Annotated in this window: 55 protein-coding genes and 2 riboswitches (1 of these 57 cut by a window edge); of the genes, 23 read left to right on the forward strand and 32 right to left on the reverse strand. The window is 69.2% G+C overall.

The window, feature by feature from the left end; genetic code table 11:
• Positions 1-75 precede the first annotated feature (75 nt).
• On the forward strand, positions 76-432 hold the full coding sequence (locus E1202_RS21840; protein WP_132685015.1) for a GntR family transcriptional regulator: 357 nt from the start codon (positions 76-78) through the stop codon (positions 430-432).
• Positions 433-471: 39 nt separating this feature from the next.
• Here the strand turns inward: E1202_RS21840 and E1202_RS21845 are convergent, their stop codons facing one another.
• Positions 472-1080, reverse strand: coding sequence for a DUF305 domain-containing protein (locus E1202_RS21845; RefSeq protein ID WP_235878833.1), 609 nt, complete (start codon positions 1078-1080; stop codon positions 472-474).
• Positions 1081-1254: 174 nt separating this feature from the next.
• Between E1202_RS21845 and E1202_RS21850 the strand changes: the two genes are divergently transcribed.
• Entirely contained in the window at positions 1255-2694 is a 1440-nt protein-coding gene (locus E1202_RS21850; protein WP_132685056.1) for an LVIVD repeat-containing protein, read from the forward strand.
• A gap of 66 nt (positions 2695-2760) precedes the next feature.
• On the opposite strand, the gene E1202_RS21855 is transcribed toward E1202_RS21850, so the two are convergent.
• The 5 genes from E1202_RS21855 to E1202_RS21875 form a co-directional block, all read right to left on the reverse strand.
• Positions 2761-4869 (reverse strand): putative bifunctional diguanylate cyclase/phosphodiesterase, encoded by a 2109-nt coding sequence (locus E1202_RS21855; protein WP_132685017.1) that lies wholly within the window; start codon positions 4867-4869, stop codon positions 2761-2763.
• Positions 4870-5010: 141 nt separating this feature from the next.
• Positions 5011-5913 (reverse strand): oxidoreductase, encoded by a 903-nt coding sequence (locus tag E1202_RS21860; protein ID WP_132685018.1) that lies wholly within the window; start codon positions 5911-5913, stop codon positions 5011-5013.
• A gap of 154 nt (positions 5914-6067) precedes the next feature.
• Positions 6068-6775: a M50 family metallopeptidase gene (locus E1202_RS21865; RefSeq protein ID WP_132685019.1), complete on the reverse strand. Its 708-nt coding sequence runs from the start codon at positions 6773-6775 to the stop codon at positions 6068-6070.
• 17 nt (positions 6776-6792) lie between these two features.
• Positions 6793-8106 carry a M20 family metallopeptidase gene (locus E1202_RS21870; protein ID WP_132685020.1) on the reverse strand — a complete coding sequence of 438 codons (1314 nt, stop codon included), beginning with the start codon at positions 8104-8106 and terminating at the stop codon, positions 6793-6795.
• A gap of 310 nt (positions 8107-8416) precedes the next feature.
• Positions 8417-9175, reverse strand: a complete 759-nt coding sequence (locus E1202_RS21875; RefSeq protein WP_132685021.1) for an EI24 domain-containing protein — start codon at positions 9173-9175, stop codon at positions 8417-8419.
• A 163-nt stretch (positions 9176-9338) separates the two neighbouring features.
• On the opposite strand from E1202_RS21875, the gene E1202_RS21880 reads away from it, so the two are divergent.
• From E1202_RS21880 to E1202_RS31890, 4 genes are all read left to right on the forward strand, one after another.
• Positions 9339-10346, forward strand: a complete 1008-nt coding sequence (locus tag E1202_RS21880) for an iron-siderophore ABC transporter substrate-binding protein (protein ID WP_132685022.1) — start codon at positions 9339-9341, stop codon at positions 10344-10346.
• A gap of 257 nt (positions 10347-10603) precedes the next feature.
• A complete protein-coding gene (locus E1202_RS31530; protein ID WP_165943936.1) occupies positions 10604-10855 on the forward strand; it encodes a hypothetical protein in 252 nt (83 codons plus the stop codon).
• The gene (locus tag E1202_RS21885) at positions 10839-11438 is read left to right on the forward strand and encodes an RNA polymerase sigma factor (RefSeq protein ID WP_165943937.1); all 600 of its coding nucleotides are present in this window, start codon (positions 10839-10841) and stop codon (positions 11436-11438) included. The genes E1202_RS31530 and E1202_RS21885 overlap by 17 nt, the downstream gene beginning before the upstream one ends.
• The gene (locus E1202_RS31890) at positions 11422-12159 is read left to right on the forward strand and encodes a hypothetical protein (protein ID WP_207918856.1); all 738 of its coding nucleotides are present in this window, start codon (positions 11422-11424) and stop codon (positions 12157-12159) included. The genes E1202_RS21885 and E1202_RS31890 overlap by 17 nt, the downstream gene beginning before the upstream one ends.
• Positions 12160-12303: 144 nt before the next feature.
• Here E1202_RS31890 and E1202_RS32280 read toward each other — a convergent pair whose 3' ends face one another.
• The 7 genes from E1202_RS32280 to lpdA form a co-directional block, all read right to left on the reverse strand.
• Entirely contained in the window at positions 12304-14529 is a 2226-nt protein-coding gene (locus tag E1202_RS32280; RefSeq protein ID WP_235878835.1) for an N-acetylmuramoyl-L-alanine amidase, read from the reverse strand.
• A gap of 32 nt (positions 14530-14561) precedes the next feature.
• Complete coding sequence (locus E1202_RS21900) at positions 14562-15239, reverse strand: DUF4232 domain-containing protein (RefSeq protein ID WP_132685024.1); 678 nt, start codon at positions 15237-15239, stop codon at positions 14562-14564.
• Positions 15240-15245: 6 nt separating this feature from the next.
• On the reverse strand, positions 15246-15932 hold the full coding sequence (locus E1202_RS21905) for a DUF4232 domain-containing protein (protein ID WP_165943938.1): 687 nt from the start codon (positions 15930-15932) through the stop codon (positions 15246-15248).
• A 287-nt stretch (positions 15933-16219) separates the two neighbouring features.
• Positions 16220-17473 (reverse strand): pyruvate dehydrogenase complex dihydrolipoamide acetyltransferase, encoded by a 1254-nt coding sequence (locus E1202_RS21910; protein WP_268952352.1) that lies wholly within the window; start codon positions 17471-17473, stop codon positions 16220-16222.
• Between the two features lie 25 nt (positions 17474-17498).
• Entirely contained in the window at positions 17499-18485 is a 987-nt protein-coding gene (locus E1202_RS21915) for an alpha-ketoacid dehydrogenase subunit beta (protein ID WP_408007046.1), read from the reverse strand.
• A gap of 149 nt (positions 18486-18634) precedes the next feature.
• Positions 18635-19750 (reverse strand): pyruvate dehydrogenase (acetyl-transferring) E1 component subunit alpha, encoded by a 1116-nt coding sequence (pdhA, locus tag E1202_RS21920; RefSeq protein ID WP_132685027.1) that lies wholly within the window; start codon positions 19748-19750, stop codon positions 18635-18637.
• Positions 19751-19774: 24 nt separating this feature from the next.
• Positions 19775-21235 carry a dihydrolipoyl dehydrogenase gene (gene lpdA, locus E1202_RS21925; protein ID WP_132685028.1) on the reverse strand — a complete coding sequence of 487 codons (1461 nt, stop codon included), beginning with the start codon at positions 21233-21235 and terminating at the stop codon, positions 19775-19777.
• 500 nt (positions 21236-21735) lie between these two features.
• On the opposite strand from lpdA, the gene E1202_RS21930 reads away from it, so the two are divergent.
• The gene (locus E1202_RS21930) at positions 21736-21960 is read left to right on the forward strand and encodes a Rid family hydrolase (RefSeq protein WP_235878837.1); all 225 of its coding nucleotides are present in this window, start codon (positions 21736-21738) and stop codon (positions 21958-21960) included.
• A 216-nt stretch (positions 21961-22176) separates the two neighbouring features.
• Here E1202_RS21930 and E1202_RS21935 read toward each other — a convergent pair whose 3' ends face one another.
• Positions 22177-23385 (reverse strand): PucR family transcriptional regulator, encoded by a 1209-nt coding sequence (locus E1202_RS21935; RefSeq protein WP_132685029.1) that lies wholly within the window; start codon positions 23383-23385, stop codon positions 22177-22179.
• 298 nt (positions 23386-23683) lie between these two features.
• Here E1202_RS21935 and E1202_RS31535 point away from each other — a divergent pair, with 298 nt between their 5' ends.
• Complete coding sequence (locus tag E1202_RS31535; RefSeq protein WP_165943939.1) at positions 23684-23836, forward strand: hypothetical protein; 153 nt, start codon at positions 23684-23686, stop codon at positions 23834-23836.
• Positions 23837-23842: 6 nt separating this feature from the next.
• Here the strand turns inward: E1202_RS31535 and ligD are convergent, their stop codons facing one another.
• Positions 23843-24835 (reverse strand): non-homologous end-joining DNA ligase, encoded by a 993-nt coding sequence (ligD, locus tag E1202_RS21940; protein ID WP_132685030.1) that lies wholly within the window; start codon positions 24833-24835, stop codon positions 23843-23845.
• Positions 24836-24989: 154 nt separating this feature from the next.
• Here ligD and E1202_RS21945 point away from each other — a divergent pair, with 154 nt between their 5' ends.
• The 4 genes from E1202_RS21945 to E1202_RS21960 all read left to right on the forward strand — a co-directional run bounded on the left by E1202_RS21945 (position 24990) and on the right by E1202_RS21960 (position 27709).
• Positions 24990-25739: a DsbA family protein gene (locus E1202_RS21945; RefSeq protein ID WP_132685031.1), complete on the forward strand. Its 750-nt coding sequence runs from the start codon at positions 24990-24992 to the stop codon at positions 25737-25739.
• Positions 25736-26362, forward strand: a complete 627-nt coding sequence (locus E1202_RS21950) for a vitamin K epoxide reductase family protein (RefSeq protein ID WP_132685032.1) — start codon at positions 25736-25738, stop codon at positions 26360-26362. Before E1202_RS21945 ends, E1202_RS21950 begins: the two co-directional genes overlap by 4 nt.
• 100 nt (positions 26363-26462) lie before the next feature.
• Complete coding sequence (locus E1202_RS21955; protein ID WP_132685033.1) at positions 26463-26903, forward strand: ATP-binding protein; 441 nt, start codon at positions 26463-26465, stop codon at positions 26901-26903.
• On the forward strand, positions 26900-27709 hold the full coding sequence (locus E1202_RS21960) for a SigB/SigF/SigG family RNA polymerase sigma factor (RefSeq protein WP_132685034.1): 810 nt from the start codon (positions 26900-26902) through the stop codon (positions 27707-27709). The genes E1202_RS21955 and E1202_RS21960 overlap by 4 nt, the downstream gene beginning before the upstream one ends.
• 503 nt (positions 27710-28212) lie before the next feature.
• Here E1202_RS21960 and E1202_RS21965 read toward each other — a convergent pair.
• Positions 28213-28998 carry a M23 family metallopeptidase gene (locus E1202_RS21965; protein WP_132685035.1) on the reverse strand — a complete coding sequence of 262 codons (786 nt, stop codon included), beginning with the start codon at positions 28996-28998 and terminating at the stop codon, positions 28213-28215.
• Between the two features lie 731 nt (positions 28999-29729).
• Between E1202_RS21965 and E1202_RS21970 the strand changes: the two genes are divergently transcribed.
• Entirely contained in the window at positions 29730-30635 is a 906-nt protein-coding gene (locus tag E1202_RS21970; protein WP_132685036.1) for a sulfite exporter TauE/SafE family protein, read from the forward strand.
• Positions 30636-30904: 269 nt separating this feature from the next.
• Here E1202_RS21970 and E1202_RS21975 read toward each other — a convergent pair whose 3' ends face one another.
• Entirely contained in the window at positions 30905-32074 is a 1170-nt protein-coding gene (locus E1202_RS21975; protein WP_132685037.1) for an NAD-dependent epimerase/dehydratase family protein, read from the reverse strand.
• Between the two features lie 141 nt (positions 32075-32215).
• Here E1202_RS21975 and E1202_RS21980 point away from each other — a divergent pair, with 141 nt between their 5' ends.
• Positions 32216-32674, forward strand: a complete 459-nt coding sequence (locus tag E1202_RS21980) for a GtrA family protein (protein WP_235878841.1) — start codon at positions 32216-32218, stop codon at positions 32672-32674.
• On the opposite strand, the gene E1202_RS21985 is transcribed toward E1202_RS21980, so the two are convergent.
• From E1202_RS21985 to E1202_RS22015, 7 genes are all read right to left on the reverse strand, one after another.
• Positions 32643-34925 (reverse strand): glycosyltransferase family 2 protein, encoded by a 2283-nt coding sequence (locus E1202_RS21985; protein WP_132685038.1) that lies wholly within the window; start codon positions 34923-34925, stop codon positions 32643-32645. The two genes, E1202_RS21980 and E1202_RS21985, sit on opposite strands and share 32 nt — an antisense overlap.
• Positions 34922-35869: an NAD-dependent epimerase/dehydratase family protein gene (locus tag E1202_RS21990; protein WP_165943940.1), complete on the reverse strand. Its 948-nt coding sequence runs from the start codon at positions 35867-35869 to the stop codon at positions 34922-34924. Before E1202_RS21990 ends, E1202_RS21985 begins: the two co-directional genes overlap by 4 nt.
• A gap of 160 nt (positions 35870-36029) precedes the next feature.
• Positions 36030-36464, reverse strand: coding sequence for an SRPBCC family protein (locus E1202_RS21995; RefSeq protein ID WP_328591008.1), 435 nt, complete (start codon positions 36462-36464; stop codon positions 36030-36032).
• Positions 36465-36484: 20 nt separating this feature from the next.
• Entirely contained in the window at positions 36485-37315 is an 831-nt protein-coding gene (locus tag E1202_RS22000) for a phosphoenolpyruvate hydrolase family protein (protein WP_132685039.1), read from the reverse strand.
• A gap of 13 nt (positions 37316-37328) precedes the next feature.
• Positions 37329-38555, reverse strand: coding sequence for a Tm-1-like ATP-binding domain-containing protein (locus E1202_RS22005; RefSeq protein WP_132685040.1), 1227 nt, complete (start codon positions 38553-38555; stop codon positions 37329-37331).
• Positions 38556-38679: 124 nt separating this feature from the next.
• Entirely contained in the window at positions 38680-38862 is a 183-nt protein-coding gene (locus E1202_RS22010) for a hypothetical protein (RefSeq protein WP_132625899.1), read from the reverse strand.
• A 305-nt stretch (positions 38863-39167) separates the two neighbouring features.
• Entirely contained in the window at positions 39168-40346 is a 1179-nt protein-coding gene (locus tag E1202_RS22015) for an acyl-CoA dehydrogenase family protein (RefSeq protein ID WP_132685041.1), read from the reverse strand.
• Between the two features lie 106 nt (positions 40347-40452).
• Here E1202_RS22015 and E1202_RS22020 point away from each other — a divergent pair, with 106 nt between their 5' ends.
• From E1202_RS22020 to E1202_RS22045, 6 genes are all read left to right on the forward strand, one after another.
• Complete coding sequence (locus tag E1202_RS22020; RefSeq protein ID WP_132685042.1) at positions 40453-41085, forward strand: TetR/AcrR family transcriptional regulator; 633 nt, start codon at positions 40453-40455, stop codon at positions 41083-41085.
• Positions 41086-41155: 70 nt separating this feature from the next.
• Positions 41156-41389 (forward strand): hypothetical protein, encoded by a 234-nt coding sequence (locus tag E1202_RS22025; protein ID WP_093413047.1) that lies wholly within the window; start codon positions 41156-41158, stop codon positions 41387-41389.
• 10 nt (positions 41390-41399) lie between these two features.
• Positions 41400-41705, forward strand: coding sequence for a type II toxin-antitoxin system PemK/MazF family toxin (locus E1202_RS22030; RefSeq protein WP_235878843.1), 306 nt, complete (start codon positions 41400-41402; stop codon positions 41703-41705).
• A 120-nt stretch (positions 41706-41825) separates the two neighbouring features.
• Positions 41826-41922, forward strand: a riboswitch (glycine riboswitch).
• A 1-nt stretch (position 41923) separates the two neighbouring features.
• Positions 41924-42023: riboswitch (glycine riboswitch) on the forward strand.
• A gap of 119 nt (positions 42024-42142) precedes the next feature.
• Positions 42143-43246 carry a glycine cleavage system aminomethyltransferase GcvT gene (gene gcvT / locus E1202_RS22035; RefSeq protein WP_132685044.1) on the forward strand — a complete coding sequence of 368 codons (1104 nt, stop codon included), beginning with the start codon at positions 42143-42145 and terminating at the stop codon, positions 43244-43246.
• A gap of 30 nt (positions 43247-43276) precedes the next feature.
• Positions 43277-44557, forward strand: coding sequence for a serine hydroxymethyltransferase (gene glyA, locus E1202_RS22040; protein WP_132685045.1), 1281 nt, complete (start codon positions 43277-43279; stop codon positions 44555-44557).
• A 213-nt stretch (positions 44558-44770) separates the two neighbouring features.
• Positions 44771-46138, forward strand: a complete 1368-nt coding sequence (locus E1202_RS22045) for an amino acid permease (RefSeq protein WP_132685046.1) — start codon at positions 44771-44773, stop codon at positions 46136-46138.
• A 51-nt stretch (positions 46139-46189) separates the two neighbouring features.
• On the opposite strand, the gene E1202_RS22050 is transcribed toward E1202_RS22045, so the two are convergent.
• The 5 genes from E1202_RS22050 to E1202_RS22070 form a co-directional block, all read right to left on the reverse strand.
• Entirely contained in the window at positions 46190-46618 is a 429-nt protein-coding gene (locus E1202_RS22050) for a hypothetical protein (protein WP_132685047.1), read from the reverse strand.
• 115 nt (positions 46619-46733) lie between these two features.
• The gene (locus E1202_RS22055; RefSeq protein WP_165943941.1) at positions 46734-47120 is read right to left on the reverse strand and encodes a helix-turn-helix domain-containing protein; all 387 of its coding nucleotides are present in this window, start codon (positions 47118-47120) and stop codon (positions 46734-46736) included.
• A gap of 273 nt (positions 47121-47393) precedes the next feature.
• Positions 47394-48053 (reverse strand): DedA family protein, encoded by a 660-nt coding sequence (locus tag E1202_RS22060; RefSeq protein ID WP_132685049.1) that lies wholly within the window; start codon positions 48051-48053, stop codon positions 47394-47396.
• Between the two features lie 128 nt (positions 48054-48181).
• Positions 48182-49753 carry a D-alanyl-D-alanine carboxypeptidase/D-alanyl-D-alanine endopeptidase gene (gene dacB, locus E1202_RS22065; RefSeq protein ID WP_132685050.1) on the reverse strand — a complete coding sequence of 524 codons (1572 nt, stop codon included), beginning with the start codon at positions 49751-49753 and terminating at the stop codon, positions 48182-48184.
• Positions 49754-50031: 278 nt separating this feature from the next.
• The gene (locus E1202_RS22070; protein ID WP_132685051.1) at positions 50032-50640 is read right to left on the reverse strand and encodes a LysE family translocator; all 609 of its coding nucleotides are present in this window, start codon (positions 50638-50640) and stop codon (positions 50032-50034) included.
• Positions 50641-50732: 92 nt separating this feature from the next.
• Here E1202_RS22070 and E1202_RS22075 point away from each other — a divergent pair, with 92 nt between their 5' ends.
• A complete protein-coding gene (locus E1202_RS22075) occupies positions 50733-51236 on the forward strand; it encodes an Lrp/AsnC family transcriptional regulator (protein WP_132685052.1) in 504 nt (167 codons plus the stop codon).
• Positions 51237-51421: 185 nt separating this feature from the next.
• Here the strand turns inward: E1202_RS22075 and E1202_RS22080 are convergent, their stop codons facing one another.
• Both E1202_RS22080 and pyk read right to left on the reverse strand, forming a co-directional pair.
• Positions 51422-52366: an acyl-CoA thioesterase gene (locus E1202_RS22080; protein WP_132685053.1), complete on the reverse strand. Its 945-nt coding sequence runs from the start codon at positions 52364-52366 to the stop codon at positions 51422-51424.
• A gap of 66 nt (positions 52367-52432) precedes the next feature.
• On the reverse strand, positions 52433-53854 hold the full coding sequence (pyk, locus tag E1202_RS22085) for a pyruvate kinase (protein WP_132677376.1): 1422 nt from the start codon (positions 53852-53854) through the stop codon (positions 52433-52435).
• A gap of 65 nt (positions 53855-53919) precedes the next feature.
• Here pyk and E1202_RS22090 point away from each other — a divergent pair, with 65 nt between their 5' ends.
• Positions 53920-54276: a VanZ family protein gene (locus E1202_RS22090; RefSeq protein WP_235878845.1), complete on the forward strand. Its 357-nt coding sequence runs from the start codon at positions 53920-53922 to the stop codon at positions 54274-54276.
• 53 nt (positions 54277-54329) lie between these two features.
• On the opposite strand, the gene E1202_RS22095 is transcribed toward E1202_RS22090, so the two are convergent.
• Positions 54330-54995, reverse strand: coding sequence for a DUF2461 domain-containing protein (locus tag E1202_RS22095; protein ID WP_132685054.1), 666 nt, complete (start codon positions 54993-54995; stop codon positions 54330-54332).
• A 198-nt stretch (positions 54996-55193) separates the two neighbouring features.
• On the opposite strand from E1202_RS22095, the gene E1202_RS22100 reads away from it, so the two are divergent.
• Positions 55194-56971: the 5' portion of an ATP-binding protein gene (locus E1202_RS22100; RefSeq protein ID WP_132685055.1), read on the forward strand. Its footprint extends 586 nt past the window's final position; only the first 1778 of its 2364 coding nucleotides appear in the window; the start codon lies at positions 55194-55196; its stop codon lies off the right edge, out of view.

Consider the following 56971-nt stretch of genomic DNA (forward strand, 5'->3'; position numbering starts at 1 on the left):
GGTGGTGCGGATGGGGTGGGGGCAGATACTGGGGCCGTCATGGCGTCGTGTCGTGCGAATCGAGATGGTGAACGTATGCGGATCGGCGTGGATCCGGACTCCGATGTGCCGCCCTTCGAGCAGGTGCGGTCCAGCATCGCCGAGCAGATCACCGCTGGAGAGCTGGCGGTCGGGACGAAACTGCCCACCGTGCGGGCCCTGGCGAGCGACCTGGGCATCGCGGCGAACACCGCGGCGAAGGCCTACCGGGAGCTCGAACAAGCCGGCCTGATCGAAACCCGCGGCAGAGCAGGCACTTTCGTCAGCGATGCGGGTGACCAGGCTGCCGCGCGAGCCGCCGAAGCCGCCGCGACCTACGCGCAGATCACCCAGGCGCTGGGCATCCCCAAGTCCGAAGCGCTCGCGATCGTGCAGGCCGCGCTCAAGGCCTAGGGCACCGCGAAGCCCGCACCGCGCCGAGCGATGCGCCTCCTATCCGACCTCGGCTTGCAGGCCTCGCATGGTCGCGATCTCGTCCTGCTGGGTGACCAGGACGTCCTGGGCCATCTCGTGGACCTGCTCGTCGCGGCCGGTGGACAGCAGCTGCGTCGCCATCGTCACCGCGCCCTCGTGGTGAGCGATCATCAACCGCAGGAACATCCGGTCGTAGTCGGCCCCGCGCGAAGCCGCCAGTTGCACCAGCTGCTCCGGCGTGGCCATGCCCGGCATCATCGCGTGGTCGTGCCCGTGATGCCCGGCGTGCTCGGCGCCGTGGGTGTTGAGCCACCCCTGCATCATCCCGATCTCCGGCCCCTGAGCGCCGCTGATGCGGTCCGACAGAGCCCGCAGCTTCGGGTTCTGCGCGCGCTCGGCGGTCAGCGCGGTCATCTCCACCGCCTGCTGGTGGTGGGCGATCATGTTGCGCAGGTAGTCGACCTCGGTCTGACCCGCTCCGCCGCGGTCCGGAGCCGCGCTGGCCACCACCTGCGGCTGGTCGCCCGGAGCGCCGGGCAGCACGACCGGCGGGCCGGACGGCGCGGGCGGCTCCGCGGCGCACCCCGCCAGCACGCCCGCTGCCAGCAGAATTCCGCCTAGCGACATCCGCAACATCGTCGTCCCTTCTGGGAAAAACGTGGAAAAACTGCCGAAAAAGCCTATTTCGACTAGAATCTGGCAACACGATACTGGGCAGATGCGGTTGTCCGAAACCGCTGTCGACGGCTGCCCAGAGGTGGCGGCGGCGACTTCGTCGAACCAGGGGGTTGATCGGTCTTGATCCCTCAGTCCACCGGCCGGAGGCGCGCGCTGGGCGCCGCCATCGGAGCGCTGGTGCTGGGCTTATCGCTCGCACCCGCGACGGCCGCGACACCACCGAGCGACGGTCCCGAGCAGTACTCCGCTCAGCAGGTCGCGGCACCGAACTCCGAGATCGACAAGAGCGAGAACATCGATCACGTGGCGAACCTGCCCAAGCAGGCGCCCTTCAACACCTTGGACGCCTACGGCACCGACATCGCGTTCAAGCAGAACATCGCCTACGTCGGCAACTACGACGGTTTCGTCGTCTACGACATCGCGAACCCGAAGAAGCCGCGCATCATCACGCAGGTCCAGTGCCCCGGCGGGCAGGGCGACATGTCCATCTCGGGCAACCTGCTGTTCGTCTCGACGGACTACCCGCGCAGCAACAACACCTGCACCAGCGAGGAGACCGACGCCGCCGACCCCAACGGCTGGGAGGGCATGAAGGTCTTCGACGTCAGCGACCCGGCCAAGCCGCGCTACGTCTCGGCGATCGCGACCGACTGCGGTTCGCACACCCACACCCTCGTGCCGGACAAGGCCGGCGAGGCCGTGTACCTCTACGTCTCGTCCTACGGCCCGAAGGCGGAGTTCCCGAACTGCCAGCCGCCGCACGACAAGATCTCCATCATCAAGGTGCCGCTGGCCAACCCTGCCGCTCCCGAGCTGATCAACGCCCCGGTGCTGTTCCCGGACGGCGGCAACCCGGGCGCCCCCGACGGCGTCAGCGCCACGACCGGCTGCCACGACATCACCGCGTTCCCGTCCAAGGACCTCGCGGCGGGCGCGTGCATGGGTGACGGCGTGCTGTTCGACATCTCCGACCGGGAGAACCCGCGCGTGATCAACCAGGTCCGCGACGACGAGAACTTCGCGTTCTGGCACAGCGCCACGTTCAACAACGAGGGCACCAAGGTCATCTTCACCGACGAGCTCGGCGGTGGCGGTGCCGCGACCTGCAACGAGGCCACCGGCCCGACGCGCGGTGCCAACGGGATCTACGACATCACCGGCTCCGGCGCCGACTCGAAGCTGGCGTTCAAGAGCTACTACAAGATCCCGCGCCACCAGGCCGACACCGAGAACTGCGTGGCGCACAACGGATCGCTGATCCCGGTCGCGGGCGGCGACTTCATGGTCCAGGCGTGGTACCAGGGCGGCATCTCGGTGTTCGACTTCACCGATTCCACCAAACCGCAGGAGATCGCCTACTTCGACCGCTCGGCGTTCAACCCGAACGAGCTGCAGCTGGCGGGCTCGTGGTCGGCGTACTACTACAACGGCCACATCTACTCCAGCGGCATCCAGGAGGGCCTGGACGTCCTCGACCTGCGGGACAAGAGGACCGACTCCGCCAAGAAGGTCCGCTACGAGGAGTTCAACCCCCAGACCCAGCCCGTCTACCAGAACTGATCCCTGACTCGGAAGGCCCCCACCGCAGCGAGCGCGGTGGGGGCCTTCGCCGTCGGTGGCCTGGCCTCAGGGGCGGGTGAGGCTGTCCGGGACGTCGAAGGACAGCAGGGGTTCTCCGATGTGCGGGCCCGCGACGACGGCGCAGCCGATCTCGCGCCAGAGGGCCAGCTGCCCCTGCGTCTGGACCTCGTCGACGCACAACCACACGCCGTTCATCAGCGGGATCAGGGCGCGGAGGGCCTGGATCTCGGGCACGTCCGGGCTTTCGGCCTCGTGCACCAGGCGAACGAGGTCGCGCGACAACCGCACCGAGTCCACCGGCATCTCGCGCAGCAGCCGGAGTTCGCCGGGCGAGCCGGTGAAGTCGTGCAGCGACGCCTTGACGCCGCGCGAGCTCAGGTGCCGAAGGTTGTCCCGCGCCTCCTCGTTCTCGCTGATCGCGGCGATCGGCATGCACAGCCGCAGCCAGCAGGAGTCGAGCTCCGATGTGTCGAGCACCCGGTGCACGACGGCCGCCAGGTCGGGGTCGCGGCCTTGGTCGGGACTCAGCGACACCGACAACCGAACCTGGTGGCCGGCCTCGTGCCATTCCTCCAGGTGCTGCCACGCGGTCTGCAGCATCCAGTCGCGCATCGACAGCGTCACCCCGGAGCGTTCCGCCAGGCGCAGGCAGTCGCCGTGCTCGATGACGCCGAAATCGCTGGTGTCCCAGCGGAACTCGGCTTCCAAGGTGCAGAGCTCGCCGCCGGGGATCATCACCTGCGGGCGGTAGACGACGTCGAACTCGCCCATCTCCAGCCCGCCGGGCATGATCGCCGCGAGCTGGCTCTCCTCGCGCTCCTCAGGGGCCAGGTCGGGGTCGAACAGCGCCCACTGCCGCTTGCCCGCGGCTTCCGCGCGCCGCAGCGCGACGTCGGCCGCCCACAGCATGTTCGCCGCGTCGGCGTCCTCCACGACCCGCTGCACCACGCCGATGCTGGCGGAGGCCGCGATGCCGCGTCCGGCGACGTAGACGGGTTCGGCGAGCATCTCGTTGATCAGCTGGGTCATCACCGGGACCGTCGGCGAGTCGGCCTGCTCCCAGACCAGCAGCGCGAACTCGGTGCCGCCGAAGCGCGCGACGAGCGCCTCCTCGTCCTCGACGAGGTTCTCCAGCCTGCGCGCGACTGTCCTGATCAGCTGGTCGCCGACCGGGTAGCCGAGCCCGTCGTTGATCAGCTCGAAGCCGTCCAGCGCCAGTTGGTAGAGCGCGAGCCGGGCGTCCCGGGGCAGGTTGACCAGCGCCGCCTCCAGCCGGGTGTGGAAGAACCCGCGGTTGGGCAGCCCGGTCAGCGCGTCGTGCAGCGCCTGGTGCTGGAAGCGGTCCTGAAGCAGGTGCAGCTCGGTGATGTCCTCGACCATGGTGACCACGCCGCTCGGCGACCCGTCTGCCCCGCGCAGCACGGAAACGCCCAGGTAGCACCACGCGGCTTGGCCGTCGGCGCGCACCAGGCGCTTGCGGTCGCTGATCCGCTTGGAGTTCGCGCCGTCGATCAGCTCGCGGTAGGAGGCGCGCAGGTACTCGGCGTCCTCGGGGTGGAAGAGCCGGTCGATGGTCATCGGCACCAGGTCGTCGGCGTGATACCCGAGCACCTGCTCGAACGCCGGGTTGACCTGCACGAACCGGCCTTCGAGGTCGCTGATGGCGACGCCGATCGGGGTGGAGGTGAACACCTCGCTGAAGCGCGCTTCGCTGGCCTTGAGCTCGCGGTCGGTCTTGAGCTTGGAGGTCAGCAGGGCCTTGTTCAGCGTCTCCTGCTGGGCGAAGGTGCTCTCGCGATCGGCCGCGGCGTACCCGGCCGCGATCTCGGTGAGCACCGACAGCAGGGCGTCGACCTTCGTGGCGTCCGAAAGCAGCGCGTCCTGGAGAACCCTCAGGGTCACCGAGAGGCTTTCCTCGCCGGTGGCGCGGATTTCGACGAGCCGGGCACCCACGGCACGACCGGTCTCGACAGCCCGGGATCTGTCGCCCAGCGCGAGCACGACCTCGTCCAGCAGCTCAGCGAGGGTCGCCTCGACCTCGTCGGGGGCGAAGGGGAGGTAGGAGGTGGCGCGGAGTTCGGCCGTCCAGCGGCGCACGACGTCGGCCCGCCACTCGGACTCCGGCGGTGGTCCGACCGGATCTCCCTCGCTCATCTCACCCGTCCGTCAGCGTCAACCTGGCGAAGTGAAATCGATCTGCGCGCGCACCTGGTGGCGCGCACCCGGACAGGATACCGGGCGGGCACCACCAGGGCGTGAAGGCCGTCGGATCCAAATCGATCAACCCGAGGTTGATCAGTGCGCCTCCTCCAGCGTCTCGCCGTCGGCGACCAGCGCGTCGATCTGCGCCGTGTCGGTCTCGTCGAGGGTCAGCGCACCGGCGGTGGCGTTCTCCTCCAGGTGCTCGACCGACGAGGTGCCGGGGATCAGCAGGACGTTGCGGGAGCGGTTCAGCAGCCACGCCAGCGACACCTGCGCCTGGGTGGCGTCGTGCTTTCCCGCGATGGACTTCAGCACGTCGTCGCCGCGCGCCCGGCTGTCGGCGAAGCCGGAGCCCAGCGGGAAGAACGGCACGAACGCCACGTCCGCCTCGGCGGTGGCGCGCAGCAGGGCCGCGGAGGTCCGGTTGACCGCGTTGTAGAGGTTCTGCACCGAGGCGATCGGGGTGATCGCCCGCGCCTCCTCGAAGTGATCCAGTTCCACATTGGACAGACCGATGGTGCGGATCAGGCCCTGCTGCTTGAGCTCGTGCAGGACACCCACCTGGTCGGCGAAGGCGATGCCGTCCTGCGGGCCCATGTCGCGCAGGTAGACCAGGTCGAGGGCGTCGACCCGCAGCCGGCGCAGGTTGTCGTGCACCTGGGAGCGCAGCGCGGCCGGGTGGTTCAGCGGGAGCCAGTGCGCCTTGTCGTCGCGGTAGGCGCCGATCTTGGTGGCCAGCACCAGGTTCGCGGCGTAGGGGTGCAGAGCTTCGGCGATCAGCTCGTTGACCACCCACGGCCCGTAGAAGTCGCTGGTGTCGATGTGGTCGATGCCGAGCTCGACGGCGCGCCGCAGGACCGCGATCGCCGCGTCCCGGTCCTTCGGCGGGCCGAACACGCCCGGTCCCGCCAGCTGCATCGCGCCGAACCCGACGCGGTTGACCGCCAGGCCGCCGCCCAGCTCGAACTCGCCACCCAAAGCATTCGCAGTCGTCACGCCGCGATGCTGCTAGAAAACCGACCGCACGGCAAGAAATGGTGCCGACGCACACCTGGACGCTGTTCGAAGGGTGCGGCGGAGCCGCGTTCGCCTTCACGGCGCACGGAGTCCACGCTCAGGTTCCGCCACGCGAGGCGACCCGCAACAACTCCTAGACCTGCGGCATCAGCAGCAGCCAGAACCCCCCTACCAGCAGCGATGCGAGCCCGATGAGGAACCACAGGAACATCCAGGCTCCGCCGCCGACGCCGGTGAGCCGCGCCAGCTGGTCGGCGTCGGAATCCCCGGCGCGTCCGCGTCGCCGCTTGCGCCCCAGTTCGCTGAGCGGTCGCAGTCCGCCGATGAGCAGGAACCAGCACAGCAGCGCCGCGCACAGCGCCTGCCACGGCGGGCTCGCCAGCCACGACACCGCCGCGAGCGCGCCTCCGGTGACCACCACCGACAGCACGCCGTAGGCGTTGCGCACGGCCAGCAGCACCAGCACCAGCAGCGCGATGCAGCCCCACAGCATCCACCGCGCCCGGTCGGAGGTGACCAGCCACGCGCCGCCCAGCCCCAGCAGCGACACCGCCGGGTAGCCCGCGAGCAGGGTGAACACCATGCCCGGCCCGTGCGCGCGACCGGTCGAGACGGTCAGCCCCGAGGTGTCGGAGTGCAGCCGGATGCCGTTGAGCTTGCGGCCGCTGAGCAGCGCGACCACCGCGTGCCCGCCCTCGTGGGCGATGGTCACCACGTTGCGCAGCGGCAGCCAGCTCCCGCGGTTGAGCACCAGGGCGAGTGCGATCACCCCGGCGATGAGCGCGGCGACGTTCCCTGAGTCGAGGAGCCGCGCCGTCGCGTTCCGCACTAATTCGTCCACGGCGGAACCCTAACGGGTCAGCTGAAGTAGTTCGGCACGTCCAGCGGTCCACCGGCGGCGTCGAACTCGTCACGGACCGCGTTCCGCAGCGCACCGTCGGTGAGGTAGTCCACTGTGGTCAGCGCGAGCCCGATGGCACCGTCGATCACCGCCGCGTCGCCGGCGGCGGAACCGGCTGCGGCGGCGAAGCCTTCGGTGTGCAGCGACAGGTTCGCGTCGCCCAGGCCGATCATCGGGTGGATGGCGGGCATCCGGAAGCTGAGGTTGCCCAGGTCGGTGGAACCGGTCAGGTAGTCCGGGACGATGCCGCGCGGCAGCGAGGTGCGACCGCGCCCGGCCTGGTGCCGCGCCCATCGGGCGGCCAGCGCGTCGTTGTGCCGGATCGGCAGGTAGGCGGGGTTGTGGTCCCAGTTCAGCTCGACGCCGCAGCCGGTCATCGCCGCGGCGCCGTGCGCGATCGACTCCACCCGCTGCGCCAGGTCCTGCAACGATCCCGGCTCCGCGGAGCGGACGTAGAACAGCGCCGCGGCCCGGTCGGGAACGACGTTGGGGCGCTTGCCGCCGTCGGTGATCACGCCGTGGATGCGATCGGTGGAGGGCATGTGCTGACGCATCGCCGCCACGCCCTGGTAGGTGGCCACCACCGCGTCCAGCGCGTTGCGACCCATGAACGGCTGCGCGGAGGCGTGCGCGGCCACGCCGTGGAAGACGACCTCGACCTGCCTGCGCCCGAGGAACGGGTGGGTGGCGATGTCGTGCGAGAACGGGTGCAGCATCACCACGGCGTCGACGTCGTCGAAGACCCCGGCCCTGGCCAGGTGCTCCTTGCCGCCACCACCTTCTTCGGCGGGCGTGCCGAACAGGCTGACCCGGCCGCCGGTTCGCCCCACGGCGGTGGCCGCGGCGAGGAACCCGCCGACACCGGCCGAGCAGATGATGTTGTGCCCGCAGCCGTGCCCGATGCCGGGCAGCGCGTCGTACTCGGCCAGCACCGCCACGTGCGGCCCGTCGGCGCCGACACCGGCGCGCAGCGCGGTGTCCAGCCCGCCCACGCCGATCTCGACGTCGTGCCCGAAGCGCCGCAGCAGCTCGGCGGCCCGCGCGACCGATCGGTGCTCGGCGTAGGCCTCCTCCGGGTCGGCGTGCAGGTCGTGGCTCAGCCCGAGCAGGTCGCCGCCGTGCTCGGTGACCCACCGCTCGACCTCGGCGAGCAGCTCCTCATCGGCACCGGCGTGCGGGGACCGCAGCGGCTCGGCCGAGGCCACGGCCTTCTCAGTGGCTGCGGCCACCGCGCGCAGGTAGGACTCATCAGGCTGAACCGGCTGTGTCACAGCACCGACTCTAAGCCGCCGGATGAACGCCGACACCACCCCGAGCTCACCGGTGTGGCGCGCTGGGACCGCTGAGCGGTCGCACCGAACTCCCACCGCCGGCCGGGGCAGGCAATCCGGGCAACGCAGAATCTGATCTCAGAGACGACCACCGAGAATCACGGGAAACGAATGCCCAGGACCGCACCAGTTGATTCCCAGGAGATCCACTCCATCGCTACGAGCACGACTTCGCCGAGCTGGTCCGCTCCACCGACCACGAGGAGACGGCGCACTTCGTCGCCCACCCGTCCCCGGTCCCGCGCCGGAGTCACCTCTGCGTGATGACACCCGGACGCGCGTCGAGGACCCGGTGGGCCAGGAGGGTGCCGCCGACCACGGCGGCCGGGATGACCAGCAGCTGCAGCACCGGCACCAGGCACAGCAGGTAGGCGGGCAGGCCGAAGCCGAGCGTCATCGCCTTGTGCTCGCGCAGGCTGCGGTGGCGCTCGCCGAAGGCGAAGCCGCGCCGCTGGAACACCAGGCCCACCATCTCCAGGCTGATCACCCACGCGCCGAACAGCGAGCCCAGCACGACGCCCGCGATCTGCCCGGCGACGGGGACGAACCCGATCACCAGCAGCACCGCTGCCCCGGCCAGCGCGACCAGCACGAGCTTGAGCGAGTCCCGCGCTCCCCGGCCGAGCTGGCGGGCGAATCCGGCGCCGTCGGAGGTGTCCAGCCCGAGCTGCTTCTCCGCCTGCTCGGCGATGTGCTCGTAGAACGGTCCGCCGATGAGCAGCGTGAGCGCGATGAACGAGATCGAACCCAGCACGGCCGCCGCGCCCACCAGCGCGACGCCGAGCAGGACGCGCAGCGCCTGGCGGGCGAAAGCGGCCCAGCCGTCGGCGAACGGCGTCATCCAGCTGGTCAGGTCGCCGCTGAAGTAGATCAGCGCGCTCAGGCTCCCCAGCAGCAGCAACGCGCTGATCAGGGCGGGGATCGCGCCGAGCAGCAGCAGTTTCGGGCTGCGCAGGATGATGCCCGTTCCGGACCCCAGCGCGCGGACTCCGGTGGCGAACGAACTCATTCGAAGAACTCCCGTGATCGGCGATCTCGAACCACCGTACTGCGTGCCCGGTGAGCAGATTCACCGATCGACCGCAGTCCGATCGACACCTGAGTTAGGTTAGCCTTTCTTGAACTGCTGCTTCGGGCGGTGAGCCCGGAAACGAACGAACAAGGACTCGGTGATGACTCCTCCCCCCAGCGCGATCAGCCGTCGGGGCTTCCTGATGGGCGCGACCGGACTCGTCGCGGCGGGCCTGGCCGCGTGCGGCAGCGGCGGCGGCGCGAACCCGAGCGGGAACGCGCCCTCCGGCCCCGGATTCCCGGTCCGCATCCCCAACCGCTACGGCGCGGCCGACATCCAGGCGGCACCGCAGCGCGTGGTCACCCTGGGCATCACCGACCACGACGTGCTGCTGCCGCTGGGCGTGATCCCGGCAGGCCTGACCAAGTGGGGACCGTGGGAGAGCGGCGTCGGCCCGTGGGTGGAGCCCATGCTGGGCGGCCGGCGCCCGAAGGTCTTCGGCAGCGAGGTCGACGTCGAAGGCGTCATCGCCCAGGCACCCGAGGTCACCATCGCGCTGCAGAGCGCGCTGACGCAGGAGCAGTACAACCGGCTGAGCAGCTTCGCCCCGGTCGTGGCGCAGCCGCCGAACTCCATCGACTACGGCATCAACTGGCGGGTGCAGGCCGAGACCATCGGTCAGGCCCTGGGCAAGCAGGCCGAGGTCGCCGACCTCCTCGGCAAGACCCAGGCCCGCATCGATGAGACCCGCAAGGCCAACCCGGTTTTCGAGGGCAAGACGCACGTCGTGGTCCGCACCGACGCGGCGGGCACCTACGCCGCCTACACCAAGCAGGACGCCCGCACCGCGCTGCTGGAGCAGCTCGGGCTGCGCCTGTCCCCGGCGATCGAGGGCATGGACAGCGGCGGCAAGTTCAACGTCAAGGTCAGCAAGGAGCAGGTCTCGCTGCTCGACGCCGACGTCGTCATCGTCACCACGGCCAAGGCCACCGACGTCGAGGCGGTCCGCAAGGACACGCTGCTGAACAACCTCCCGGCCGCCAAGCGGGGTTCGGTGGTCCTGCTCGACGACTACGACCTCACCATGGCCCTGGGCTCGGCAACGGTCTCCAGCATCCCCTACGCCCTCGACCACCTCACCCCGAAGCTCCTCGAAGCCCTCTCCTGACCGGCATGCGGCATGCCCTCCAGCAGGGCTGAAGGGCATGCCGCACGAGCTTGGTCGTCCGTCACGTTGGCGCCACCGGACCTTGGCGGAGACCGTGGATCGTGCTGAGGTCTCCCTTCGTTTCGCCCGAATCGGGTGTCGTCCACTTCCGAACGCGAAACCAAAGTCGCCAAATTCTGGTCAGGGCTGTGACAACTGGCCCTCGTCGCTCATATCCACATGACAGCGACACGACGACCACCGAACGGACGCCAGTCATGGTCTTGATGGGTTTCCTGATCAACGCGGCCTGGCCACCACTAGGGCTCGCAGCGGCAGCGTTGCTGGCACTGGCCATCGAGCGGTCACGAAGAAAGACCTACAAGTCAATCCTCTCCACCACTCCTGATGGAACACTGCTGGTTGACAAGTCCCGACGTGGCCGGGCGCTCATCATCGTGCGCGTACCCAAATCGCGCCTCGGCGAGGGTGAACTGGCCGGGGTGGAGAAAGATGCCAGTCGACGATGACCTACGGCGTGACTTCGAGGCGTTCATGAAGGAGAACGACAGTTCTCTGTCGTCCGTTGCGAGGCGGTACGCCGGTTTTAACGGGCTTCCGGGACCCGCTGCGAAGGACATCGCTCAAGACGCCCTGTGCATCGCGTGGAAAGCTTGGGGGAAGGAACTGGCCGGGGCGGATTCGGGACGCCGCCTAGCCTTCGTGTACGTCACGATGAGTCACAAAGCTCGCGAGGAACAGCGTTTTCGGCGCCGCGGGGGCGAACTTCACGATCCCGCAGGAATGGTGGGCCTCGAGGAAAGAAGAGTGAGTTTCGAGGACCGCCAGCTAGCGCGCAATGCCCTGCGCCTCCTCTCCGATGCGATGGCAGAACTGCTGGATGAGGAACGGTTGATCCTCGACCTCGCAATTGCGGGCGTACCGCGTGGCCAGATCGCCACACAACTTGACGTCACCACCACCAACGTCACGACGAGACTTCACCGAGTCCGGGAGAAACTTCGCCGGTCCATTGGCCCGGACATGCTCGCCGAACTGGGCATCGGACGTGGTGAAAACCGTCGGGAGGTGCACAATGGCAACCGACGATGACCGGAAGACCGGCCCTGCCTGGGCGGGCGACCCTGAGATTCCCGTGGTGACCGGAGATGCAGGGATCGACTACCTCATGTCCGCAGCAGGTCGGCACCTGGACGCCACCGCCACCGTGACTTCAGTAGACCCCTCCGAAGTAATCGACCGCATCTTCCACGGTGGCAGCGCTCACGAGCCAGAACTCGCCGCACCTGCGGTTGGTCGGACCGCCCTGCACGACGCCAGCGCGACACCCACCAGTGGCCCGACCGACACCGACGCTGCCGGTCACGCGACCGCAAGGAGCCGTCGCCGGCCACGACGACCCGGTCGCACATACCTGGTGCCGTTGTCGGCCGCGGCCGCCGTTCTCGTGCTGATGTCCACCGGCGTGAGTGTGGCGGCTCGCGACGCGCAGCCCGGCGACATCCTGTGGGGGGTGGCCCAGATTCTCTACGCCGACCACACCAAAGCCGTGGTGAGCGCAGGCTTCGTCCGCGAGGATCTGAACACGGCCGAGAGCGCGATCGAAAACGGCAACCGCAATGCTGCCGAGGAGGCACTGCGCTCCGCGAAGGAACAGCTGCAGGGTGTCGACGCCGAGCACGGACTTTCCGAGCTGCGAGCTGCGCATGCCTCGCTCACTGCGCGAATCGATCACGACGAGCGCTCGCCGAGCACGCCGAACTCGCCCGCACCTCCTACGATCCTGCATCCGCCCCAGGGGACGGGTGCGTAACCGCCTGCGCAGGAAGCATCCGCACCCATCACGTGAGCATCGATTCGCAGCAGGTCGAACCAGGCTCGATCTGAGTCCTGCTCGCGAGGAGCGGCGGTCCAGGGGCGGAATTGGCACCCGGACCTGGACCGCCGCGAACCGCTTCTACGCCTTGAGGGAGTCGACCAGGTCCTTCCAGGGTTCCCACGGGGAGTCCGGTTCGGGCTGGTGGGCGGTGACCATGTCGCCGTCCCGGCCGATCGCGAACAGCGTGCAGGCGCCGTCCGGGCGGCTGATGGCGACCGGGTCGCCTTCCAGCTCGCCGCCGAGGCCCGTCCACGCCGACCAGCCGCCGTGGGCTGACTGCTGCTCGGCGGTGTGGATCGCGCCCGCGGTGTCGCGGACGAACACCTCCAAGCGGCCGTTGGGGTTGAGCCCGATCGCCGGGGTGCCGACGAAGTCGCCGCCCAGGTCGGACCAGTTCCCGCCCTCGCCGGGACGTTCCACGCTGTACAGCTGCTGGTCGTCGCCGACCGCGAGCAGCACGACCACGCCGTCGGCGAGGGTCACCACCACGGGGTCGCCGGCCATGCTGCCGCCGAGGCCCTTCCACTCCGACCAGCCCGCGCCCGCGGTGCCCTGCGTGGACATCACGATCTCGCGCTTCGAGTTGCGGGCGAACACCGACACGGCGCCGTTCGCGCCGAGCGCGATGGCCGGACGGCCGATGAGGTCACCGCCGTGGTCGTCCCAGTCGGTCCAGTGCCCGCCTCGGCCGGCCTGCGCGGCGCTGTGCAGCTTGCCGTCCTTGCCGACCGCGAACAGCGCGAGCGCGCCGTCCGGCCGCAGCACCGCCACCGGGTCCTCCTCGATCTGACCGCGCAGACCGATCCACGGACTCCACTTCGCACCTTGCTGCGGGCACGACGACGTGATCACCTCGCCGTGGCGGTCGCGCACGAAGACGACCATCCCGCCCGAAGGTTCGCGCACCACGACCGGACGCCCGTCGGGCTCACCACCGATGCCCAGCCACCCGACCCAGTCGCCACCGGGCGAGACCTGCCAGGCGGTGACGACCTCACCGGACGTCGACGTCGCGAACGCCGACAGCGCACCGTCCGGACCGGGCAGGATCCCGGAACCGAACACGGTCGGCACCACCGGCTGCGGAGGCGGAGGCGGCACCGGAGCAGGAGCCGGAGGCTGCTGCGGCGGCTGGCCCTGCGGCGGCTGGCCCTGCGGCGGCCGGCCCTGGTTCGGGGGCATCGGCGGCTGCGGCGGCGGAGGCACCGGAGGCTGGCCGGGCTGCGGGGGCGGATTCGGTCCGGGCGGCGCGGGATGAACGGAACGGGCCGTCTCGTCGATCAGTCGACGCGCCTCCGCCTCGCGCTGGTCGTAGCGCTCCGGATGCGCCGAGTCCTGCACATCCTGGGAGAGCTGCCCCGCGCTGCGCCGATTGTTCTCGCGCTCCTTCTTCAGCGCCGCCTCGAAGAACTTCGTCGCCGCGTACCGCACGTCCATCAGCTGCGGCGGCGTTCCCCACCACTCCGGGCGTTGCTGGAACACCCCGAGCGAAGTGCTGTGGCCCCAGTTGAGGTTCGACATCTGGGATTCGACCAGACCGGTCTCGAACGCCGCCAGCATCACGTAATCGGACACGTTCATGTGCTTGCCGACCAGGTAGACGACGCGCATCACAGCCGGATCCGGCGGACCGGGATTTCCCCCGCGTGCGGGCGGGCTGTCTGGGATGGGCGGAAGGGGCGGCGGCCCCTGCGGAGGCTGCGGCTGGGGATGCGGCGCCGGACCGGGTGGGTTCGGTTGCGGCGCAGGCGGATTCATCGCCGCTGCCACGTTCGCCCGGAACTGGTCGAGGTCGACGTTGCCCGGGTCGACCTTGCCGGTCACACTCGTCTCCTTGTGCCCACGCGCGTGCTCAGCAGGCACCCGAAGGTGACGGAGAACCGCAGCGGTTGCGCGGACCGCAGCGTCGTACTGCTCCCGTGACGGGTGCTGTTCCACACCGTGGTAGTCCCACTCGAAACCGATGTAGATGTCGTTGCCGCTCCCCGCGGCGGGCATCGGCCCGGACGCCTTGGCCTCACCAGCGTGGTTGGCCCGCCCGGCCGCGACCAGATGGATGGAGCCGTCCAACCCGATCAACGCCTGGCACAGCGGGCCGTCCAGATCGGACCGCCCGTTAATGCACATGTCCAGCGTCGGCGCTGGTTTCTGCGGCGTGGTGCGCGTCGCGGTGTGGTGCTGCAGCACACCGATGGGTGCGGGCGTACGCCCCTCCGCAGCACGATCCCGCCACCCCTCGGTCTCATGCACGTTGAGTCCGGCCGCGCGCAACACGTCGAGCAGCCAAACAAGTGGCTGTGGCATTCTTCCTCCCCTTGATTTCCCAGGTCGGCTGGTCAGCCGCCCCACACGTTGCGGAACGCGGTGGCATCGACGAGCCCGCCGCGGCAGACCGCGCCACGTCCCCAGACCGACTTGATCGCCTTGTCATCACCGGGCGGCGTGAACTGCAACGTCTCCGGCTCGACGCACGGTGACTGATAGATGTCCCAGGTCAGGTCCAGCCCGGCGCTCTGGCTCTGCTCGATGGTGATCGTCGGCGGGTTCGCCTGCAGGCGGTTGAGCTCGGTGTCAACGGGCTTGCCGTTGAAGTCCACGAACTGCAATCCGCCATAGCCGCGGATCTGGCACGGCCGACCACCGATGTTGGTGACCTTCAGAGTCATGTGCGATCCATCGGCCTGCGGGTAGTTCGGATCGAGCTGCAACTGCAGCTCCTCGGCGGCGCAGGCGAGGCCGTCTTCGGCTTCGGGTTCCTTCGACTTCGACGGCGCCTCCGAAGAATCCGAAGTGGATTCCGAGCTCTCCTCCGAACTGCTCGTCGCGCTCTCCGGCGGTGCTGGTTGGGTCACCGTCACCGTCGCCGGTGGTTGCTGCGCCTGCGACCCCGGCTGACCGCACGCGCTGGAAACAGCCACCGCTGCGAGTGCAGCCCCGAACACGCCACATCGCTTCGCGTTGATTTTCAATGCCGACTCACATTTCATCGCTTTTCCGCTTCTCCCGCGAAACACCGGGTGTCAGTCCGAGTGGAGGTGGGTTCGTTCGACGCGGCGGTCGCCGCAGACCGTGCCGAAGTTCCAGTCCAGCGTGGTCGGCTCGGTGTTGTCCGGCGGATAGATGCGCACCTTGGCCGGATCGTCGACGCAGTCACCTGTCTGGTAGATCAAGTACAGATCCTGGGCGACGCCCTCACGGGTGCCGATGCTCATCCACTCGGCAGGCGGCGTTCCGGCCTTGTCCACGAAGGTCGCAGGCATGACGGTGCCGGTTCCGTCGACGAACTCGATCCTCGCGTCACCGTGAACCGTGCACGCCTTGGCCCCGACGTTCGCCAGCCGCAGCTTCGTGCGTGATCCTCCGGCGGGCTGCGTGGGATCCTCGTGCAACCCGACGAGCGTGTCCGGGTAGAGCCGGGCTCGGAGCTGCGACGTCTGACAGGGCTTCTGGGTCGGAATCTCCTCCGGATGACTGACCTTCGTCTCGGCGGAGCCGCCCTGCTCCGAGGTCTCCTCCGAGGAACCCTGCGATTCGGTGGTCTCCTGCGGCACCGGCTGGGTCACCGTCACCACTGCCGGTGGTTGCTGTGCCTGCGGCGCTTGCTGACCGCAGGACACCGTTACCGCCGCGGTCGCGGCGGTCAACGCCCCCAGGCGCTTCCCCCTGATTTCCAGCACTTCGCGGACCTGTCCTCCCCTGGTGCGCATCGGCCGAGCGTTCGGCCGGAATCCGGGGCGGGAGTCTTCCAAGCGGGTGATGTTCTCCAGGGCCATTTCCGCGAAAACGATAGGTAGATCACTGAATCAGCCGAGGTGGTGGCGATGAATGGCCAGCAACGCAACCCGATCGGCGGTATCCCCATTTCACGGACGATTGTTACTCGGGCGCGCGGAATGAGTATTTCTACTTGCACCACATGCTATTTCGGAATGCGAAAACGGCCGTTGCCGACCCCGGAGGTCGGCAACGGCCGTTTCGGTTGCGCCAGAAGAGATCAGGCGATGATGCGGATCGGGTCCTCCAGCAGCGAGGTGAACTGCTGCAGGAAAGCGGCGCCGACCGCGCCGTCGACGGCGCGGTGGTCCGCCGAGAGCGTCACGCGCAGGATCTTGCGCGCCACGAACTCGCCATCGCGGACCTGGACCTCGTCGCGGGCCGCGCCGACCGCCAGGATCGCCGCCTCCGGCGGGTTGATCACCGCGCTGAACTGCTCGATGCCGAACATGCCCAGGTTGGAGATCGAGAAGGTGCCACCCGACATCTCGTCGAGCTTGAGCTTGCCCTCGCGCGCCCGGCCTGCCAGCTCGCGGCTCTCGGCGGCGATCTCCGAAACGCTCTTGCGGTCGGCGTCCTTGACCACCGGCACCACCAGACCGCCCTCGATCGCCACCGCGACGCCGAGGTTGATGCGCTTGTGCTGCAGCATCTTGTCGCCCGCGAAGGAGACGTTGACCGCGGGGTTGGCGCGCAGCGAGGTCGCCACGGCCTTGACGATCAGATCGTTGACGCTGATCTTCGGGCCACCGGCCGACTGCAGGCGCTCGTTGAGGCTCGCCCGGAACTCCAGCAGTTCGGTGACGTCGATGGCGCTGGTCAGGTAGAAGTGCGGCGCGTTCTGCTTGCTCTCCGTCAGGCGCTTGGCGGTCACCTTCCGGATGTTGGACAGCGGGATCTCCTCGACGTCGTCGTTGACGACGGCCGGAGCGCCGGCCTGCGCGGCCGGAGCCGGAGCGGGCTCGGCAGGAGCCGCCGAGGCCGCGGCCTCGATGTCGGCGCGGATGATCCGCCCACCGGGGCCGGTGCCCTGCACGGTGCCCAGGTCGACGCCCTTCTCCTTGGCGACGGCCTTGGCCAGCGGCGAGGCCTTCGGCTTGCTCCCGGACTCGGCCGGGGCCGCGGTCTCGACCGGAGCAGCGGCCGGGGCCGGAGCCGCGGACGCCTCCTCGGCTGCGGGTTCGGCGGCGGCCGGAGCGGGAGCGGCGGGCGCCGGAGCCGCCTCGGCGGCGGAACCGGAGCCGTCGCCGAGGACCGCGATCGGCTCGCCGATCGGAACGGTCGTGCCGGCCTCGACCAGGATCTTCTCCAGCACCCCGTCGTCGTAGGCCTCCAGCTCCATGAGGGCCTTGTCGGTCTCGATCTCGGCCACCACTTCGCCGCGCGCGACCTTGTCACCGACCTGCTTGTGCCAGTTCGCGATCACGCCCTCCTCCATGGTGTCGGAGAGCCTCGGCATCTGAATGTCAGTCATCGTCTTCCTCGGGTGAGCACGGGACTCAGCGGCGGCGGCCCACCGCGTCCAGGGTCTGGTGAACGGCGGTGGTCAGCGACTCCGCGGACGGCAGGGCGGCACGTTCCAGCGGCTTGGCGTAGGGCAGCGGCACCTCGGCCGCCGCGACCCGCCGCACCGGGGCGTCGAGGTAGTCGAAGGCACCGTCGGAGATCGAGGCCGCGATCTCCGCGCCGATGCCGTAGGTCAGCCAGTCGTCCTCGGCGACCACGGCGCAACCGGTCTTGCGCACGGACTGCACCACGGTGTCGCGGTCCAGCGGGCGCAGGCTGCGCAGGTCGATGACCTCGGCGTTGATGCCCTGCTCGTCGTGCAGCTTCTCGGCGACCTGCTGGGCGACCACGGCCATCCGCGAGTAACCGATGATCGTGATGTCGGAGCCCTCGCGGGTCACCTTCGCCTTGCCGATCTCGGCGGGCTCCACGACGTCCGGGACCTCGCCCTTGGTGTTGTAGAGCGCGAGGTTCTCCAGGAACAGCACCGGGTCGTTGTCCCGGATCGAGGCCAGCAGCAGCGCCTTGGCGTCAGCGGGCGTGCTCGGCGCGACGACCTTCAGGCCAGGCACGAACGCGTAGTACAGCTCGATGTTCTGCGAGTGGGTGGCGCCCAGCTGCTGACCGCCGCCACCGGGGGTGCGCAGCACCATCGGGACGCTGGTCTGGCCGCCGAACATGCCGTAGATCTTGGCGGCGTGGTTGACGATCTGGTCGAGCGCGACCAGCGAGAAGTTGATCGTCATCAGCTCGACCACCGGGCGCAGGCCCAGCATCGCGGCACCGACGGCGGCACCGACGAAGCCCTCTTCGGCGATCGGGGTGTCGCGCACGCGCTTCTCGCCGAACTCCTTGAGCAGGCCGGCGGTGATCTTGTAGGAGCCTTCGAAGACTCCGATCTCTTCGCCGATGAGGAGCACGTCCTCGTCGCGCCGCATCTCCTCCTGGAGGGTGTCGTGCAGCGCTTGGCGATAGGTCATGAGGGCCAAGGGATTTCTCCTGGACAGCGGTCAAGAGCGGCCCGGGGTCCGGGGTTTCCCGTTTGGCGTCGGAAAACCCCGGTCACCGGGTTGCGATACGTGTGGCGGGGTGTCGCAAAAACCGCAAGGGGACTTGAGGATTCGACCCGTCAGTTGTGCACGAACAGCGGGTCGGCGGGCAGCCGCCGCGAGTCGTTGGCGACCGGCGTGGCGTAGGTGTAGTCGAACAGCGTCTCGACGTCGGGGTGCGGGCTGTCGTCGGCGAAGGCCACGGCGGCGTCCGCCTCGGCCTGCGCCTTGGTCTCGATCTCGACCGCGGCGTCCTCGTCGAGGACACCGGCGTTGATCAGCTCCGCGCGGAAGTTGGCGACGGGGTCGGCCTGCTTGGCCTTCTCCATCGACTCCTCGTCGCGGTACTTGCCCGGGTCGACCACGGAGTGGCCCTTGAGCCGCTCGCTGACCAGCTCCAGCAGCGCCGGACGGCCGGTCTCGCGAGCCTGCTCGACCAGCCGGGAAGCCGCGTCGCGGACCGCGAGGACGTCGTTGCCGTCCACCCGCTCGCCGTGCATCCGGTAGGCCGAAGCCCGCTTGTGCAGCTCCGACTCCGCCGAGGACTTCTCCACGGTGGTGCCCATGCCGAGCTGGTTGTTGATCACCACGAAGATCACCGGCAGGTTCCACAGCGCGGCGATGTTCAGCGCCTCGTGGAAGGCACCGATGTTGGTGGTGCCGTCGCCCATCTGGCACATGACGACCTGGTCGCCGGAGCGGTAGTCGATGGCCAGCGCGGCGCCGGTGGCCAGCGGGATCTGCCCGCCGACGATGCCGTACCCGCCGAGCAGACCGGCTTCGACGTCGAACATGTGCATCGAGCCGCCCCAGCCCTTGGAGGTGCCGGTGGTGCGGCCGTAGAGCTCGGCCATCACGCGGCCGGGCTCGATGCCCTTGGCGATGGCGTAGCCGTGCTCGCGGTAGTTGGTGAACAGCAGGTCGGTCTTGCGCAGCGAGCGCATCAGGCCGACGACCGAGGCCTCCTCACCGAGGTTGAGGTGGCAGTAGCCGCCGATCTTGGCCTGCGTGTAGCCCTGCGCGGCGCGCTCCTCGAAGCGGCGGATCAGGGTCATCTCGTAGAAGTAGTCGCGCAGCAGCTCCGGCGACTCTCCCGCGAAGCGGCCGCGCTCAGCGGCCCGCGCCGAGGTGGAGCGCCGCGTCTTGGTCGCGCCGGTGCGCGTGGACGGCTTGCTGCGGGTGGCTGTCTGTGCCATCGCGGATCCCCTTTTCTCTTGCCTCTAGCGCTTCTTGGGCGGTGCTACGTGGACCGGCAGGCCGAGGGCGTTCATCGCGGCCTCCATCCCGACCTCGCCGAGCGTCGGGTGCGCGTGGATGGTCTCGGCCAGCTCGTCGAGAGTGGCTTCCAGAGCCATGGCCAGCGCGCCTTCGGTGATCAGGTCGCTGGCGGCGTGGCCGATGATGTGCACGCCCAGGACCTCGCCGTACTTCTTGCCGGCGACGATCTTCATGAAGCCCTCGGTGTCGCCGTAGCTCTGCGCGCGGCCGAGCGCGGCGAAGGGGAACTTCGCGGCGATGACGTCGTGCCCGGCGTCCTTGGCCTGCGCCTCGGTCAGACCGACGGAGGCGACCTCGGGGTGGGTGAAGGTGGCGGCCGGGATGACGTTGTAGTCGATCGCGGCGTGGTGCCCGGCGATGGTCTCGGCGGCGACGACGCCCTGGTGCGAGGCGACGTGCGCGAGCAGCGCCTTGCCGGTCACGTCGCCGATGGCGTAGACGTGCTCGACGTTGGTGCGCAGCGCGTCGTCGACGGTGATGAAACCGCGGTCGCTGGTGGCGACACCGGCCTTGTCGAGGTCGAGGCTCGCGGTGTTGGGCTTGCGGCCCACGCCGACGAGCACGTAGTCGGCGTCGATCTGCTGCGGCTTGGCGCCGTCCACGGTGACCTGCAGGCCGTTCTCGCCCCGGTCGACTCGGGAGACGGTGGCCTCGGTGAGGACCTTGATGCCGCGCTTGGTGAACGAGCGGCCCAGCGCCTTGCCGACCTCGGCGTCCTCGGCCGGGACGAGGGTCTTCTGCATCTCGATGATGCTGACCTCGCTGCCCAGGGTGGAAAACAGCGTCGCCCACTCGGCGCCGACCGCGCTGCCGCCGATGATGGCGATGCGCTTGGGGACCTCGGTGAGGCCGAAGGCGCCGTCGGAGGTGATCACGCCGGGCAGATCCGCGCCGGGCAGCGGCAGCTGCACGGGGACCGAGCCGGTGGCGATGATGACGTCGGTGGCCTTGACCTGGTCGATCGGCTTCGCGCCGGTCGGTTCGGCGGCGTAGCGGGGGCCGTCGGCGCCCAGCGGGGACTCACCGGTGGCGTAGACGTCCACGGTGGTCGGGGCGGTGAAGCGGGCGTGGCCGTTGATGACGGTGACGCCGTTGCCCTTGAGCAGGCCCGCGACGCCGTCGGTCAGGCCCTTGACGACGCTGGCCTTGCGGCGGGTGATCGCGTCGTAGTCGACGCTGACGCCTTCGACGTTGACGCCGAAATCGGCGGCGTGCAGCACGGTTTCGTAGACCTCGGCGGACCGCAGCATGGCCTTGGTCGGGATGCAGCCCCAGTTCAGGCACACACCTCCGGGCCGCTCCTTCTCCACCACGGCCACCGAGAGGCCGCGCTGCGCGGCCCGGATCGCGGCGACGTAGCCACCGGGGCCGCCGCCCACCACCAGAAGGTCGAACTCCTGCACTTCGCTGTGCTCCTTTGAACGCACGCGCCGGTTACCGACGACCCGTCTTCGCGAGCGGGCCATCCTCACCCAGAGTGTCGTGAGCACGACCACTTCCGCGCTATGCCCAGCCGCCCAGACTTTAGGACGACCAACTGTGCACATCGCACAGCCCATGCCGTGATGGGCACAACACGTGGCGCCGCGGTTACAGAAGGGAGCCGCGATCCCCGTCACAAACGGAACTCCGTCAGGCACAAAACCCCAGCACCTGCGGTTACGCCCGCTACCTGCGAAAAGAACCCAAATTTTTCCAACTATGCCCACTGCACAATCGCCGCGTCATAACCTGAGGCGCGTGACGGAGCGACGCACGATCTCCAGCGCTCGACCTTCGAAGATCAGATCGGGTACGCGCGCGCCATGATCGACGGCGACCGCGTCCACGTGGCCGGCACGACCGGCTTCGACTACACCGCCATGACCATCTCGGACGACGTGGTGGAGCAACCGAGCAGTGCATGCGCAACATCGGCGGCGTGCTGGCCGAGGCGGGCTGCACCTTCGCCGACGTGGTCCGCGTCCGCTACTTCCTGCCGAACCGCCACGACTTCCCGCCCTGCTGGCCAGTCCTGCGCCGCCATTTCGGCGAAAGCCGCCCAGCCGGAACCATCCTCATCTGCGACCTCATCGACACCGGCATGAAGATCGAGATCGAGGTCGAGGCCCGCCGGCCGACCGGCTGACGTTGGCAATGCCCGTTGACGACGGGCGGTTCGTGCGAGAAACCGCCCGCGATCAACGCCCGGTCCGCCCGGTCGATTCGGACCACTTCTCGAAGTCCTCAAGATAGCGATGCGGATCCATGTCCCCCCGTTCGTCTGCGGCGTTCGATATCGGTAGTTACCAGAACCGCCGAGAAACCGGTAAAGCTTTGAGTAAATCCATCGCTACCCGAGGCATCAGCTCTGCTCGTCGTCTCGGAGGTTGAGGGTGGACAGGGCGAGGGAGAGGGAGACGTAGGCCGTGCGGCCGTGGAGGGGTTGGCCGATGAGGGTGGTGATGCGGTGAAGGCGGTTGAGGACCGTGTTGCGGTGGCAGTGCAGGCGGACTGCGGCGTTGGCGGTGGAGCAGTTCTCCTCCAGCCAGGCCGTGAGGGTGTCCAGGAGCATGTCGCGCTCCTTGGGCGGTAGTTCCAGGACCGGGCCGAGCTGGGTTTCCAGCAGGCGTTGCGCCAGGTCCGGTGACTGCACCAGCAGGGCTTCGGGGAAGCGCTCCTCCAGGGTGACCAGTTCGGTGGTGCCGTGCGCCGAGGTGCCCAGCGTGGTCAGGGCCAGCTGGTGGGCGAGGCCGATCTCGGCGAGGCCCTGCACCTTCGGCGAGACCGCGACCCGGGCGCGGGCCAGCGGTCGGAGCGCGTCGAGCGCGAGCGCCGCCGGGTGCTGCTCCAGGGCGACCAGACCGACGAGGGAGTCCGCGCGGACCTGCCAGACCGAGCGGAGGTGCAGCGCGGCCAGCGCCTCGGAATGCCCGCGCAGCGCGAAGCCGCCGTCGTCGGTCATCTCGGCGACCACCACCAGGTACGCGCCGCCGGTGGGCAGGTCGAGCTCCTTGGCGGTGCGCTGGGCGAAGGCGACGTCGCGGGCGCGGCCGGCCAGCAGGTCCTCCACCAGCGCGTGCCTGCGCTGGTCGTCGCGGCGCAGCCGCTCCAGCTCGGTGTTGCGGTAGAAGGTCGACAGCGTCGAGGACAAGCCGTCGATGACCCGCCAGATCGAGGTGGCCACGCCCAGCACCGCGTCCGGATCGGCGCCGTCGCGGTGCGCCTGGTCGACCAGCGCCTCCCACACCACGCGCCCGCCGAGCCGGAACGTCCGCAGCATGACCTCCAGCGGCACGCCCTGCTCGGCGCGGCGGCGGCCGATGGCGGCGGCGACGTCGTCGTCCCGATCGGAGATGTCGACCTCGCCGCTGAGGATCTGCAGGATCCGCTCCAGGTACTGCCGACAGCCCTCCCAGAGGTCTTCCTTGGGCACCGGCCGGTAGTCGGTCCACTCGGGGTTGTCGGTGAAGATCGCGGACATCAGCCGCTCGGTCAGCGCCGGGACGTCGTCCAGTCCGGCTTTGGCCAGCGCGCGGGTCACTTTCGGGAGATCGGCAGGATCGGCTACCACGCCCTGCGACGATACCGGTCACGGCGACGTCGCGAGGCCGAGAGCGCCGATCCGACCCCCGGCCGGTACGACGCCGCAGGGTCACTGATCCATCACCGAGAGCGAGCGGAATTCGGGCCTGATGAACCCGAAATCCGGTCGCCGCCAGAATGTTCCGCATCACACCAGAAAGTTGTGACGAAGGCGTTAACGTTCCCGCCTCTCGTGCCGACACCTGGTGTGGGACGACTTCTCCGGCATTCGCCGGGAGCCCCCACCTCCACCACTCCGCACGACATTTCTCCGGGAGAGCAGCGCGATGCAGATCAACAGCCGCACGATCGTGTCGGTTGTAGCGACGGTTTCGATGGTCGTCATGACCGTTCTGCTCGCGGTGTTCAGTCCCCCGGCCCATACGGGCCAGCAGATCGAGCCGGCCGCCAACCAGGCGCCGATCGTCTCCGAGCGCTGAGGCGCGTCACTCGCGGCGGACGTCGTCGGCCGATTTGTCGTTGCGCAGACCCGAAAACCTGGGGTGCCGGAGCTTGCCGTCGCCGGTCCACTCGCTGAAGCCGACCTCGGCGACCAGCTCCGGCTCCACCCAGTGCGTCCCCGGTTCCCGGATCAGGTCGTGGAACGGTGAGTCCGCGCGGGCGAGCTCGTCCAGCTTCGCCGAGAGCTCGCGCAGCGTTCGCTCGTCGTACCCGGTGCCGACCTTGCCCGCGTAGCGCAGGCCATCGGCGTCGTAGTAGCCGACCAGCAGCGCGCCGAAGCCGGATCGGGAGCCCTTGGGATCGGTGTAGCCGCCGATCACGAACTCCTGGCCGGAGACGCACTTGAACTTCAGCCAGTCCCGGCCGCGCCCCGACCGGTAGGGCTGATCGGCCCGCTTGGCGATCAGCCCTTCCCAGCCGCGCGCGCACGCCTGCGCGAAGAACTCCTCGCCGTCGCCGCTGCGGTGCTGGCTGAACCGCAGCGGGTCGGTGAACTCGAAGCACTCGCGCAGCAGCCGCTTGCGGGTCCGCAGCGGCAACCGGGTCAGGTCCACGCCGCCGAAGGCGATCAGGTCGAAGACGTAGTAGTGGACGGCGACGCCGGTGCGCCGGGCGGTCGCGGCGTCGGTGAGGTGCATCCGCTTCTGCAGCCGGGCGAAGCTCGTCTGGTCGCCCTCGAAGGCCACGACTTCGCCGTCCACGACGAAGTTCGGCGCGTTCTGGGCCGCGAGCGCCTCGGCGATCTCCGGGTAGGAGGGGTCGACCCGCTTGCGGTTGCGCGACCACAGCTGCGGCTCGCCGCCGTCGGCCCCGGCGATCAGCCGGACCCCGTCGAGCTTGCGCTCGTAGATCCAGTTCTCGTCGGAGAACTCGTGCCGGGTCAGGGTGGCCAGCGCGGGCGGATACCACGTCCCGCCTGGCCAGGCCCGCAACGCGGCGCGCGAATCGTCGTCGAGCAGGCCCGCCAGATCGGTCATGCGCGTCAGCATCACCCCTGGTCGGATCACCGACAAGCTGAGAGCTCGCTGTGAAGGTGCTGTGAGACCACCCCCGCAGAATTTCCCGACCGGGTGAATGCGCGAGACTGTTTTGGTCGGTTCCCCTCACAACCGCCGAAGGTGAATGCGCACGATGCCGAAGAACCAGAACCCGGTGACCCAGAAGAGCGGGGTCTCCACCAACGTCATCCTCACCATCGCGGTGGTGGTCGTCGCAGTGCTGGTGATCGGTGGTGTGCTGCTGTTCAACCGATCCGGCGACAGCGGTGGCGGCGCCGGCAGCGGCCAGCCCCCGGTTGCGGCCGAGGTGCTGCGCAAGCCCGACAGCAACGTGCTCACCGAGGCGCCCGACGGCAAGGTCACCGTCACCGAGTTCCTCGACTACCAGTGCTCGTCCTGCTACCAGTACTACTCGCAGATGACGAAGAAGATCGAGAACGACTACGCGGGACGGATCACGTTCGTCACGCGCAACTACCCGCTGGAGATGCACCCGCTGGGCCAGCACGCCGCGCGCGCCGCTGAGGCCGCCGCGCTGCAGGGCAAGTACAAGGAGATGTACCACGCCCTGTTCGACAACTGGACCGCCTGGGCGACCGCGAACGCGGAGGAGCTCAACAGCGACGAGGCCAAGGCCAACGCGGAGTTCGAGAAGTACGCGCAGCAGATCGGTTTGGACGTCAACCGCTTCAAGCAGGACATGGTCTCGCCCAACGTCCAGGCCAAGATCGACCGCGATATCGCCGACGGCAAGACCGCCGGTGTCTCGGGCACCCCGACGCTGTTCATCAACGGCCGGCAGTTCGATCAGGGCAACGCGCAGAACATGGCCGAGGTCGACCAGGCGTTCCGCAAGCAGCTGGACCAGGAGCTGGCGAAGTGACCACCGCCCACGCCGTCGAACAGGCCGCACCCGGCGCGCAGCAGCCCGCCGCCGGGCCGCGCGGCCTGGCCTGGCTCTACGTCGTGGGCGGCGCGATCGGGCTCGTCGCCTCGTTCGCGCTGATCGTCGAGAAGCTGGCCAAGCTGTCCGACCCGGGCTACGTGCCCTCGTGCAGTCTCAACCCGATCGTGTCCTGCGGTTCGGTGATGGACAGCTCGCAGGCCGCGCTGCTGGGCTTCCCGAACCCGCTGATCGGCGTCGCGGCGTTCCCGGTCGTGGTCACCGCGGGCGTCGCGCTGCTGGCCGGGTTCCGCGCGCCGCGCTGGTTCTGGCTGGGCATGCAGGCCGGCACCACGCTGGCCGTGGTGTTCATCCACTGGCTCATCGTGCAGAGCCTGTACTCCATCGGGGCGCTGTGCCCGTACTGCATGGTCGTCTGGGTCGTCACGATCCCGCTGTTCTGGTACACGACCTTGCACAACCTGCGCGAGGGGCACTTGGGCGGCGGCCGGTCCCTCGGCGTGGCGTTGAGCCGGTTTCACAGTCTCGTGGTCGTAGTGTGGTACGCCGTGATCGTGGCTCTGATCCTGCAGGCATTCTGGGATTACTGGACGGGTCGCTGATCGGACCTGGAGTTTGCACGACCGGGGTCACGGGTACCAGGAAGCCGCAAGGGCAGGTCACCGTGAGTGAACGCCGCTCCGAGACGAGGTGGTCGTCGAAATGAGCGTGGAACGCGAGGTCGCGCAGGTGGAACCTGCGACTTCCGCTCCGAACCAGGTCGAGGTGCGGGTCCGGGCCGAGCCCGACCAGCTGTCGGTGATGCGGGCCGTCGTGGGCGACCTGGCCATGCGCGCCGACCACGACGTCGACTCGATCGCGGACCTGCGGCTGGCGGTTGACGAGGCGTGCTCGTCGCTGGTCCGGCTGGCGGCGCCGGAAGCCACACTCATCTGCAGGTTCCGGCTGTCCGGTGAGCAGTTGTCGATCACCGCGGAAGTGCTGAGCAAGAACGATTTCGGGCCCCGCAAGGACACATTCAGCTGGCGCGTGCTCAGCGCGTTGGCCGACGCTGTGTCAACCTCGGTCGAGTCGGATCCCGCTGCCAACGGCAGCCACCTGGTGCGGATCGAGTTGACCAAGGGACGGACGGCTCAGGTGTGAAACGAGCGGATTCCACTCAGTCACGCAACGAGCGCTACGACAGGCTGGCGCCGCTGTTCGGCGAGCTCGCGAAGCTGGATGAGAAGGATCCACGACGCTCCGAACTGCGCGACCAGCTGGTCACCGAGCATCTGCCGGTCGCCGAGCACATCGCCCGGCGCTTCAGCCACCGCGGCGAGTCCCAGGAGGACCTGACGCAGGTCGCGGTGCTGGGTCTGATCAACGCGGTCGACCGCTTCGACCCCGAGCGCGGGGTCGACTTCCTCTCCTACGCGGTCCCGACGATCATGGGCGAGGTCCGCAGGCACTTCCGCGACACCGGCTGGGCGGTGCGGATGCCGCGCCGCCTGCAGGAGCTCCACCTGTCGGTCTCGGCCGCGATCGCGCGCCTCTCGCAGGAGCTGGGGCGCGCCCCCACCCCCAGCGAGCTGGCGAAGGACCTCGGCATCAGCACCGACGACGTCTACCACGGGCTGGAGGCGGGCAACGCCTACCGCAGCGCCTCGCTGGACGAGCTGCTCACCGACACCGACGAGATCCCGCTCGGGGACGCGATCGGGTCGGACGACGCCGAGCTCGCCGAGGTGGAGAACCGCGAGATGGTCCGGCCGCTGCTGGAGGAGCTGCCCGAGCGGGAGCGCCGCATCCTGGTGATGCGCTTCTTCCGCGGCATGACGCAGACCCAGATCGCCGACCAGGTCGGCATCTCGCAGATGCACGTCTCGCGCCTGCTGTCGCGAACCCTGGTGTGGCTGCGCCAGCGCCTGGAGGAGGATGCTCCGACCCCGCAGCCGACGGAGCCGTGAGGAATTGAGTAGAAGAGCGGAGTTCCCGCCCCGTCCGGTCGGCTAGCGTTGCTCTTGATCGAGGCAGAGCAGCCGAGGGAGGACACATGGGTGTGCGGATCGACCTGGCAAGGCTCGCGGGAACCACGGACCACCCGGACCGATCGACCGACGAACCGGAGACCCGGCGCCGTCTGCTGCCCCTACCGCGCCTCCTGCGCCGCAGGCCCGAATCCACGACCAGGACGACAGCGTCCTGAACTTGGTGAACCGCCCGGGGTCTGTCGGGGGAATGCGGACCCCGGGCGGCCGTTCTCGGGTGCGCCTATAGGGCGCTGTTCAGAGCGGCGATAGCCGCTGCTTCAGGTGTGGGACTCAGCCCGCACTGCCGCGGGTTCTCAGCGGTTCTCTGGTGAGGACAGCCGAAGCGCCGTGTATCGGCATACACAAGCTTCGGCTCCCGGAGCCAGAGGGCCGCTGAGGTTCCGCCACCCGCACCGCCGAGCAGAGCAACCACCGACACCTCAGGAAACGTCGATGCCTCGTTCTCTGAGCCAAGGCACCGGGTTGATCTTCGTCCCGTCTTCGTGGACCTCGAAGTGCAGGTGAGGACCGGTCGACTGGCCGCGGTTGCCCATGGTGGCGATCTGCTCGCCGGCGCCGACCCGCTGCCCCTCGTCGGCCACGATCGTGTTGACGTGGCCGTAGACGGTGACCGTGCCGTCGTCGTGCTGCACCCGGACCCACATGCCGAAACCACTGGCCGGGCCCGCGTCGATGACCTCGCCGGGCGCCACCGAGTAGATCGGCGTGCCGATGCTGTTGGCGATGTCGATGCCCATGTGGCTGCTGCCCCAGCGGGAGCCGAAGCCGGAGGTGTACCGGCCTTCGGCGGGGCTGTGGAAGCCGGCGGCCTTGCGCGCCTTCTCCTCAGCGGCCCGCTTCGCCTCGGCCTCGGCTTGCGCGGCCTGGGCTGCCGCCTGGCGGGCGGCCTCCTCCCGGACGATGCGCTCGGCTTCGATGGCCTTGGCCTTGGCCAGCTCCTGCACCTCGGGCTGCTGTTCGGGTACTTGGGCCTTGAGCAGCCGGACGGCTGCGGGGCTGTTCTGAGTGCCGGTGATCGCGGTGCTCAGGTTCTTGGTCCCGGCCAGGGGCCGGACGTCGCGCTGCTGGTCGGAGTTCGCGTTCGCGGCCAAGGGCTGACCCACTGCCGCGAACGCGCCTCCGGCCACCACCGCAGCCACAACTTTGTTGCGGAGCGGAAGGCCGGCTGTCGGGGGGAGCCGGTCTTCCTTGCGATGCTTGCCCATCACTGCCTTCCGTCGGGGGTCGGTCCGGCCACTCCCGCGTTTCGGGGGTGCGGGCAAGAGCTCCTCGGGGAAAGAGATCTTGTCGTGATCGAACCGTGACGTGCAGATCAGAACGTAGCTGACAGTCACGGCAGGCCGCAACTGATGGCTCACCCAGCAGATGGTTCACCCGACTGCGCCATACAAACCGTGACTTTCAGTGACTGACTGAGATCGTCGTTCGATAACATCAACATCCGGAGCAGCCTGCGGAGAAGCCGTTTTCGGCACTCCTTCCGCACCGCCGCCGACTCCTTGATTCGAACAGTTCCCGCAGGTCACACGGATGATCAAAGGTAGATCGCCAAGGCGCGCAAGGGCTGTCAGATCAACTAGCCGCAGGTAGATCGTCCACAGTGGACCAAGACGAACCGGAGCCGAGTCACGATCACATGGGCCGGATGGTGGCCTTCGACACAAGCCGCCCTCGATCGGCCTAGAGATCCCTCCCGCACTCTGGGAGACGCTGCCACTCGAACGCGCGATCTGTTTGACTGTCCCCCATGACGCCCGGTGATCAGTGGCGGCTGCTGTCGCAGCGCCTCCACGTCGACCTGCGCCGCGTCACCTCCGCACGGTGTCGGCGCTCGCGCTAGTCCCTGGTCGCGCCCACCTGCCCGCAGCACCATCCCCGCCACGAGCCCTCGCGCCGCGAACTCGTCGCGTCTCGGATCTTCCCGTACGGAGACATCGTGCAAGCATTCCTGATCTTCGCGATCGGTGGTTTCATCGCGCAGCTGGTCGACGGCTCGCTCGGCATGGCCTACGGCGTCACCTCGACGACCATCCTGCTGACCGCGGGACTCACGCCTGCGCTGGCCTCCGCCTCGGTGCACCTCGCCGAGATCGGAACCTCGGTCGCCTCCGGCCTCTCGCACTGGAGGTTCGGCAACGTCGACTGGAAGATCGTGCTCACGCTGGGCGTGCCCGGCGCGATCGGTGCGTTCCTCGGCGCGACCGCGCTGAGCAACGTCTCCACCGAGGCCGCCGAGCCCTGGATGTCGACCATCCTGCTCGCGCTGGGCGTCTACGTGCTGCTGCGCTTCGCCATCCGGCCGCTGCGCCGCCGCCAGCTCACCGGTGTCAGCTCCAAGCTGCTGGCTCCGCTGGGCCTGGTCGCCGGGTTCGTGGACGCCACCGGCGGTGGCGGCTGGGGCCCGGTCGCGACGCCCACGCTGCTGAGCACCGGCAAGGTCGAGCCGCGCAAGGTCATCGGCTCGGTCGACACCAGCGAGTTCCTGATCGCGGTGGCGGCGAGCCTGGGCTTCCTGCTCTCGCTGGCCGACCAGAAGCTGTCCTGGATGACCGTGGGCGCGCTGCTGCTGGGCGGCGTCCTCGCCGCGCCGCTGGCGGCCTACCTGGTCCGGGTCGTGCCGATGCGGCTGATCGGCGTCGGCGCCGGCGGCCTGATCGTGCTGACCAACGCGCGCACGCTGATCAAGGCGTTCGACCTGCCCGCCCCGACCCCCGCGGTGATCTACGGAGCGATCGTCGTGGCCTGGGTGGCCGCGCTGGCTTACACCATTCGGGTGATCGTCAGCGAGCGCCGCGAGATCGACGACTTCGAGGAGGAGGCTCCGGCCACGGCCCAGGGCTGAGCAGGCACGGGACGGTTCCCACCCCGGATCCGACCCTCGCGCGGGACGCGACGAATCGTCGGATTTGGGAGGGAAACCGTCCGTTTGACCGGATCCGAGCGCTCGGTGACGCTCGTTAACCAACGTTCACAGCGGGTTCGAGATTTACCCACGTGCCGTATCGCCGAGATCATCCGCGAGGGCTAATGTTCGAAGCTGCCGCGTGGAAGCCCCCCGACACGCGGTAAGGAGCCCCGGGCCGAACAGCCCGGGGCACCCTTCTGGATCCGCTACTTCTCGTCCCGCATCGGGTTGCTGGCCTTGCGCCAGTTCACCGTCGGCCGCATCGCGGCGAGGTCGACCCGGTGCTTGTGCTTGTCCGCCACCTCGAACAGCGACTCGATGAGCGTGTTCGACAGCAGGTGCGGCTCCAGGCCCAGCTCCACCAGGCCGGTGTGCTTGACGTTGTAGTAGTGCTCGCCCTGCTCGACCCGCGGGTTGTCGACGTGCTCGATCTCGACCTGACCGTCGAAGTTGTTGGCGATGGTCTTGGCGATCTCACCGACCGAGTAGCTCTCGGTGATCTGGTTGAACACCCGGAACTCACCGCGGTCGGCCGGGTTCTCGGCGGCCAGCCGGATGCACTCCACGGTGTCCCGGATATCGATCATGCCCCGGGTCTGCCCGCCCGGCGTGTACACCGTCAGCGGGTGCCCCAGCACCGCCTGGATGACGAACCGGTTGAGGACCGTGCCGAAGATGGCGTCGTAGTCGAACCGGGTCGCCAGCCTCGGGTCCCGCACCGTCTGCGGGGTCTCCTGCCCGTAGACCACGCCCTGGTTGAGGTCGGTGGCCCGCAAACCCCAGATGCGGCAGGCGAACTCGATGTTGTGGCTGTCGTGCACCTTGCTCAGGTGGTAGAAGGACCCCGGCTTCTTCGGGTAGAGCATCCGGTCGGTCCGCCCGTTGTGGGTGACCTCCAGCCAGCCTTCCTCGATGTCGATGTTGGGCGTCCCGTACTCGCCCATCGTGCCCAGCTTGACCAGGTGGATCTCCGGGTCGACCTCCTGGATCGCGAACAGCACGTTGAGGTTGCCGACCACGTTGTTCTGCTGGGTGTAGACCGCGTGCTTGCGGTCGATCATCGAGTACGGAGCCGCACGCTGCTCGGCGAAGTGCACGATGGTGTCCGGCCGGAAGTCGGCGATCATCTCGGTCGTGAAGTCACCGTCGACCAAGTCGCCGTAGTAGTGCTTGATGGTCTTGCCGGAGACCTCGCGCCAGGCGTCCAGACGGACCTGCATCGGCTCGATCGGCACGAGGCTCTCGACACCCATCTCGTGGTCATAGCCCCGACGGGCGTAGTTGTCCGCCACGGCGACTTCGTGGCCGCGGTCGGACAAGTGCAGAGCGGTCGGCCAACCGAGATAGCCGTCCCCTCCGAGGACGAGGATTCGCACGCCTGTCTCCCTCTTTCCAGCCGGTAGTGCAGCATGAACATCACGCATGCTCTCATCTCTTCAACAGTCCAAGAAGACCACGCACAGCGATCGGTATCGTTCCGCCCAGCACACTTGCGCATGAATTTCTCTGGAGGACACGTGGCGCAGCCGATGATCACCGGCCGTGCTCGCTACTGGCGGTTGATCAGCCGGTTCGCAGCGGCATCGGTCATGGCCACCGGCATCAGCCAGCTCGTGTTCCTGCTGTCCTACTCGCTCGGGGCCACACCGGTCGTCTCGACCGTGCTGGCCTGGCTGGCCGGCGCGATCCCGAACTTCACCCTCAACCGTCGCACCTGGGGCGGCGGTGGGCGAGACGCGCTGCGCGGTGAGCTCCTGCGCTACGGCGCGATCTCGGTCGGCACGGCGCTGCTGGCCGCAGGCGCCACCCACCTCGCCGAGATCGCGGCGACCTCGGCGTTCCCCGACACCCGGCCCGCTCAGGTGGCCGTGGTGTGGGGCGCCTTCATCGGGACCTACGCGGTGATGTTCGCGGTCAAGTTCGTGCTGATCGACAAGCTCGTGTTCACTCGCCGACCGCGGCCGGACGCTCGCTGACCCGCTCCACCGCCGGGGCGTCCGCGCGACCGGTGCTGCGGCGCTCGCGCCACCACGTGCCGAGCACGACCTTGGCGTAGCGGTAGCCGTAGCTGAAGCTGGAGCCCTTCTTGCTCTCCCCCGCCGTGCGCTGCAGCATCCGCATCGGCTGCTCCAGCGCGCGGTAGCCGTGGCTGAGCAGGCCCACCAGCAGCTCGGAGGACTGGTACTGCGGCTGTCGCAGGGTCACCGAGTTCGGCACCTCCACCCGCATGCCGCGGAAACCGAACGAGGTGTCGGTGATCCGCTGCCGGGTCAGGGCGCTGACCACCCACGCGAACACGTAGGTGCCGATGCGGCGGATCAGGGCCGGGCGCTCGTTGCTGCCCAGCCGCCGCGAGCCGCTGACGAAGTCCGCGCGGCCCTCGATCAGCGGTTCCAGCAGCTTCGGCAGCTCGGAGATGTCGTACTGGCCGTCCGCGTCGGTGGTGATCACGTAGCGCGCGCCGCGCTGCGCGGCCAGCCGGTAGCCCAGCCGCAGCGCCGCGCCCTGGCCCCGGTTGTTCGGCGCCACGCAGGTGCGGGCGCCGTGCTCCAGCGACACCTCGGCGGTGCGGTCCTTGGCACCGTCGACGACCACCAGGGTGTCGACGTCCAGGTCGCAGCTGCGGGACGGGATGGCGTCGAGCACCTCGCCGATCGACTCCTCCTCGTTGTAGGCGGCGATCAGCACGACCACCGGCGCGAACCGGTGCTCGCCGTAGCGGGACGCGTACTCCTCCAGCGCGTCCCGGTCCACCTCGTCGGGGAAGGTCGTCAACATCTGGCACTCCTCGGAGGGCGTCGATCGGGGTGTGGAACGGATGGCCTCGCGGCCGAAGATCGCGGTGGCGCCCAGCGCGCCGGCGAGCGGGATGAGCACGAGTCCGGGCAACTGGTACCGCCAGGAGAATTCCATGACCGATGCGGTCAGCAGCGAGGTGGTCACCAGACCGGCGGGCAGCAGCGTCACCGCGCGCAGCCCGCTGCGCCTGGCCCGTCCCGCGCCCAGCACCGCCGCGCCCGCGAGCAGCAGCGCGCCGCCGAGCAGCAGGCCCGGGGTGTAGCCGCCGCCGAGCTGGTAGCCGCGCAGGAACGAGGTGAGTTCCGGATCCGCGCGCAGCCCGACGCCGTCGTAGAGCTCGGCCCACTCCTGCGCGTACCACTCCGGGGCGTACATCGGGTGGTCGAGCTGGAACTGCCACCGGTCCAGCGGCACGTCGCCGACCGTCTGGGTGCGGGTGGGGGCGAAGCCCTTGAGGAAGTCGCCGACGACACCGCCCGCGATGTCCAGCGGCTGGTTGAGCACGACCTTGCGGGTCAGCGACCGCTGCGCCGCGTTGACGTCCATGCCTTCGGGCAGCAGCTTGTCGACGTTGGCCTGGACGTCCCAGAGGTGCAGGTAGAAGTCGATGCCGAGCTCCTCGCGGTGCTCGCGCGGCTCGTCGGGGCACAGCAGCTGCTCTTCGCGCGTCAGGTCCAGCTCGTCGCAGTTCGCCACGACCGCCGCGCGCCCGAACAGCACTCCCCCGCCGCCGGAACCGCCGACGCCGAACTTCCCGGCGACCACCGCGCCGTAGAGCGCGTAGACCAGCACGAGCCCGCCGAACCCGGCGACGAGCGCACCGGTGGCGATCAGCCGTGGCCGCCAGCCACCGCGCGGGCGCAGACCGGCCGCCAGCAGCACGAACACGGCCGCGGGCAGCACCAGCGTCAAGCCCACCGAGCGCACCATCACCGACAGCGCCAGCACGCCACCGGCCACGGCGGCGACCTTCGGCGTCGGCGGGCCCCACCAGCACAGCAGGTACACGGCGACCAGCAGCAGCACCTGGAACAGCAGATCGGACATGATCAGCTGCTCGATCTGCAGCTGGTAGGCGTCCAGCAGCACCGGCGCGGCGGCCAGCGCGGCCAGCCACTCGCGCACCCCGAAGCGGCGCAGCAGCACGTGGACGCCGATGCCCAGGCCGATGCCGAGCAGGTGCTGCACGACCGCGACCCCGGCCAGCCCGCCCGTGCCCAGCAGCGGCCACAGGAACCACTCGTACCCGACCGGGTTGATGCCGCCGGGGTGGAACACGCCGACGTCGTCGAGGTAGCGGAACGAATCGATGTAGAGCAGGGCGGGCCGGTAGGCGAGCTGCGTGATGATCCGCAGCACCAGTCCGGCCAGCACCAGCAGCGCCAGCAACCAGTGCCGGCGCAGTGCGCGCGCGAGCGCGGCCGTCACCGCGCTCCGCTGGTGAAGTCCGCCCAGACGGTGCGCAGACCGTCGGTCAGCTCCACCCCCGGCTGGTAGCCGAGCTCGCGCTGCGCCTTGGAGACGTCCACGATCACCGCGGGCATCTCACCGTTCTTGGCGGGCACGTGGGTGACCTGGATGTCGATCTCGGTGGCTGCGCGGACGGCGTCGATGAGCTCCAAGACCGTGATCGACTCGCCGGAGCCGATCACCGCGGTGCCGGTGTACTGCTTGTCCCACGCGGCCAGCACGCCCTGCACCACGTCGTCGAGGTGCACGAAGTCGCGCTGCTGCGCGCCGTCGCCGTAGACCTCGACGCCCTCACCGGCCAGCGCGGCGCGCATCAGGCGCGGCACGAAGCTGTCCTTGTGGCCCATGCCGGGGCCGTAGATGTTGGTGAACCGCAGCGCGCAGGTCGACATCCCGTAGGCGCCCGCGTACCCGGACAGCAGCATCTCGCAGGCGGCCTTGGTGGCGCCGTACGGCGTGAGCGGGCGGACCGGCAGCGCCTCGGAGATGGTGCCGTGCCCGATGTCGCCGACGACGGCGTTGGTGGAGGCGAGGATGAACTGCCCGACCTCGCGCTCGCGGGCCAGCTCCAGCAGGTGCTGGGTGACCTCCACGTTGTTGGCGTAGGTCGCGGCGGGCTGCTCGACCGACTTGAGCACCGAGGTGATCGCGGCCAGGTGGACGATGCCGGCGCTGCCGGCCGCGACGGCGCGGTCCCGCACGTCGGCGTCGCGCAGGTCGCCCTCCACGAAGCTCACCAGCGGGTCCCGGAGGGACTCGGGCGGGGCCTGGAGATCGACGACGGTGACCGGGGTGCCGCGCTCGATGAACGCTCGGACGACGGCCCGGCCGACGAAGCCGGAGCCTCCGGTCACCACGACCCGGTCGGAGTGGGCGATGTCTGCGGGGGTAGGGCTTGGCACGCGCCCGACTCTAACCGGAGCGCCCGATCACGATCCCCGAGCCCTTCGGTTTCGCCATCGCCCCAGGACCGGACGTTTCCACCTCCCAGGAGGTGACGTTTCAGCGACACTTCCGCGCCCGTGGTGGCGGTTTCGGCGGGCAACCGCCACCACGCGGCGCTCAGCCCGCGACGTGCGCCGCGAGGCCCTTCAGGCCGGTGGCGTAGACGCCCTGGGCGAAGGTCTTGTCCATCTCGGCTTCGACGTCGGCGTCGGCGTCGAAATCGGCGAACCACTCGACGAAGCTGTGCCCGGACGCCGTGACCGGCACGACGTGGATCGTGGAGCGGTAGCTGCGGACCGGGAACGGGCTGGTCACGAACTCGTAGGTGTAGCTGCGCGCGACGTCGTCGAGGGCCACCAGGCGCTCCCGCACCTCTCCCCCGTCGCCGAGCTCCAGGCGCCGCACGCAGCCGACGCTCGCGGCGTCGCGGCCGTCCTCGATCTCGCTGGAGGCGATGGCCGGGTGCCACACCGGCAGCGCGTCGAAGTCGCGCACCGCCTCCCACACCTTCTCGACGGGGGCCTCGATGACCGCGCTCGCGAAACTGCGCATGATTCCTCCTGGGATCCGCTCTAGAACTTGATGTTGGTGAACGCCTTGGTCTGCTCGGTCAGGGCTTCTTCGGTGGGGAGTCGTTCCATGCTGCTGGCGCCGTAGAAGCCGTGGCAGCGCTTCGTTCTCGACAGCACGTAGGAGGCGTCGGAGGGCGTCGCGATCGGCCCGCCGTGGCACAGCACCAGCACGTCCTCGCGGACCTCGGCGGCGGCCTGCGACCACTCGTCGATGAGCCGCACGCAGTCGTCGAGGTTCTTGGCGGTCTCCGCGCCGATCGCGCCACCGGTGGTCAGCCCCATGTGGCAGACGATGATGTCGGCGCCCGCCTCGGTCATCACCCGCGCGTCATCGGCGGAGAACACGTAGGGCGTGGTGAGCAGGTCGGCCTCGCGGGCGGCGGCGACGAGCTCGACCTCCAGGCCGTACCCCATCCCGGTCTCCTCCAGGTTGGCCCGGAAGGTGCCGTCGATGAGCCCCACGGTCGGGAAGTTCTGGATGCCCGCGAAACCGAGATCGCGCAGTTCGCGCAGGAAGTGCTCGCGCAGCATGAACGGGTCGGTTCCGTTGACCCCGGCCAGAACGGGGGTGCGCTGCACGACCGGCAGCACCTCGCGGGCCATCTCGACCACGATCTCGTTGGCGTTGCCGTAGGCCAGCAGCCCGGCCAGCGAACCGCGTCCGGCCATCCGGTAGCGACCGGAGTTGTAGATGACGATCAGGTCGATGCCGCCGGCTTCCTCGCACTTGGCGGACAGTCCGGTGCCGGCTCCGCCGCCGACGATCGGTTCACCGCGCTGGGCCTTGGAGTGGAACTCGCGGAGCAGTTCCGCGCGGTCGAATCCGTTCATCGCCCCTCCAGTGTCAGTGCCGGGACGCCTCTCGGGCCCCCGGGTTTCCCCGCCCCTCCAGGATTTCACGGAACGAGGTCAGCAGCGCCGTGACGAATTCCTCGTCGTTGACGTTGTGGCCGACCCGCAGCACTCGGCGGTCCGCGGTCTGCTCGACCTCGCGCTCGATGGTGTCGAACAGCGCGGCGTCGGCTTCGGGGTCGTGGAACGGCTGGCCCGGCGCGTCCAACATGGACACTCCGCCGGTCGGCAGCAGGAAGCGGACGGGGCCGTGGCAGGCGTTGAGCTTGCGCGCGATGAACGAGCCGATCTCCCGGCACTCCTGCGCGGTGGTGCGCATCAGGGTGACCTGCGGGTTGTGCACGTAGAGGTTGCGGTCGCGGTAGCGCTGCGGAACCGATTCCAGCGCGCCGAAGTTCACCATGTCCAGCGCACCGCACGAGCCGACGTAGGGGACGCGGGTGCGCGCGATGGCGTCGAGGCGCTGCTCGCCCGCGCTCATCACGCCTCCGGCGATGAGGTCGCAGACCTCGGTGGTGGTGATGTCCAGGACCGCGCGCACCAGGCCGTCGTCGACGAGCTTCTCCATGGCCCGGCCGCCGGTTCCGGTCGCGTGGAAGACCAGCGGGTCGAACTCGGCGGCCAGCGCGTCGGCGGTGGTGGTCACGCAGGGCGTGGTGACGCCGAACATCGACAGCGCCACCGCGGGCTTGTCCTCGACCTGCGGCATCGGGTGGCTGATCGCGCCGAGCAGCGCGTGCGCGGCGTTGGCGAGGATGCGGCGGGAGATCCGGTTCAGCCCGGCGACGTCGGTGACCGAGGGGAACATCGCGATGTCGGTGGCGTCGACGTAGCCGGACACGTCACCGGAGGCCACAGTGGACACCATCACCTTCGGCACGCCCACCGGCAGCGCCCGCATCGCGGGGGTGATCAGCGCCGTTCCGCCGGAACCGCCGAGCCCGATGACGCCGTCGACGTCGCGCTCCCGCAGGAAGTGCGCGAACGCGCATGCCATCGCGGTCACGGCCGTGCCCCGGTCGCCGGTGAAGACCGCGTCCGCGCCGTCCGGGTGGTGCGCGGCGACCTCTGTGGGCTGGACGACGGCGCTGGACGAGCCCTCGCCGGTGGTCGACAGGTCGACGGTGACGACGGGATGCCCGTGGGCGATGAGCTCGGCGACGTAATCCAGTTCCGCGCCCTTGGTGTCGAACGTTCCAGCGACGTGCGCGCTGCCCATCGAGACCTCCGTGCTGCTCGCCGTGGAGAACGACCCGGGACCGGACTCTACTGTCGATCGCCCGGCGGGCAACAGAAAAGCGGCCCCCGGCTTCACGCCGGGGGCCGCTCCCTGGGTCTTCCGCTCAGTGGTGTCCGCCCTGGGAACCACCCTGCGAGCCGGATCCGCCCTTGCCCATGAACTTGTTCTTGACCTGGTCGATCTTTTCCTTGTTCTTCGGGTCGGAGGCGTACTTCTTGGCCTGGTCCACCACCTTCTTGCCCTGCGGGCTCTTGGCGAAGTCGGTGACCTTCTTGAACAGCGACATCATCACTCCCGATGCATCGAGGCCGTTGTCCACCAGGGTACCGACAAATCACCCGCGACTCACGACTCACCACGTCGAACGGAGTGGCGACATTCCGGTGATGTTCCGGTTCCGCCAAGCATGCGGCGGAGCCGCATCCTCTTTACCCCAAGCGAGCTACCGGCACCGCCGCGGGTTCTGAGCGGCTTCGTGGCGACCACGCCGCGACGCCGTGTTGGACATGCATCAGGAGTGGCGCGCGGAGACCACGGAGCCGCTCAGGTTCCGCTACCCGCGCCGCCCGGCAGAGCGACCACGGACGACCATCAGCCCAAGACGCCGCTGACCGAGGCGTGGCCCTTGAGCACGTTGCGGGCGATGGTGCGGCGCTGGATCTCGTCGGTGCCCTCGAAGATCCGGAGGAGGCGCAGGTCGCGGTACCAGCGCTCGACCGGGAGCTCCTTGGTGTAGCCCATGCCGCCGTGGATCTGCAGCACCCGGTCGACGATCTGGTTGGCGTGCGTGGCGCCGAACAGCTTGGCGATGGACTGGGCGTGCCGGGAGTCCATGCCCTGGTCGACCTGCCACGCGGCCTGCAGGATCAGCCAGCGCAGCGCCTCGATCTCCACCGTCGAGTCGGCGATCATCCACTGGATGGCCTGCCGGTCGGCGATCGGGGCTCCGAAGGTCTCGCGCTGCTGGGCGTACTCCGAGCCCATCTCCACCAGCCGCTCGCAGGCGCCCAGCGCCGCGGCGGGCAGCAGGTAGCGGCCCCGGCCGATCCACTGCATGGCCAGCCCGAACCCGTTGCCGACCTCGCCGAGCACGTTCTCGGCGGGCACCCGGACGTTGTCGAACACCAGCGCGGCCGGCTGGCGCTCGTCGGGTCCCATGATGTCGATCGGCTCGGACTTCCAGCCCATGTCGCGGTCGACGAGGAAGCAGGTGACACCGCCGTTGGCGCCCTTCTCCCGGTCGGTGACGGCGAAGACCATCACGAAGTCGGCGTCGATGCCGCCGGTGATGAAGGTCTTCTCGCCGTTGATGACCCAGTCGTCGCCGTCGCGCACGGCGGTGGTGCGCAGGTTCTTGGCGTCCGAGCCCGCGCCCGGCTCGGTGATGGCGAAGCAGGACTTGCGGGTGCCCTCGATGGTCGGCAGCAGGTAGCGCTGCTTCTGCTCCTCGTTGGCGTGGTAGAGGATGTTGTCGGCGTAGCCGCCGAAGCGGAACGGCACGTAGGTGCGGCCGAGCTCGACCTCGATCAGAGCCGTCATGACCGCCGAGAGGTTCATGCCGCCGTACTCCTCGGGCGTCTGCACGCCCCAGAAGCCGGCTTCCTTCGCCTTGTCCTGCAGTTCGCGGAGCTCGTCCTTGGTGAGGCCGCGCTGACCCGCCCGCTCCCTGCGCAGGACCTCCGGCTCCAGCGGCATGAGCTCCCGCTGGACGAAGTTGCGCACCCAGTCGCGGATGTCGCGCTCGGTCTCGGAGAGCGAGAAGTCGACCATCGCGTCGTTCCTTTCCGTGCAGGCCGGTAACTAACACCGTTAGTTTTATGGCAGCCTAGAACCGTCTCGGCGCACGCCGCAAGGGATTCCGGTGAGGAGACAGACGTTGCCCAGACCCAGCACACCCCGGCTCTCCCCGGAACGCATCCGACGGTCCGGGCTGGAGATCATCGACACCGAAGGCCTGGACGCGCTCTCGATGCGCAGGCTGGCCCAACGCCTCGACGTGCGCGCCGCGTCGCTGTACAACCACGTGGCCACCAAGGAAGACCTGCTGCACGAGATCGCCGACGAGGTGATGAGCGCGGTCGACGTCTCCGACTTCGACCGGGACTGGGTCACCGGCCTGCGCACCTGGGCCCGCTCCTACCGCGCCGCCCTGGTCGACCACCCGAACCTGGTGCCGTTCATCGCCTACGGCCCGGCCCGGCGCGCTTCGGCCCTGCGCGCCGCCGACGCCGTCCACGGCGGCCTCACCCGGGCCGGCTGGCCGCAGCGCTACGCCACGATGATCGGCGCCTCGACGAAGTACCTGGTCATCGGCTCGGCCATGGGTTCGTTCAGCCACGGCTTCCCCGCCGACGCCACGGTCTACGCCAACCGCTTCCCGCACCTCAGCAGGGCCCACCTGCTCCACCAGAAGGCGGCGGAGATAGACGCCGCCAGCTTCGAACTCGCCCTCACCGCCCTCATCGACGGCCTCACAACCCAACTCGAGGACCTCACCCGCGAAAGCTGAACCACGTGGGACACCATCGAGCGAACCAGGTTTGGTTCTCAGTCCGGTTCACGCCACGTACCATTGAGGCATGTCCACCAGCTTCACCGTCCGTCTCGACGACGACGCAGAACGGAAACTGGCTGCCCTCATGAGCGATGGCAGCTCACGCAACAGCGCCATCCGCTACGCGCTGGACGTGTCGTATCGACACCTCGTCAACGAACAGATGCGAGAGGAATCCGCCAGACTGCTTCAAGATCCAGAAGACCTCGCCGAGGTCAACGCAGCCCGCGAAGCGATGGGCGCGGGCGATGCGTGGTGACGTTTACCGGTTGAAGGACAACCCCAACGCACGAGATCACGAGCAGCGCGGTCCGCGCTTCGCCGTGATCTTGCAGTCGGACGCGCTCCTGACCTCGACCGTGATCGCCGCGCCGACGTCAACCAGCGCACGTCCTGCCGCACACCGCCCCGAGATTCGCATCGGAGATCAACGAACACGTGTCCTGGTGGAACAGGTCCAGGCCGTCGACCCCCTGCAGCGGTTCGAGCAACAAGCAGGCACTTTGACGAGAGACGAGGCCGACGAGGTCGACGAGGCTTTGCGGCGCGTACTGGGGCTTTTCGCTCCTTGGTGAGAACGCGCCGCTCAGCGTGGGAGCCCGGTGCGCAAGGGTTGAGATCACTCGGTCTTCCTGTTGACTGGGGGTGGGGCGGTTCGTAGCGTCTGTGAGCGGTACAACCGAATACCGCGCCGATGACGTCTCGCGGGAGAGACCTCGTCCTCGTCGGACGAGGCGCCGAAGGAGCAATACTCCCCAGTAAACTCTCAGGCACCGTTACCGCAGGACACCAGGCGAATCACGGAGAAAAGCAGGAGCATCGCGCTTCTCGCCCACGGTGCAAACCACCCTGCCGGGTGGTGAAACTCTCAGGCCAATGACTCCGGGGAGACCCCGCCCGACCAGCGCAGACCGCGCCGGTCGGGGGTCGAGGCGCCCCGGATAAGGTTGGGCGCGTGAGCTGACCGGCCCTCGACTGCCGACCGGCACGCCCACCCAGGAGGAGTTTCACCATGTCGTCGCCCCGACAGACACCGCTGCACGCGGTGCACGAATCCCTCGGCGCCACCTTCACCGAGTTCGCCGGCTGGCAGATGCCGGTTCGCTACAGCAGCGACACCGCCGAGCACAACGCGGTCCGCACGGGCGCCGGGCTGTTCGACCTCACGCACATGGGCGAGATCCTGATCAGCGGCCCGCAGGCCGCCGAGGCGCTGGACTACGCGCTGGTCGCCAACACCTCGGCCATCACCCCCGGTCGCGCCCGCTACACCATGATCTGCAACGACGCCGGGGGCGTGCTCGACGACCTGATCGTCTACCGGCTCGCCGAGCAGGAGTTCCTGGTCGTGGCCAACGCCGCGAACGCCGCCGTGGTCTCCGCCGAGCTGGCCGAGCGGGTCTCCGGTTTCGACGCGACGCACACCGACGCCTCCGACGACTACGCGCTGATCGCGGTGCAGGGCCCGAACGCGGTGGCGATCCTGGCGCCGCTGACCGATACCGACCTGAGCACCGTCAAGTACTTCGCGGGTTACCGCGCCACGGTCGCGGGCTCCGACGTGCTGCTGGCGCGCACCGGCTACACCGGCGAGGACGGCTTCGAGCTGTTCACCGCCCCCGGCGACGCCGAGGCCGTGTGGCAGGCGCTGACCTCCTCCGGTGCCGAGCACGGCCTGCAGCCGGCCGGGCTGTCCTGCCGCGACACGCTGCGCCTGGAAGCGGGCATGCCGCTGTACGGCAACGAGCTGTCGGCGGAGCTGACGCCCTTCCACGCGAACCTCGGCCGAGTGGTCAAGCTGGACAAGGACTCCGACTTCGTCGGCAAGTCCGCGCTGGCCGCGGTTGCCGAGAAGCCCACCGAGCGCACCCTGGTGGGGCTGACCACCGAACAACGACGGGCGCCCCGCCACGGTTACCGCGTCCTCGACGCCGACGGCGCCGAGATCGGCGAGGTCACCAGCGGCGCACCGTCCCCGACCCTCGGTCATCCGATCGGGATGGCCTACGTCGACCGGGAGCACAGCGAGCCCGGCACGGCACTGCAGGTCGACCTCCGAGGCCGCAACGTCGCGGTGCAGGTCGTCGAGCTGCCGTTCTACCGCCGCAACGCCTGACTGAAGGAAAGAAACAGGAGGCACACACTGATGTCGAACCCGGATCTGTTCAACGATGCCCTGGCAGCGGTTGACCCGGAGGTGGCAGCGGCGGTCGGCGCCGAGCTGGGTCGCCAGCAGAACACCCTCGAGATGATCGCCTCGGAGAACTTCGCACCGCAGGCCGTGCTGCAGGCGCAGGGCTCGGTGCTGACCAACAAGTACGCCGAGGGCTACCCGGGCAAGCGCTACTACGGCGGCTGCGAGCACGTCGACGTCGTCGAGCAGCTGGCCATCGACCGCATCAAGGACCTCTTCGGCGCCACCTACGCCAACGTGCAGCCGCACTCGGGCGCGCAGGCCAACGCGGCGGCGATGTTCGCGCTGCTCAAGCCGGGCGACACCATCATGGGCCTGGACCTGGCCCACGGCGGTCACCTCACCCACGGCATGCGGATCAACTTCTCCGGCAAGCTCTACAACGTCGTGCCGTACCACGTCTCCGAGTCCGACCACCGGGTCGACATGGACGAGGTCGCGCGCCTGGCGCGGGAGAACAAGCCGCAGCTGATCGTCGCGGGCTGGTCGGCCTACCCGCGCCAGCTCGACTTCAAGCGGTTCCGGGAGATCGCCGACGAGGTCGGCGCTTACCTGATGGTCGACATGGCGCACTTCGCTGGTCTGGTGGCCGCGGGTCTGCACCCGTCGCCGGTGCCGCACGCGCACGTGGTCACCACGACCACGCACAAGACGCTGGGCGGCCCGCGCGGTGGTGTGATCCTGTCCAACGACGAGGAGTTCACCAAGAAGTTCAACTCCGCGGTGTTCCCCGGTCAGCAGGGCGGCCCGCTGGAGCACGTGATCGCGGGCAAGGCGGTGGCCTTCAAGATCGCCGCCGGCGAGGAGTTCAAGGACCGCCAGCGCCGCACGGTCGAGGGCGCCCGGATCCTGGCCGAGCGCCTGCTGGCCTCCGACACCACCGAGGCCGGTGTCTCGCTGGTCTCCGGCGGCACCGACGTGCACCTGGTGCTGGTGGACCTGCGCAACTCCGAGCTCGACGGCAAGCAGGCCGAGGACCGGCTCCACGAGATCGGCATCACGGTCAACCGCAACGCCGTCCCGAACGACCCCCGCCCGCCGATGGTCACCTCGGGTCTGCGGATCGGCACCCCGGCGCTGGCCACCCGCGGCTTCGGCAAGGAGGAGTTCACCGAGGTCGCCGAGGTGATCGCGCAGGCCCTCAAGCCGAACTTCGACGAGTCGATCAGCGCCGAGCTGCGCACCCGCGTGGAGGCCCTGGCCGCCAAGCACCCGCTCTACCCGAACCTCTGATCGTCTGAGAGAACGCCGCATTCCGGGATTTTCGTCCGGAATGCGGCGTTTTTTCGTCGCGCTCCGATGTGGACCGAACGCGAATGGTGAAGCGGTTCTTTCGGAATCATTCACCCTCTTGCCGCAGCTCGGTCACGGGTGGATCATCTCCGCGACACCACCGCCGAACTCGCCTAGGAAAGCGGCCTTCGTCCACAGAGGAGCACGACGTCCATGAGCCAGCCAGTGGCCGAGTACAAGAGAGATCTCAGTACCCGGCACATCAACATGATCGCCATCGGTGGCGCGATCGGTGTCGGGTTGTTCCTCGGCTCCGGCAAAGCGCTCCACCAGGTGGGCCCTGGCCTGATCCTGATCTACGCGATCGCCGGCGTGATGATCTTCTTCGTGATGCGGGCGCTCGGCGAACTGCTGATGTACCGCCCGGTCAGCGGTTCGTTCGCGGAGTACGCGGGCGAGTTCGTGGGCCCGTGGGCGCGGTTCGCGACCGGCTGGGGCTACTGGCTGGTGTGGATCGTGACTGGGATGGCCGAGATCACCGCGGTCGGCGAGTACTTCCAGTTCTGGTTCCCCGAAGTGCCGCAGTGGATTCCCGCGCTGGGCGCGCTGATCGTGCTCAGCGGCGTCAACCTGATCGCGGTGAAGCTCTTCGGCGAGTTCGAGTTCTGGTTCGCGCTGATCAAGGTGCTGGCGATCGTCGGCCTGATCGTGCTGGCCGCGCTGATCCTGGTGTTCGGCTTCTCCAACGTCGGCGACACCGCCTCGCTGAGCAACATCTGGTCGCAGGGCGGGTGGTTCCCCAACGGCACCGCGTCCTCGCTGCTGGCCTTCCAGATCGTCATGTTCGCGTTCGTGGGCGTGGAGATGGTCGGCCAGACCGCCAGCGAGAGCGCCGACCCGCAGAAGGTGCTGCCGCGCGCGATCAACTCGGTGATGCTGCGGATCCTGATCTTCTACGTGGGCGCCCTGGTGGCGCTGACCGCGCTGGTGCCGTGGCACCAGTTCCCGGCCAGCGGCAGCCCGTTCGTGCACGCGTTCACGCTGATCGGCATCCCCGCCGCTGCCGGGGTCATCAACTTCGTGGTCACCACGGCGGCGCTGTCGTCGTGCAACAGCGGCATCTACTCCACCGGTCGCATGCTGCGCACGCTGTCCGAGGACGGGCAGGCGCCGCGCAGGTTCGGCCAGCTGTCCGGCCGGGCGGTTCCGGCGCGGGCGATCGGCGTGACGTTCTGCGCGATGCTGGTCGGCGTGGCGCTGAACTACCTGGCGCCGGAGGAGGCGTTCAGCTACATCACCAGCGCGAGCACGGCCGGGGCCATCTTCACCTGGGGGATGATCCTCATCGCGCACCTGGGCTACCGCCGCAAGGTCTCGCGGGGCGAGCTGCCCGAGGGCCGGTTCCGGATGCCGCTGGCGCCGTACTCGAACTACGTGGTGCTGGCGTTCCTGGCGTTCGTCGTGGTCCTGCTGGCCTTCGACGCCGAGACCCGCATCGCCCTCTACATCACGCCGGTGCTGGCGATCGCGATCGTCGTCGGCTACCTGGCGAGCCGCAAGAACGAGCCCGCCCGGGTCTGAACCAGCCCGAGCGCAGAACGGGCCCCGGTCCTCATCGGCCGGGGCCCGTTCTCATGCGCCTTCGGCGGTGTCGGCGAGGTCGTGGAGTGCCCGGACGAGCTGGCGGGCTTCGGAGCGGCTGAGCTCGCTGGGCTCGTAACCCGCCTCGCACGCGGTGCGCCCGAGCCAGGTGACCAGGTATTTCTCGGCGCCCTCGGCCTCGATCGCGAGGTTGAGCCGCTGACCGGTGCGCGCCATGTCGAAGGCGACCTGCCCGGCCTCGGCGTCGAGCAGGCCGAGCACCGCTCTGGCCAGTTGGCGGGCCTCGTCCGGGGACAGCTCGCAGGGCTCGCAGCCGCCGTCGCGAGCGCTGTCGACGAACGCGATCAGGTAGGTCTCCCCGACCGAGGTCTCGACAGCCACGTGCAGCCGCTCGCCCGTGCGAGGAGCCGGGATGGCGGCTGCTGCGGCCGGAGCGCTCATGGTGCCGGTGTGGCTCACGCTGTCACCTCTCATCCGTTCTCAGGCAGCAGTCCACTCCGCTTCCGACCGGTTGTCACCCCGTGAACGTTCGCGGAGGACCAACCGTTTCCGAATTTCAACAAGGCCCCTGCACCTACACGCCGGTTCCCGCGTGATCGGCGGTGGAGCGCTCCAGCTTCTCCACGCGCGCGCTGACCTCGCGCAGCAGGACCTGGGTGGGCACCGAGTCGAGCTCGGGAACGATGCGGACCTCGGCTCCGGCCTCGTCCGCGCTCAGCCGACCGGCCTTGACCAGCACTTCCAGCAGCGGGACGCCGAGAGCGCGGGCCATGATCCGCGCGTTGCCGATGTCGGGCCGGTAGCCCTTGCGCCAGCGGAAGACCACGCTCGGTCTCAGCCCGCTGTGCTCGCAGAAGTCGTGAACGGTCCATCCGCGTTCGGCCAGGTGCCGTTCGAGGTACTCGACGAAGTCGCTGTCCCCCGCAGTCGCGGTCACGTCGCTCGCGCCAGCGTGTGCCATGCGTTCGAGTCTAGTCCCACCCGTGCGACTCACCGCACTCCGCTCAACGGTGGATGCGCACGCCTGCCATCGGCCGCCAGCGCTTTCACCACTGGTTTCGCACTGAAGCATGCATTAGAGTCCAGACACATGAATGAGACTCACGTGTGCGTCAGGCCGTCGACCCCGGGCCGCGGAGTCCGCATCTCGTTGCACCACCCGGCTCACTAGGGGTGGTTGGTGTTCGGGTTCCGCCACCCGCACACGCCGAGCAAAGTGGTCCCCCAACAGTTCTCAGGCCGCGGTCTCGACGTCCTCGGCCTGCGTCTCGGTCACGACCTGCGCGCGCGGGCGGCGGCGCTTCCACGCCCAGACACCGACCCCGACCAGCACGACCGCGATCGCCAGCACCCAGCTCGCGCGGCCGAGCATCGACTCGACGTACTTCGCCGACGCTCCCGCCGCCCAGCCGATGCCGACGTGGGTGGCCGACCAGGCCACGGCGCCGATCACCGAGGAGATGAAGAACCGCGGGTAGGACATGCCGCTGGCACCCGCAGCGGCGGGCAGCAGCGTCCGCACCACCGGCAGGAACCTGCCCACCAGCACCGCTCCGATCCCCCAGCGCCGCAGCAGCGTGCCCGCGCGGTCCCAGTGGTGCTGGCCGAGCTTGCGCACCACCTTCGTCTCGCGCATCTTCAGCCGGTACCGGCGGCCGAGCCAGAACCCGATGTTGTCGCCGATCGCCGCGCACACCGCCACGGTTCCGGCCAGCGTCAGGAAGAACCCGAGGTCGTTGACGGCGGCCGAGGCCACCAGCAGGCCCGCCTCGCCGGGGACCAGGAACCCCAGGCCGATGGTGCACTCGCCGAGCACCAGAGCTCCGGTGGCCAGCACGAGCAGCGGTCGAGGCAGACCGGCGATCATGGCCAGGGCGTCGCTGATGAACGTCACGGGTACGGGCTCCTCGGCTGCGGCAGCTCTGACGGCGGTCACGCTACCGGGGAGGAGATGAGCTGTTCTCAGGTATGGCACCGATACGCCAACCGAACCCGAAACCGTTGCCCCTAGGGGGATCCGAATCAGCAGGACTTGGTCCAGGCGCACTCCAGTGCGCTTTCATCGCGCGGGGTGCGCGGGTCGTCGGGCGCCGTGCGCGGCTGCGGCACCCGCGGGCGCCCGCGCGGCTGATCGGCGGCGCCGTTGTGCTCGGCGAGCCGGACCGCGATCGCGTCCTCCAGGTCCTGCGGGGTGTCGGAGAGGAAGTCGTTGAACACCACCGAGAACACCAGCCTGCGGCCGTCAGCAGCGGTGACGTAGCCCGACAGCGAGGTGACACCGGTCAGCGAACCGGTTTTGGCGTGCACGTTGTCGGCCGCTGCGGTGCCGGCCATCCGGCTGCGCAGGGTGCCGCCGACCACCCTGTCCGGTGCCCCGGCGACCGGGAGGGCGTCGTAGAAGGTCTGTGCCCAGGGGCGTTGCGAGGCGTTGTCCAGCAGCAGGGCGAGCTGGTCCGGGGTGACTCCGTCCATCCGGGACAGCCCTGATCCGTCCACCAGGCGCAGCGCGTCGGCGTCCACGCCGAGCCCGCGCAGCTCCTCGGCGAGCACGCCCGTCCCGGCCGCCCAGCTGCCTTCACCGGTCCGCTCGCGGCCCATGGCCTTGACCAGGACCTCGGCGTGGCCGTTGTTGCTGAGCTTGAGGAACGGCACGAGCAGCTCGCGCAGCGGCATCGACTCGCGCGCCGCCAGCTCGCGGGCGTCCTGCGGAGCGGCGGCTTCCCCGGTCCCGGTGACGGTGATGCCGTGCGCGGCCAGGGCGCGGGCGAAGACGTCGGTGGCGTAGGCGGTCGCGTCGGGCACGGCCACCCACTCCGCGACCGGCTCGGCACCGGCCAGGACGGTCCCGGTCACCACGACCCGGCCGCTGTGGTGATCGCGGGTGATGGCCAGGTCCGGTTCGCCCTCGGTCGTGGTGGTGGCGCGGTTGTCGATGCTCAGCGCCTCGGTTCCCGGGTCGAGCGCGACCTCCGGCGCCTGGCCGGGCGCGGTGGGCGTGACCCGCACGATCGCGCTGCCGGCGTCGAAGTCGGTGTCCGGCGCGGCGCTCAGCGCCGAGACCGGCGCGGAGTAGTAGTAGGGCTCGTCGTCCCAGGCCCAGCCGGTGCCCAGCGGGACGTCGTCGAACCAGGTGTCGTCGGCCAGCAGCCGGCCGCGCACCTCGCGAACGCCCTGCTCGGCGATCCGGGCGGCGAGCCGGTCGTAGTCGGCGGCCAGCATCGTCGGGTCACCCGTTCCGCGCAGGTGGAGATCGCCCAGCAGCGTCGGTCCCTGCTGCGCGGCGTTGCTGAGGACCTGCGTGCGGAACCGGTAGTCCGGCCCGAGGGCTTCCAGCGCCGCCGCCGCGGTGAACAGCTTCGCGTTGGAGGCGGGCGTGGCGCGATCGGTGGCCTGCCTGCTGTAGAGGACCTCGTCGGTGGCCGGATCGCGCACGACGACCCCGGCCTGCGCACCGCCGAGCCTGGGGTCGGCCAGGACGTCGTCGAGGTCGACCTTCAGCGCGTCCACCCCGGTCGGCGCCGCACCCGTCGAGGGCACCGCCACCAGCGGGAACGCCACCGCCAAACCGACCACGAACGCCCACCGTCTGCGCATGCCCGCTCCTCTCCGAGATCACGGAGACTAGGCACCCCCGCTGTGAAAGGTCAACGAACCCAACCCAAAAGCCGCAAACGAGGAACCACCCAGCCCGCAACACCCCACCTCCGCTTACCGCAGCGACCACGACCCGGAATACGGCGGTAATCCGGGTAGGTGCGGGGTCAGCCCACCGCGACCGAAGTGGCCATGGCCAGAAGGACGCGGCTGCCGCAGGACGGAACACCGCAGTAATCCGGGACCTGAAAACGGCGGTAATCCGGGTAGGTGCGGGGTCAGCCCACCGCGATCGAGGTGGCCATGGCCAGGAGGGCGCCGCCGCAGCAGCGTTCGAAGACCGCGCGGCGCTTGGGGCTCGCCAGGAACGCGGCCAGCCGTCCCACGGACGGGACCACGACCAGCCACCACGCGGCGAAGGCCATCACCGCGACACCGCTGAGCAGCGCGGCCTGCGGCATCGGCGCCGCGCTCGGGTCCATCGCCTGCGGCAGCAGGGTCAGGAACGTCAGCATCACCTTCGGGTTGAGCACGTCGGTGAGCAGTCCCCGCAGGAACACCGAGCGGCCGGAAGGCGGCTGCTCGACGACGGTCTCGGCCGGGCTGGAACCGGCGTGGCGCAGCATCTGCAGCGCCATCCACGCCAGGTAGGCCACGCCCAGCCCCTTGACCACGAACAGCGCCGCCGGCACGGCCGCGACCAGCGCAGACAGCCCGAGGGTGGCGGCGGTGGCGTGCATCAGCAGCCCGCAGTTCACGCCCGCCGCGGCCAGCCATCCGTACCTGCGACCGCTGGCCGCGTTGCGGGTCACCAGCACGAAGTCGGGACCGGGGACCAGCACGATGACCAGCAGCGCCAGCAGGAACGACCCCCAGGCGATGTGCACGACGAACTCCTTCGAAATTTCGGGGAAGCAGATGCGAAGATTCTCCGTCGATGGTTCGTCTTGGTTCGAGCTCCCGCGTAGGATGTTCGGTTATGAGCGAATCCGTAGAACTGGATTCGGTTGACTGGTGGATTCTGGAGGAGTTGCAGAACGACGCGACCCTGCCGAACCGCACCCTCGCCGAACGGATCGGACTGGCACCGTCGAGCTGCCTGCAACGCGTCCGCAGGCTGCGAGAACAGGGAGTGATCACCGGGTCGCACATCGACGTCGACCCGGCCGCGACGGGACTGGCGCTGGAGGCGGTGGTGGCGGTCAACGTCCGCCCGCACACCCGCCAGATCGTGGATCAGTTCCGCGAGTTCGTCATGGCCCAGCCGGAGACCCGCTCGCTCCTGCACGTGAGCGGCCAAGCCGACTTCCTGCTGCACGTCGCGGTGGCCGACACCAAGCACCTGCAGGAGTTCCTCGTCGACAAGCTCGCGTCACGGACCGAGGTCCGGAACTTCACCAGCTCGATCGTCCTGGAGCAGCTCCGCACGAGAGCCCTCACAGCCCCCAAGCACCTGCGCCCCAAACGCCGCAGACGAAACTGAACCCAGCAACGCCACCCCAGAAGTCGAACTCACCGACACCACCACGACGCGGCACCCCACCGGTGATCCCCGGGCTTCAGCGGACCTCGAAGACCCGATCTCAGTGGAAGTCCGGGACCTGATTTCCACTGAGATCGGGGTTCTGGACAGGAGTGGGCACGCGGCGGAGCCGGGACGACGGCAGGTCAGTCGTTGACGCGGAGCAGGCCTTCTTGGACGACCGTGGCGACCAGCTGGCCGTCCTGGGAGAAGAAGCGGCCGGTGGCCAGGCCGCGACCGCCGGAGGCGCTCGGCGAGGCGCAGTCGTAGAGGAACCACTCGTCAGCGCGGAAGCGGCGGTGGAACCACATCGCGTGGTCCAGGCTCGCGCCGACCACGTTGTCCAGGCCCCAGTAGACGCCGTGCCGCGCGAGGGGCGCGTCAAGCAGCGTCATGTCGGAGGCGAAGGCGGCGATGCAGACGTGCAGCAGATCGTCGTCCGGGACGGCGAGCGCGCCGTCGGCGCGCATCCACACCTGGTTGCGGGCCTCGCGCGGCCCGTTCTCGCGGCTCACCCACGGCGGCTCGGTGACGTAGCGGACGTCGATCGGGCGGGGCTGCGGCGGGCCGAGCTTCGACAGCGACTCCCCGAGCCGCTCGCCGAACGTCGGCAGCGATTCGGGGTCGGGAACCTCGGGCATCGGCTCGGCGTGGTCGATGCCGTCCTCGTCGAGCTGGAACGACGCCGACAGGGAGAAGATCGTCTTGCCGCGCTGCAGCGCGACCACGCGGCGCGTGGTGAACGAACGACCGTCACGGGTGCGGTCGACCTCGTAGACGATCGGGATGCTCGGGTCGCCGGGCCGGATGAAGTACGCGTGCAGCGAGTGCACCCGTCGCTCCTCCGGCACCGTGCGACCGGCGGCGACCAGCGCCTGTCCGGCGACCTGGCCGCCGAAGACGCGAATGGTCGAGGAAGCGGGGCTCACACCGCGGAAGATGTTCTCCTCGATGCGCTCCAGGTCCAGCAGCGCGACCAGGCTGTCCAGCACGGGTTGGCCGTGCGGCACGCCGTTGACGTCCACCGGAACCTCGCCCTGCAGGTGGGTCCCGGTCGGGTCGGCTGCTGCGGCCCTGGCCGCTTCGGTCACTGCGTGCTCCTCGGGTAGTGCGCCCGACCGGCCGGACGGGAGCCGGTGCTCCCGTCCGAAGGCCGATCAGACGTGGTCTTCTTCGCCCAGCCGGTGCACGCGGATGAGGTTGGTCGAACCGACCGTGCCCGGCGGCGAACCGGCGACGACCACGACCATGTCGCCGCGCTGCGACCGGCCCAGCGACAACATCGCCTGGTCGACCTGCCGCACCATCTGGTCCGTTGTGTCCACCTTAGGCACCAAGAACGTTTCCGTCCCCCAAGTGAGAGCGAGCTGACTCCGCACGGACTCCTCGGGGGTGAACGCCAGCAGCGGCAGGCGGGTGTGCAGTCGCGCGAGCCGGCGCACGGTGTCGCCGGACTGCGTGAAGGCCACCAGAGCCTTGGCGTTGAGGCGCTCGCCGATGTCGCGCGCCGCGTAGGAGATCACGCCGCGCTTGGTGCGCGGGACGTGGCTCAGCGGCGGCGGCGTGGGCGAACCGGATTCCACGGCCTCGACGATGCGGGCCATGGTCTGCACGGTCTCGATCGGGTAGCGGCCGACACTGGTCTCGCCGGACAGCATCACCGCGTCGGCTCCGTCGAGGACCGCGTTGGCGACGTCGGAGGTCTCGGCCCGGGTCGGGCGCGAGTTCTGGATCATCGAGTCCAGCATCTGGGTGGCCACGATGACCGGCTTGGCGTTCTCCCGCGCGATGCGGATCGCCTTCTTCTGGACCAGCGGGACGTGTTCGAGCGGGAGCTCCACGCCGAGGTCACCGCGGGCGACCATGACACCGTCGAAGGCCAGCACGATGGCTTCGAGGTTGTCCACCGCCTCCGGCTTCTCCAGCTTCGCGATGACCGGTGCGCGGCGGCCGACGCGGTCCATGACCTGGTGGACCAGGTCGATGTCAGCGGGGCTGCGCACGAACGACAGCGCGATGAAGTCCACGCCCAGCTCGAGCGCGAACTCCAGGTCCTCGATGTCCTTCTCGGACAGGGCCGGCACGGAGACGTCCATGCCCGGCAGGGAGATTCCCTTGTTGTCGGAGACGGGACCGCCCTCGGTCACCTCGCACACGACATCGTTGTCCTCGACGGAGGTCACGACCATCGCGACCTTGCCGTCGTCGACCAGGAGCCGGTCGCCCTTCTTGGCGTCCTCGGCCAGGCCCTTGTAGGTGGTGGACACCCGGTCATGCGTGCCCTGCACGTCATCGACCGTGATGCGCACGACGTCGCCGGTTCGCCACTCGACCGGTCCGGCTGCGAACTTCCCGAGCCGGATCTTCGGTCCCTGCAGGTCTCCTAGGATGCCCACGGCGCGGCCGGATTCCTTCGCCGCGGCCCGGACCATGTCGTAGACCTGCTGGTGGTCGGCGTGGCTGCCGTGGCTGAAGTTCAGCCGGGCGACGTCCATTCCGCTGCTGACGAGCTCGGCCACCTTCTCCGGATTGGCGGTGGCGGGGCCCATGGTACAAACGATCTTGGCTCGTCGACTCACATCACGTCAGCGTAGTCTCTCGCCGCCCGGGTGCAGCACTCAGCCACGCCCCAAGAAGCTGATCGGTGATTTCGTTGCTGGATCATTACAGAAACCAGCTGAAGCGGCTTCCGCTCCTGATCGCGCTCCTGGTCAGCGTGATCGTGCTGTTCACACCGGAATCGGGCGTGCCCACGGCCCCGCCGGGGACCGACAAGGTGGTGCATTTCACCCTTTTCGCAGCGCTGGCGATCACGGGTCGCCTCGCCGGGTGGCGCACCTCGTCGCTGCTGCCCGCGCTCGTCGCCTACGCCGCTGCCTCGGAGGTGTTGCAGGGCCTGCTGCCGCTGGGGCGCAGCTGCGACGTCCTCGACGGCGTCGTGGACGTCGCGGGCGCGCTGCTCGGCTGGGCGGCGTTCGCCCTGCGGCCCGAGGCCCGTTGAAGCGTGCGGCGGCGCCGTCGCCGGAAAGCGCCGCAGCGGCCACCCACGATCTCCTAGCGCCGCTTCTTCTCGGTGATGCCGATGTGGTCGGCGCACCACTGGTTGAGCTCGCGGACGGCCTCCCACGACTCGCGGACTCGCTGCAGGCAGTCGCGCTCGTGGAGCACGTCGTCGGGCTCCCAGGCGCGGGCCGCGTAGAGCGTCTTGTGCCGCAGCAGGTCCAGCCTCGGGTGATCGGGGGCGAAGCCGCGCGGGCGCGTCTGCAGCGTGGTCCCGGCGATCTCCCAGCCGCGCTCGGCGAGCGCGGCGAGCAGCCTTCGAAGCTCCTCGCCGTGGATCTCGGTGTCCACTGCCGCCCGGAACCGGGCCAGCTGGTCGGATTCGGTGTGGTAGCAGCCGCCCGCCACCATCATCCCCTCCGGGCCGACCTCGACGTAGTAGGCGCCGCCACCGCGCCCCTGCTCGATGACGGCTCCGCAGTGGGTCTTGTACGGCGACTTGTCGCGGCTGAACCGCACGTCGCGGAAGGGCCGGAACACCTTGCCCTTGCCGAACCCGGGCGCGAACTCGGGTTCCAGCTCGGCCAGCAGCGCCTCCATCGGCGCCCGCACGTGCTCGGAGTAGAGCCGCTGGTTGTCCGCCCAGTAGGCCTTCGAGTTGTCCGCCAGGAGCCCTTCGTAGAACTCCACAACCCCGTCACCGAAACCCTCGAACCTCACGCCTCGACCTTAGAGCTCGTTCCCGGGCTCGTTCTGAGTGGCCGACGTCGTCGTGGAAGGAGTCGCGAAACGCCCGGCCGGGTGGATTCCCCGACTACTGCGGGTCGGCTGATCTCCGAAGTCCCCTCGAAGGGATTACAGCGGCCGGGCGGATCAAGATCCCAGGTCAGCGGCCGATTCGCGAGCTAAGCTCGAATGGTGGTCTCCACTGCCAACGCCCGCATGCGCGAATCAGCGGGCAACCTCCCGGCCGACGTGACGAGCTTCGTCGGCCGTCGTCGTGAGATCACCCTGACCAAACGCCTCTTCTCCGAGGCTCGCGTGGTCACCCTCACAGGACCGGGCGGCGTCGGCAAGACGCGGCTGGCCGTGCGCGTGGCCTCGAACATGCGCCGCTCCTTCCGCGACAAGGCGTGGTTCGTCGAGCTGGAGAACCTCGACGACGGTGCGCTGGTGCTCGACGCCGTCATCGAGCAGCTCGGCCTCGGCGGGCCGTCCTCGGCCGCGGGCCTGGAGACGATCGTCGACCAGCTCAAGAACCGCGAGATGCTGCTGGTCCTGGACAACTGCGAGCACGTGATCGAAGACGTCGCCATGCTCGTCGACGCGATCATGCGCTGGTGCCCGGGCGTGCGCGTGCTGGCCACCAGCAGGCAGTCGCTCGGCGTGGCCGGCGAGTCCACCGTCGTCGTGCCGCCGATGCAGGTGCCCGACCCCGGACACCTGCCGCCCGCCGAGGCCTACGAGCAGTTCGCCTCGGTCCGGCTGTTCGTCGACCGCGCCAAGGCCGCGGTCCCGGAGTTCGAGGTCACCGCCGACAACGCCGACGCGCTGATGCGGCTGTGCCACCACCTCGACGGGAACCCGCTGGCCATAGAGCTGGCCGCGGTCCGGCTCCGGTCGCTGTCGCTGCAGCAGCTCGAAGAACGCCTCGCCGATCGCTACGACCTGCTCACCGAGGGCCGCCGCGGAGCGCCTCCCCGCCAGCAGACGCTGCGCGCGCTGATCGACTGGAGCTACGAGCTCCTCGACGAGCGCGACCGGCGGGCGTGGGCGCGGATGTCGGCGTTCTCCGGCAGCTTCGACCTCTCCGCCGCCGAGCACGTGGCCGGCGACGGCAAGGGCGTCGACATCCTCACAGCGGTGCACTCGCTGGTCGACAAGTCCGTGCTGATGCGCGAGGAGGACGGCGGCGAGGTCCGCTACCGGCTGCCGCACACGCTGCGCGAGTACGGCCTGGACAAGCTGGCCGAGCACGGCGAGACGAACCTCGTGCGCGACCGGCACTGCACCTTCTTCGCCGAGCTCAGCGCGCGGTTCGCCGCCGAGTGGATCGGTCCCGACCAGGCCGCGTGGGTGCAGCGCCTGCGCAACGAGCAGGACAACCTGCGCATGGCGCTGCGGCACGCCGCCGAGGGCTCCGAGACCGGCGGGACCGCGCTGCGGCTGGTCACCGACCTGTGGCCGTACTGGGGAATCCGCGGCCTGAACACCGAAGCGCGCCACTGGCTGGACGAGGTCCTCGACAACACCCCGCGCGACCTGCCCGAACGCGCCAAGGCGCTGCGGGTCAGCGCCTGGTTCGCGCTGCTGCAGGGCGACCTCGAGCGGGTGCAGCCGATCCTCGAACGGGCCACCGCCCTGACCACCCAGCGCGGTGACGAGATCGAGCGCGCCTACCTGGCGCTGCTGCACGGGCTGATCGCGTTCTTCTCCAACGACCAGCAGCGCGGCACCGAACTGGCCGAGGAGGCGCTGGAGCAGTTCCGCAAGCACCGGGAGCTGGCCGGTGAGCTGTGGTCGCTGCACGCGCTGGGCCTGATCAAGGGCATGGGCGACGACCCCGACGCCGGGCTGCGGATGCTCGCCGAGTGCATCCAGCTGTCGACCGAGCGCAGCGAGCTGTACTGGCGCTCCTACGCGCAGTGGGCGACCGCGCAGGTGCAGATGCGCCGGGACCGCGCCGACCGTGCGGA

Origin of the sequence: Saccharopolyspora karakumensis, assembly GCF_004349225.1 — a bacterium.
Lineage (GTDB): Bacteria > Actinomycetota > Actinomycetes > Mycobacteriales > Pseudonocardiaceae > Saccharopolyspora > Saccharopolyspora endophytica.

Excerpts from the sequence above, each read along its gene's own strand:
- E1202_RS22075 (WP_132685052.1), top strand. The coding sequence starts at position 50,733 with ATGAGCGAATCCGTAGAACTGGATTCGGTTGACTGGTGGATTCTGGAG.
- E1202_RS31890 (WP_207918856.1), top strand. The coding sequence starts at position 11,422 with ATGGCAACCGACGATGACCGGAAGACCGGCCCTGCCTGGGCGGGCGAC.
- ligD (WP_132685030.1), bottom strand. The coding sequence starts at position 24,835 with ATGACCGATCTGGCGGGCCTGCTCGACGACGATTCGCGCGCCGCGTTG.
- glyA (WP_132685045.1), top strand. The coding sequence starts at position 43,277 with ATGTCGAACCCGGATCTGTTCAACGATGCCCTGGCAGCGGTTGACCCG.
- gcvT (WP_132685044.1), top strand. The coding sequence starts at position 42,143 with ATGTCGTCGCCCCGACAGACACCGCTGCACGCGGTGCACGAATCCCTC.
- E1202_RS21955 (WP_132685033.1), top strand. The coding sequence starts at position 26,463 with ATGAGCGTGGAACGCGAGGTCGCGCAGGTGGAACCTGCGACTTCCGCT.
- E1202_RS21995 (WP_328591008.1), bottom strand. The coding sequence starts at position 36,464 with ATGCGCAGTTTCGCGAGCGCGGTCATCGAGGCCCCCGTCGAGAAGGTG.
- E1202_RS21905 (WP_165943938.1), bottom strand. The coding sequence starts at position 15,932 with ATGCGCACCAGGGGAGGACAGGTCCGCGAAGTGCTGGAAATCAGGGGG.
- E1202_RS21845 (WP_235878833.1), bottom strand. The coding sequence starts at position 1,080 with ATGTCGCTAGGCGGAATTCTGCTGGCAGCGGGCGTGCTGGCGGGGTGC.
- E1202_RS22025 (WP_093413047.1), top strand. The coding sequence starts at position 41,156 with ATGTCCACCAGCTTCACCGTCCGTCTCGACGACGACGCAGAACGGAAA.
- E1202_RS21855 (WP_132685017.1), bottom strand. The coding sequence starts at position 4,869 with ATGAGCGAGGGAGATCCGGTCGGACCACCGCCGGAGTCCGAGTGGCGG.
- E1202_RS21910 (WP_268952352.1), bottom strand. The coding sequence starts at position 17,473 with ATGACTGACATTCAGATGCCGAGGCTCTCCGACACCATGGAGGAGGGC.
- E1202_RS31535 (WP_165943939.1), top strand. The coding sequence starts at position 23,684 with ATGCAGATCAACAGCCGCACGATCGTGTCGGTTGTAGCGACGGTTTCG.
- E1202_RS22045 (WP_132685046.1), top strand. The coding sequence starts at position 44,771 with ATGAGCCAGCCAGTGGCCGAGTACAAGAGAGATCTCAGTACCCGGCAC.
- E1202_RS22000 (WP_132685039.1), bottom strand. The coding sequence starts at position 37,315 with ATGAACGGATTCGACCGCGCGGAACTGCTCCGCGAGTTCCACTCCAAG.
- E1202_RS22010 (WP_132625899.1), bottom strand. The coding sequence starts at position 38,862 with ATGTCGCTGTTCAAGAAGGTCACCGACTTCGCCAAGAGCCCGCAGGGC.
- E1202_RS21945 (WP_132685031.1), top strand. The coding sequence starts at position 24,990 with ATGCCGAAGAACCAGAACCCGGTGACCCAGAAGAGCGGGGTCTCCACC.
- E1202_RS21880 (WP_132685022.1), top strand. The coding sequence starts at position 9,339 with ATGACTCCTCCCCCCAGCGCGATCAGCCGTCGGGGCTTCCTGATGGGC.
- E1202_RS21875 (WP_132685021.1), bottom strand. The coding sequence starts at position 9,175 with ATGAGTTCGTTCGCCACCGGAGTCCGCGCGCTGGGGTCCGGAACGGGC.
- E1202_RS21885 (WP_165943937.1), top strand. The coding sequence starts at position 10,839 with ATGCCAGTCGACGATGACCTACGGCGTGACTTCGAGGCGTTCATGAAG.
- E1202_RS31530 (WP_165943936.1), top strand. The coding sequence starts at position 10,604 with ATGGTCTTGATGGGTTTCCTGATCAACGCGGCCTGGCCACCACTAGGG.
- E1202_RS32280 (WP_235878835.1), bottom strand. The coding sequence starts at position 14,529 with ATGCCACAGCCACTTGTTTGGCTGCTCGACGTGTTGCGCGCGGCCGGA.
- E1202_RS22015 (WP_132685041.1), bottom strand. The coding sequence starts at position 40,346 with ATGGTCGACTTCTCGCTCTCCGAGACCGAGCGCGACATCCGCGACTGG.
- E1202_RS22005 (WP_132685040.1), bottom strand. The coding sequence starts at position 38,555 with ATGGGCAGCGCGCACGTCGCTGGAACGTTCGACACCAAGGGCGCGGAA.
- E1202_RS22055 (WP_165943941.1), bottom strand. The coding sequence starts at position 47,120 with ATGGCACACGCTGGCGCGAGCGACGTGACCGCGACTGCGGGGGACAGC.
- E1202_RS21965 (WP_132685035.1), bottom strand. The coding sequence starts at position 28,998 with ATGGGCAAGCATCGCAAGGAAGACCGGCTCCCCCCGACAGCCGGCCTT.
- E1202_RS21915 (WP_408007046.1), bottom strand. The coding sequence starts at position 18,485 with ATGACCTATCGCCAAGCGCTGCACGACACCCTCCAGGAGGAGATGCGG.
- pdhA (WP_132685027.1), bottom strand. The coding sequence starts at position 19,750 with ATGGCACAGACAGCCACCCGCAGCAAGCCGTCCACGCGCACCGGCGCG.
- E1202_RS21840 (WP_132685015.1), top strand. The coding sequence starts at position 76 with ATGCGGATCGGCGTGGATCCGGACTCCGATGTGCCGCCCTTCGAGCAG.
- dacB (WP_132685050.1), bottom strand. The coding sequence starts at position 49,753 with ATGCGCAGACGGTGGGCGTTCGTGGTCGGTTTGGCGGTGGCGTTCCCG.
- E1202_RS21930 (WP_235878837.1), top strand. The coding sequence starts at position 21,736 with ATGCGCAACATCGGCGGCGTGCTGGCCGAGGCGGGCTGCACCTTCGCC.